Annotated in this window: 57 protein-coding genes, 2 tRNA genes and 1 other RNA gene (1 of these 60 running past the window's edge); 42 read left to right on the top strand and 18 right to left on the bottom strand. The window is 69.7% G+C overall.

Features of this window, described 5'->3' with window-relative positions; genetic code table 11:
• Positions 1-1,015, top strand: partial view of a SurA N-terminal domain-containing protein gene (locus H570_RS0114595; RefSeq protein WP_027081388.1) — the 3' portion only. Its footprint begins 965 nt before the window's first position; only the last 1,015 of its 1,980 coding nucleotides appear in the window; the start codon falls outside the window, past its left edge; its stop codon occupies positions 1,013-1,015.
• Between the two features lie 97 nt (positions 1,016-1,112).
• On the opposite strand, the gene H570_RS0114590 is transcribed toward H570_RS0114595, so the two are convergent.
• The 3 genes from H570_RS0114590 to gloB are packed head-to-tail and all read right to left on the bottom strand — an operon-like array spanning position 1,113 to position 3,970.
• Positions 1,113-1,901 (bottom strand): enoyl-ACP reductase FabI, encoded by a 789-nt coding sequence (locus H570_RS0114590; protein ID WP_027081387.1) that lies wholly within the window; start codon positions 1,899-1,901, stop codon positions 1,113-1,115.
• A gap of 27 nt (positions 1,902-1,928) precedes the next feature.
• Positions 1,929-3,209 carry a lytic transglycosylase domain-containing protein gene (locus tag H570_RS17770; protein ID WP_051176455.1) on the bottom strand — a complete coding sequence of 427 codons (1,281 nt, stop codon included), beginning with the start codon at positions 3,207-3,209 and terminating at the stop codon, positions 1,929-1,931.
• The gene (gene gloB / locus H570_RS0114580; protein ID WP_027081386.1) at positions 3,206-3,970 is read right to left on the bottom strand and encodes a hydroxyacylglutathione hydrolase; all 765 of its coding nucleotides are present in this window, start codon (positions 3,968-3,970) and stop codon (positions 3,206-3,208) included. The genes H570_RS17770 and gloB overlap by 4 nt, the downstream gene beginning before the upstream one ends.
• Positions 3,971-4,005: 35 nt before the next feature.
• Here gloB and H570_RS17765 point away from each other — a divergent pair, with 35 nt between their 5' ends.
• Genes H570_RS17765 through dnaQ form a run of 3 tightly spaced genes read left to right on the top strand, consistent with a single transcriptional unit; the run spans position 4,006 to position 5,842 of the window.
• On the top strand, positions 4,006-4,659 hold the full coding sequence (locus H570_RS17765; RefSeq protein ID WP_169447788.1) for a methyltransferase domain-containing protein: 654 nt from the start codon (positions 4,006-4,008) through the stop codon (positions 4,657-4,659).
• On the top strand, positions 4,656-5,111 hold the full coding sequence (rnhA, locus tag H570_RS0114570) for a ribonuclease HI (RefSeq protein WP_027081385.1): 456 nt from the start codon (positions 4,656-4,658) through the stop codon (positions 5,109-5,111). The genes H570_RS17765 and rnhA overlap by 4 nt, the downstream gene beginning before the upstream one ends.
• Before the next feature lie 32 nt (positions 5,112-5,143).
• Positions 5,144-5,842 carry a DNA polymerase III subunit epsilon gene (gene dnaQ / locus H570_RS0114565; RefSeq protein WP_027081384.1) on the top strand — a complete coding sequence of 233 codons (699 nt, stop codon included), beginning with the start codon at positions 5,144-5,146 and terminating at the stop codon, positions 5,840-5,842.
• A gap of 70 nt (positions 5,843-5,912) precedes the next feature.
• On the opposite strand, the gene H570_RS0114560 is transcribed toward dnaQ, so the two are convergent.
• The gene (locus H570_RS0114560) at positions 5,913-6,617 is read right to left on the bottom strand and encodes a PP2C family protein-serine/threonine phosphatase (RefSeq protein WP_027081383.1); all 705 of its coding nucleotides are present in this window, start codon (positions 6,615-6,617) and stop codon (positions 5,913-5,915) included.
• A 486-nt stretch (positions 6,618-7,103) separates the two neighbouring features.
• Positions 7,104-7,194 (bottom strand) — tRNA-Ser (locus H570_RS0114555).
• A 114-nt stretch (positions 7,195-7,308) separates the two neighbouring features.
• On the opposite strand from H570_RS0114555, the gene H570_RS0114550 reads away from it, so the two are divergent.
• A complete protein-coding gene (locus H570_RS0114550) occupies positions 7,309-7,716 on the top strand; it encodes a DUF6165 family protein (protein ID WP_027081382.1) in 408 nt (135 codons plus the stop codon).
• 66 nt (positions 7,717-7,782) lie between these two features.
• Here H570_RS0114550 and H570_RS0114545 read toward each other — a convergent pair whose 3' ends face one another.
• The 3 genes from H570_RS0114545 to H570_RS0114535 all read right to left on the bottom strand — a co-directional run bounded on the left by H570_RS0114545 (position 7,783) and on the right by H570_RS0114535 (position 10,163).
• The gene (locus H570_RS0114545; RefSeq protein ID WP_027081381.1) at positions 7,783-8,133 is read right to left on the bottom strand and encodes a hypothetical protein; all 351 of its coding nucleotides are present in this window, start codon (positions 8,131-8,133) and stop codon (positions 7,783-7,785) included.
• A gap of 50 nt (positions 8,134-8,183) precedes the next feature.
• Complete coding sequence (locus H570_RS0114540) at positions 8,184-8,927, bottom strand: hypothetical protein (RefSeq protein WP_156900002.1); 744 nt, start codon at positions 8,925-8,927, stop codon at positions 8,184-8,186.
• 162 nt (positions 8,928-9,089) lie between these two features.
• Positions 9,090-10,163, bottom strand: coding sequence for a glycosyltransferase family 9 protein (locus H570_RS0114535; RefSeq protein WP_051176453.1), 1,074 nt, complete (start codon positions 10,161-10,163; stop codon positions 9,090-9,092).
• A gap of 20 nt (positions 10,164-10,183) precedes the next feature.
• Here H570_RS0114535 and H570_RS0114530 point away from each other — a divergent pair, with 20 nt between their 5' ends.
• From H570_RS0114530 to H570_RS0114505, 6 genes are all read left to right on the top strand, one after another.
• Positions 10,184-10,942 (top strand): 3-deoxy-D-manno-octulosonic acid kinase, encoded by a 759-nt coding sequence (locus tag H570_RS0114530; RefSeq protein WP_027081378.1) that lies wholly within the window; start codon positions 10,184-10,186, stop codon positions 10,940-10,942.
• Positions 10,943-11,043: 101 nt separating this feature from the next.
• Positions 11,044-11,802 carry an MBL fold metallo-hydrolase gene (locus tag H570_RS0114525; RefSeq protein ID WP_027081377.1) on the top strand — a complete coding sequence of 253 codons (759 nt, stop codon included), beginning with the start codon at positions 11,044-11,046 and terminating at the stop codon, positions 11,800-11,802.
• Positions 11,799-12,821 carry a GTP 3',8-cyclase MoaA gene (moaA, locus tag H570_RS0114520; protein WP_027081376.1) on the top strand — a complete coding sequence of 341 codons (1,023 nt, stop codon included), beginning with the start codon at positions 11,799-11,801 and terminating at the stop codon, positions 12,819-12,821. Before H570_RS0114525 ends, moaA begins: the two co-directional genes overlap by 4 nt.
• 57 nt (positions 12,822-12,878) lie before the next feature.
• Positions 12,879-13,373, top strand: a complete 495-nt coding sequence (moaC, locus tag H570_RS0114515; RefSeq protein WP_027081375.1) for a cyclic pyranopterin monophosphate synthase MoaC — start codon at positions 12,879-12,881, stop codon at positions 13,371-13,373.
• Positions 13,370-13,615, top strand: a complete 246-nt coding sequence (locus H570_RS0114510) for a MoaD/ThiS family protein (RefSeq protein WP_027081374.1) — start codon at positions 13,370-13,372, stop codon at positions 13,613-13,615. Before moaC ends, H570_RS0114510 begins: the two co-directional genes overlap by 4 nt.
• A gap of 8 nt (positions 13,616-13,623) precedes the next feature.
• Positions 13,624-14,037, top strand: coding sequence for a molybdenum cofactor biosynthesis protein MoaE (locus H570_RS0114505; RefSeq protein WP_036136447.1), 414 nt, complete (start codon positions 13,624-13,626; stop codon positions 14,035-14,037).
• A gap of 260 nt (positions 14,038-14,297) precedes the next feature.
• On the opposite strand, the gene ffs is transcribed toward H570_RS0114505, so the two are convergent.
• Both ffs and H570_RS0114500 read right to left on the bottom strand, forming a co-directional pair.
• An RNA gene (gene ffs, locus H570_RS18680) (signal recognition particle sRNA small type) lies at positions 14,298-14,394 on the bottom strand.
• 241 nt (positions 14,395-14,635) lie between these two features.
• Positions 14,636-14,728, bottom strand: a tRNA-Ser gene (locus tag H570_RS0114500).
• A gap of 169 nt (positions 14,729-14,897) precedes the next feature.
• Between H570_RS0114500 and dnaX the strand changes: the two genes are divergently transcribed.
• From dnaX to H570_RS0114475, 5 genes are all read left to right on the top strand, one after another.
• The gene (dnaX, locus tag H570_RS0114495) at positions 14,898-16,721 is read left to right on the top strand and encodes a DNA polymerase III subunit gamma/tau (protein ID WP_027081372.1); all 1,824 of its coding nucleotides are present in this window, start codon (positions 14,898-14,900) and stop codon (positions 16,719-16,721) included.
• 14 nt (positions 16,722-16,735) lie between these two features.
• Positions 16,736-17,056, top strand: a complete 321-nt coding sequence (locus H570_RS0114490) for a YbaB/EbfC family nucleoid-associated protein (RefSeq protein ID WP_027081371.1) — start codon at positions 16,736-16,738, stop codon at positions 17,054-17,056.
• Between the two features lie 51 nt (positions 17,057-17,107).
• Positions 17,108-17,416 (top strand): hypothetical protein, encoded by a 309-nt coding sequence (locus H570_RS0114485; protein ID WP_156900001.1) that lies wholly within the window; start codon positions 17,108-17,110, stop codon positions 17,414-17,416.
• A 44-nt stretch (positions 17,417-17,460) separates the two neighbouring features.
• Entirely contained in the window at positions 17,461-18,057 is a 597-nt protein-coding gene (recR, locus tag H570_RS0114480) for a recombination mediator RecR (protein WP_027081369.1), read from the top strand.
• 119 nt (positions 18,058-18,176) lie between these two features.
• Positions 18,177-18,524: a histidine triad nucleotide-binding protein gene (locus tag H570_RS0114475; RefSeq protein WP_027081368.1), complete on the top strand. Its 348-nt coding sequence runs from the start codon at positions 18,177-18,179 to the stop codon at positions 18,522-18,524.
• 194 nt (positions 18,525-18,718) lie between these two features.
• On the opposite strand, the gene H570_RS0114470 is transcribed toward H570_RS0114475, so the two are convergent.
• From H570_RS0114470 to H570_RS0114455, 4 genes are all read right to left on the bottom strand, one after another.
• Entirely contained in the window at positions 18,719-19,207 is a 489-nt protein-coding gene (locus H570_RS0114470; RefSeq protein WP_027081367.1) for a Slp family lipoprotein, read from the bottom strand.
• A gap of 55 nt (positions 19,208-19,262) precedes the next feature.
• Entirely contained in the window at positions 19,263-21,251 is a 1,989-nt protein-coding gene (locus tag H570_RS0114465; protein WP_084500290.1) for a transglutaminase TgpA family protein, read from the bottom strand.
• Positions 21,235-22,203, bottom strand: a complete 969-nt coding sequence (locus tag H570_RS0114460; protein ID WP_027081365.1) for a DUF58 domain-containing protein — start codon at positions 22,201-22,203, stop codon at positions 21,235-21,237. The genes H570_RS0114465 and H570_RS0114460 overlap by 17 nt, the downstream gene beginning before the upstream one ends.
• 161 nt (positions 22,204-22,364) lie before the next feature.
• Entirely contained in the window at positions 22,365-23,318 is a 954-nt protein-coding gene (locus H570_RS0114455; protein WP_027081364.1) for an AAA family ATPase, read from the bottom strand.
• A gap of 49 nt (positions 23,319-23,367) precedes the next feature.
• Here H570_RS0114455 and H570_RS0114450 point away from each other — a divergent pair, with 49 nt between their 5' ends.
• The gene (locus tag H570_RS0114450; RefSeq protein WP_036136445.1) at positions 23,368-25,212 is read left to right on the top strand and encodes an ArnT family glycosyltransferase; all 1,845 of its coding nucleotides are present in this window, start codon (positions 23,368-23,370) and stop codon (positions 25,210-25,212) included.
• 129 nt (positions 25,213-25,341) lie between these two features.
• On the opposite strand, the gene H570_RS0114445 is transcribed toward H570_RS0114450, so the two are convergent.
• A complete protein-coding gene (locus H570_RS0114445; RefSeq protein ID WP_027081362.1) occupies positions 25,342-25,914 on the bottom strand; it encodes a Maf family protein in 573 nt (190 codons plus the stop codon).
• Entirely contained in the window at positions 25,914-26,288 is a 375-nt protein-coding gene (locus H570_RS0114440; protein WP_027081361.1) for a hypothetical protein, read from the bottom strand. Before H570_RS0114440 ends, H570_RS0114445 begins: the two co-directional genes overlap by 1 nt.
• Positions 26,289-26,414: 126 nt before the next feature.
• On the opposite strand from H570_RS0114440, the gene H570_RS0114435 reads away from it, so the two are divergent.
• From H570_RS0114435 to H570_RS17760, 13 genes are all read left to right on the top strand, one after another.
• Positions 26,415-26,933 carry a YceD family protein gene (locus H570_RS0114435; RefSeq protein WP_027081360.1) on the top strand — a complete coding sequence of 173 codons (519 nt, stop codon included), beginning with the start codon at positions 26,415-26,417 and terminating at the stop codon, positions 26,931-26,933.
• Positions 26,934-27,069: 136 nt separating this feature from the next.
• Positions 27,070-27,264, top strand: a complete 195-nt coding sequence (gene rpmF / locus H570_RS0114430) for a 50S ribosomal protein L32 (protein WP_027081359.1) — start codon at positions 27,070-27,072, stop codon at positions 27,262-27,264.
• A 126-nt stretch (positions 27,265-27,390) separates the two neighbouring features.
• Complete coding sequence (locus H570_RS0114425; RefSeq protein WP_036136442.1) at positions 27,391-28,386, top strand: beta-ketoacyl-ACP synthase III; 996 nt, start codon at positions 27,391-27,393, stop codon at positions 28,384-28,386.
• A 205-nt stretch (positions 28,387-28,591) separates the two neighbouring features.
• Entirely contained in the window at positions 28,592-29,533 is a 942-nt protein-coding gene (fabD, locus tag H570_RS0114420) for an ACP S-malonyltransferase (protein ID WP_027081357.1), read from the top strand.
• Positions 29,534-29,637: 104 nt separating this feature from the next.
• A complete protein-coding gene (fabG, locus tag H570_RS0114415; protein ID WP_027081356.1) occupies positions 29,638-30,381 on the top strand; it encodes a 3-oxoacyl-ACP reductase FabG in 744 nt (247 codons plus the stop codon).
• A gap of 145 nt (positions 30,382-30,526) precedes the next feature.
• Positions 30,527-30,766 (top strand): acyl carrier protein, encoded by a 240-nt coding sequence (gene acpP, locus H570_RS0114410; protein ID WP_027081355.1) that lies wholly within the window; start codon positions 30,527-30,529, stop codon positions 30,764-30,766.
• 175 nt (positions 30,767-30,941) lie between these two features.
• Positions 30,942-32,177, top strand: coding sequence for a beta-ketoacyl-ACP synthase II (fabF, locus tag H570_RS0114405; protein ID WP_027081354.1), 1,236 nt, complete (start codon positions 30,942-30,944; stop codon positions 32,175-32,177).
• Between the two features lie 299 nt (positions 32,178-32,476).
• Positions 32,477-33,826, top strand: coding sequence for an aminodeoxychorismate synthase component I (locus tag H570_RS0114400; protein WP_027081353.1), 1,350 nt, complete (start codon positions 32,477-32,479; stop codon positions 33,824-33,826).
• Between the two features lie 126 nt (positions 33,827-33,952).
• Entirely contained in the window at positions 33,953-35,008 is a 1,056-nt protein-coding gene (mltG, locus tag H570_RS0114395; RefSeq protein ID WP_051176452.1) for an endolytic transglycosylase MltG, read from the top strand.
• Positions 35,005-35,664: a dTMP kinase gene (gene tmk / locus H570_RS0114390; RefSeq protein WP_027081351.1), complete on the top strand. Its 660-nt coding sequence runs from the start codon at positions 35,005-35,007 to the stop codon at positions 35,662-35,664. The genes mltG and tmk overlap by 4 nt, the downstream gene beginning before the upstream one ends.
• A complete protein-coding gene (locus H570_RS0114385) occupies positions 35,661-36,605 on the top strand; it encodes a DNA polymerase III subunit delta' (RefSeq protein ID WP_027081350.1) in 945 nt (314 codons plus the stop codon). Before tmk ends, H570_RS0114385 begins: the two co-directional genes overlap by 4 nt.
• A 186-nt stretch (positions 36,606-36,791) precedes the next feature.
• Positions 36,792-37,151: a PilZ domain-containing protein gene (locus H570_RS0114380; RefSeq protein ID WP_027081349.1), complete on the top strand. Its 360-nt coding sequence runs from the start codon at positions 36,792-36,794 to the stop codon at positions 37,149-37,151.
• 68 nt (positions 37,152-37,219) lie between these two features.
• Complete coding sequence (locus H570_RS17760) at positions 37,220-37,903, top strand: 2OG-Fe(II) oxygenase (protein ID WP_051176451.1); 684 nt, start codon at positions 37,220-37,222, stop codon at positions 37,901-37,903.
• 177 nt (positions 37,904-38,080) lie between these two features.
• On the opposite strand, the gene H570_RS0114370 is transcribed toward H570_RS17760, so the two are convergent.
• Positions 38,081-40,135, bottom strand: coding sequence for a 3-hydroxyacyl-CoA dehydrogenase NAD-binding domain-containing protein (locus tag H570_RS0114370; RefSeq protein WP_027081348.1), 2,055 nt, complete (start codon positions 40,133-40,135; stop codon positions 38,081-38,083).
• Between the two features lie 241 nt (positions 40,136-40,376).
• Here H570_RS0114370 and rpoE point away from each other — a divergent pair, with 241 nt between their 5' ends.
• From rpoE to recO, 9 genes are all read left to right on the top strand, one after another.
• Positions 40,377-41,003, top strand: coding sequence for an RNA polymerase sigma factor RpoE (gene rpoE / locus H570_RS0114365; protein WP_027081347.1), 627 nt, complete (start codon positions 40,377-40,379; stop codon positions 41,001-41,003).
• Entirely contained in the window at positions 41,000-41,968 is a 969-nt protein-coding gene (locus H570_RS0114360) for a sigma-E factor negative regulatory protein (RefSeq protein WP_051176450.1), read from the top strand. Before rpoE ends, H570_RS0114360 begins: the two co-directional genes overlap by 4 nt.
• A 109-nt stretch (positions 41,969-42,077) precedes the next feature.
• The gene (locus H570_RS0114355) at positions 42,078-43,583 is read left to right on the top strand and encodes a DegQ family serine endoprotease (protein WP_051176449.1); all 1,506 of its coding nucleotides are present in this window, start codon (positions 42,078-42,080) and stop codon (positions 43,581-43,583) included.
• A gap of 203 nt (positions 43,584-43,786) precedes the next feature.
• A complete protein-coding gene (gene lepA, locus H570_RS0114350) occupies positions 43,787-45,577 on the top strand; it encodes a translation elongation factor 4 (RefSeq protein WP_027081344.1) in 1,791 nt (596 codons plus the stop codon).
• A gap of 159 nt (positions 45,578-45,736) precedes the next feature.
• Positions 45,737-46,546 (top strand): signal peptidase I, encoded by an 810-nt coding sequence (gene lepB / locus H570_RS0114345; RefSeq protein WP_027081343.1) that lies wholly within the window; start codon positions 45,737-45,739, stop codon positions 46,544-46,546.
• Positions 46,547-46,577: 31 nt separating this feature from the next.
• Positions 46,578-46,964, top strand: a complete 387-nt coding sequence (locus H570_RS17755) for a DUF4845 domain-containing protein (RefSeq protein ID WP_051176448.1) — start codon at positions 46,578-46,580, stop codon at positions 46,962-46,964.
• The gene (gene rnc, locus H570_RS0114335) at positions 46,954-47,628 is read left to right on the top strand and encodes a ribonuclease III (RefSeq protein WP_027081342.1); all 675 of its coding nucleotides are present in this window, start codon (positions 46,954-46,956) and stop codon (positions 47,626-47,628) included. Before H570_RS17755 ends, rnc begins: the two co-directional genes overlap by 11 nt.
• Before the next feature lie 135 nt (positions 47,629-47,763).
• Positions 47,764-48,669, top strand: coding sequence for a GTPase Era (gene era, locus H570_RS0114330; RefSeq protein WP_027081341.1), 906 nt, complete (start codon positions 47,764-47,766; stop codon positions 48,667-48,669).
• Between the two features lie 99 nt (positions 48,670-48,768).
• Complete coding sequence (gene recO / locus H570_RS17750; protein ID WP_084500285.1) at positions 48,769-49,551, top strand: DNA repair protein RecO; 783 nt, start codon at positions 48,769-48,771, stop codon at positions 49,549-49,551.
• Here the strand turns inward: recO and H570_RS17745 are convergent.
• Positions 49,509-50,237, bottom strand: coding sequence for a response regulator (locus H570_RS17745; RefSeq protein WP_084500316.1), 729 nt, complete (start codon positions 50,235-50,237; stop codon positions 49,509-49,511). The two genes, recO and H570_RS17745, sit on opposite strands and share 43 nt — an antisense overlap.
• A gap of 90 nt (positions 50,238-50,327) precedes the next feature.
• On the opposite strand from H570_RS17745, the gene H570_RS17740 reads away from it, so the two are divergent.
• The 3 genes from H570_RS17740 (at position 50,328) to rlmD (ending at position 54,539) form a co-directional block, all read left to right on the top strand.
• Positions 50,328-52,361, top strand: coding sequence for a translocation/assembly module TamB domain-containing protein (locus H570_RS17740; protein ID WP_156899999.1), 2,034 nt, complete (start codon positions 50,328-50,330; stop codon positions 52,359-52,361).
• A 68-nt stretch (positions 52,362-52,429) separates the two neighbouring features.
• Positions 52,430-53,047, top strand: a complete 618-nt coding sequence (locus H570_RS0114310) for a YdbL family probable chaperone protein (RefSeq protein WP_027081340.1) — start codon at positions 52,430-52,432, stop codon at positions 53,045-53,047.
• Between the two features lie 163 nt (positions 53,048-53,210).
• The gene (rlmD, locus tag H570_RS0114305; RefSeq protein ID WP_027081339.1) at positions 53,211-54,539 is read left to right on the top strand and encodes a 23S rRNA (uracil(1939)-C(5))-methyltransferase RlmD; all 1,329 of its coding nucleotides are present in this window, start codon (positions 53,211-53,213) and stop codon (positions 54,537-54,539) included.
• Positions 54,540-54,656: the final 117 nt, after the last annotated feature.

The following is a 54,656-nucleotide window of genomic DNA, read 5'->3' as shown; positions in this document are numbered from 1 at the left end:
CAAGCCGGGTGCGGATTTCGCCGCGCTCGCCCGCGCCGACTCCGATGACACCGGCTCGAAGGACAGCGGCGGCGACCTGGGCTGGGTCGCGCACGACGGCGGCATGGTCAAGCCGTTCGAGGACGCGCTGTTCGCGATGCAGGCCGGCGACGTGAGCGAACCGGTCAAGACCGACTTCGGCTGGCACGTGATCAAGCTGCGCGAGGTCAGGAGCGGCAAGCAGACCTCGTTCGAGGACGCGCGCGCCCAGCTTGCGAGTGAACAGGGTGATGTCGACCGCGAGCGCGCCTTCAACGAAGTGACCGGCAAGCTGGTCGACCAGGTCCTGAAGAACCCCAGCGCGCTCGCACCCGCTGCGCGTGCGGTGGACCTGCCGGTGCAGAAGCTCGGGCCGTTCGCGCGCGGGCAGGGCACCGGGATCGCGGCCAACCCTGCGGTCGTCCGCGCGGCGTTCTCCGAATCGCTGGTGCAGGACGGCACGGTGAGCGATCCGATCGAGATCGCGCCGGGCCACAGCGTGGTGATCCGCGTCACCCAGCACACGCCGGAGCGCGCATTGGCCCTGGCCGAGGTGAAGGACAGGGTTGTTGCCGAGATCCGCGGCGACCGCATGCGCAAGGCGACGCAGACGGCGGCCGATGCGATGGTGGCCCGGCTCAAGGGTGGCGAGACGCTGTCGGCGATGGCAGCGACCCTGGGCCTGTCCGCGCAGGACGTGCCCAACGTGCCGCGCGGCGTTCCGGTACCGGATCCGGCGGCAACCGAGGCCTATTTCGAAGTGCCGGTGCCGGCGGCAGGCAAGGTGTCTCCCGGCGCGGTGATGCTGGACAACGGTGGCGCGGTGGTGTTCGCGGTGACCAAGGTCACGCCGGGCGATCCGAAGGAAGCGTCGGAGCAGGAGCGCACGGCGCTGCAGCAGCAGCTGGCCCAGCTCGCGGGCAACGAGGATGCCGCAGGCATGCTCAAGTCGCTGCGCAAGAAGATGAAGATCACGGTCGCCGAATCGCGGCTCTGACCAGCTTCGCGCGGCAATGAAAAAGCCCGGCATCGCCGGGCTTTTTCGTGTCTGGCCGTGCGGCCGGCCAGGCGGGTCGTGCCGACCGTCGGCGGGTTCAATCGATCCCGGCCATGCCCACGACGCTGAAACCGGCGTCGACGTAGGTCACCTCGCCGGTGATGCCGGCCGCCAGGTCCGAGCACAGGAAGGCGGCGGCGTTGCCGACGTCCTCGATGGTGACGTTGCGGCGCAGCGGCGCGGTGGCTTCGAACGTGCTGAGCATCTTGCGGAAATTGCCCACGCCCGAGGCGGCCAAGGTCTTGATGGGTCCGGCGGAAATCGCGTTGACGCGGGTGCCTTCCGGGCCGAGGTTGAGCGCCAGGTAGCGCACCGTGGACTCGAGGCTGGCCTTGGCCACGCCCATGACGTTGTAGTTCTGCAGCGCGCGCACCGAGCCGAGGTAGCTCAGGGTCAGGATCGCGCCGTTGCGGCCCTGCATCATCGGCCGTGCGGCCTTGGCCAGCGCCGCCAGCGAGTAGGCCGAAATGTCCTGCGCGATGGCGAAGTTCTCACGGGTCAGGCCATCGAGGAAGCCGCCGCCGATCGCTTCGCGCGGCGCATAGGCAATGCAGTGGACGAGGATGTCGAAACCGTCGCTCCAGTGCTTGCCCAGTTCGGCGAAGCAGGCCTCGATCTGCTCGTCGGAGGCCACGTCCAGCGGCAGCACGATGTTGGAGCCATATTCCTTCGCCGCGTCTTCCACGCGCGAACGCAGCTTGTCGGTCTGGTAGGTCAGGGCCAGTTCGGCACCCTGGCGGTGCATCGCCTCGGCGATGCCGGTGGCGATCGAGCGCTGGCTGGCGATGCCCGTGACCAGGGCGCGTTTGCCTTGCAGGAAACCCATGGTGTTCTCGCTGTTTGAGCTATGGCTCTATTCTGGCATGGCCGACAGCGCATCGGGAGCGGGCGCGGCGGCGGCCGGCGCGTCGATCTCCAGCACCATGCCCGGCCGCAGCGTGTCGTCGGCGGACAGGCCGTTGCGTTCGAGCAAGTCGGCGCGGCTCACGCCGTAGCGCTTGGCCAGGCGCCAGACCGAGTCGCCAGGCTGCACGGTGTGCGTGCGGGATGCCGGCGTGGAGGGTGTTTCGACTTTCGCGTCGCGGCTCGCCGTGGCTGTCGGCGGATCGATGACGACAGCGTCGGAGGCATCGGCGAGCGTGGTGACGGGGGGGCCGGGCGTTGCCGGGAGCGTCGTCGAAGGCCGGGCAGTCGACGGGCGAGTCGACGCGATCGGCGCGAGCACCTGCATCGGATGCTTGCCCGCGGCGATCCGGCCACCCGCGAAGGCCGGGTTGATGCGCTCGATCCTGGATGGGTCGAGGTCGTGGCGTCGTGCCCAGGCGTCGAGGCTGGTCGCCCCGGAAGGCAGCGATCTTGGCGCCAGGATTGCCACGGGCCGGTCGAGGGCACGCAGCCATTCTTCCCGGTCGTCGGCCTGGTCCAGCACGCAGGACAGCGCATGCAGCTTGCGCACGTAGGCCCTGGTGATGCCGGACAGCCCCACCAGTTTTTCGGGGTCGGCGTCCATCGCACGCTGGCCGCTGTGCTTGAGTGCGCCGAACACGCGGTATTCGCCGGCGTTGTAGGCCATCACCGCCAGGCGCCAGTCGCCGGCGAACATGCCGTGCAGGGTCTTGAGGTAGCGCACCGCGGCCTGGGTTGATTCGACCGGCGACAGGCGGCCGTCATAGCCGGCGCGCATCGGGATCTTGTGGTTGCGTGCGGTCAGGGCGATGAACTGCCAGAGCCCCGCCGGCCCCGAGCCGCTGCGGGCGCCGGGCTTGTAGCCGCTCTCGACGAACGGGATCAACGCGTACTCGGTCGGCAGGTTGGCCTGGCGCAGGGCGTCGACCACGTAGCCGAACAACGGCAGCGCGTCGTCGTCGCGCGCTGCCAGGCGCTTCGGGGCCGCGGCGAAATGCCGTTGCCAGCGTTCGCTGGTCTCCGGCCCGCAGGACGGGTCGGCAAGGCCCTCGCGGAAGCGGGCGTAGATCTCGCGGCCATTGCGGGTCGCGGCGGGCGCAGCGGGCGCGGCGGATGGCGTCGCGGACGCTGCCGGTTCCTTGACCTCCTGCCCAGCAGCGGGGGCGACTCCCAGCGCGAGCACGCCCGACAGCGCGGCCGCGAGCGGCCAGGCTGCGAGCCGGGTCATGCGCGGAATCCGTCCTTCCAGCGCCGCAGCGCGGCGAAGGCATCGACCCGGCTGCGGATCGGGTGGCCGGTCTGGCCGACGATCGCCGCGCGCACGGCGGGCACGTCGATGCGCAGGAACGGATTGGCCTCGCGTTCGGCGGCGACGGAACTGGGCAGGGTGGGACGACCGGATTGGCGCATCGCCTGGGCTTCCTCGATACGGCGCATGAGCGCCGGGTTGTCGGGTTCGACCACGCGCGCGAAGGCGGCGTTGGACAGCGTGTATTCGTGACCGCAGCAGACGCGGGTGTCGCCGGGCAGTGCGGCCAGCCGTTCGAGCGAGTCCAGCATCTGCGCCGGGGTACCCTCGAACATCCGCCCGCAACCGAGACTGAACAGCGTGTCGCCACAAAACAAGAGGCCGTGGCCGTGGAATGCGATATGGCTCACGGTATGGCCGGGTACGGCGAGGGTGTCGAAGCCCCAGCCGGCGACCTCGACCCGGTCGCCGTCACCGGTCCGCCGGGTGGCAATGGCGATCCGTTCGTCGTCGGGGGCGATCACCGGCAGGTCCGGCCAGCGTTCGAGCAGTTCACCCACGCCACCGATGTGGTCGTGGTGGTGGTGGGTCAGCAGGATCCCCACCGGCAGCAGGCCGTCGGCGGCGGCGCACAGCACCGGCCCGGCCTCGCCGGGATCGACGACCAGGGCACGCCCGGCGTCGTCGCGCAGCGTCCAGATGTAGTTGTCTTCGAACGCGGGCAGCGGCAGCAGGTGCATCGGGCGCGGTTCCCGGGGCCGTTAGAATGGCGACCATGCCCCCCCTTTCTGCCAACGGTCAACCCGACAACCCGCGCGCCTGGTTCGGCACCGATGCAGGCTTGGCGCTGCTCGAGAGCGAGCGCCCCGCCGTCCTGCGGGCCCTGGCCGAGCGGCCGGCGCTGCCGTGGCTGTGGCTGGGCCCGATCGAACAGGTGACCCGGGTCGACGGTGACGGCCTGCACCTGGTCGCATCCGGCGACGGCTGGTCCGGCGATGCGCATTGCGGCCTGCCGCTGCCACTGGCCAGCGAGTCGATCGGCGTGGTCGTGCTCCAGCACGTGGCCGCGCGCGGGCGCGCCGGGCGCGGCCTGTTCGCCGAATGCGCCCGCGTGCTCGCGCCGGGCGGGCGGCTGTGGGTATTCGCACTCAACCCCCTGGCGCCTTACCGCTGGCACTGGCGCGGCGCCGGCCTGGGCGCCTCCGAGCCGCTGACCTGGCGCCGCCGGATGCGCGAGGCCGGGCTTGCGCCGGAGCCGGTATCGCGGGGCCTCGGCCCGCGCTGGCAGGTCCGCGTCGCGCACGAGCCGCAGGACGGGCCGGGCATGCGCGCGGCCTACGCGATCCGCGCCGAGAAGCGCGCCTGGCCGCTGACCCCGGTGCGCCAGCGCCAACGGCTGCCGATGCCCGAAGGAATCCCCGCTGCATGAAGCATGTCGAGATCCACACCGACGGGGCCTGCCTGGGCAATCCCGGTCCCGGCGGCTGGGCCGCGCTGCTGCGCTACGGCGCGCGCGAACGCGAGTTGGTCGGCGGCGAAGCGCCGACCACCAACAACCGCATGGAACTGATGGCCGCGATCATGGCGCTGGAAACGCTCACCGAGCCTTGCGTCGTGGTCCTGCACACCGATTCGCAGTACGTGCGCCAGGGCATCACCGAGTGGATGCCCAACTGGCTGCGCCGCAACTGGAAGACCGCCGGCGGCGACCCGGTCAAGAACCGCGACCTGTGGGAACGCCTGCATGCGGCCACCGCGCGGCATCGCATCGACTGGCGCTGGGTGAAGGGTCATTCCGGCGATCCCGACAACGAGCGCGTCGACGTGCTCGCCCGCGACGAGGCCATCAAGCTCAAGGCCGTCGCGAATACCGCGCTGTAGCCCCTTCGACTCCAGGATCCCGTTTCCCGCCCATGCGCCAGATTGTCCTCGATACCGAAACCACCGGCCTGGAATGGAAGAAGGGCAACCGCGTCGTCGAGATCGGCTGCGTGGAGCTGGTCGAACGCCGCCCGACCGGGCGCACCTACCACCAGTACATCCACCCGGAGCGCGAGTTCGAGCCCGGCGCGCAGGAAGTTACCGGACTCACGCTGGAATTCCTCGCCGACAAGCCGAAGTTCGCCGCAGTGGCCGACGAGTTCCTGGCCTTCATCGAAGGCGCCGAGCTGGTGATCCACAACGCCGCGTTCGACGTCGGCTTCCTCGACCATGAGTTGTCGCGCCTGGGCGACCATTACGGTCGCATCCGCGACCGCGCGCAGGTGCTCGATTCGCTCGAACTGGCGCGCCAGCGCTACCCGGGCCAGCGCAACTCGCTCGATGCGCTGTGCCGGCGGCTGGGCGTGGACAATTCGCATCGCCAGCTGCACGGCGCACTGCTCGACGCGCAGCTGCTGGCCGAGGCCTACCTGGCGCTGACCGCGGGCCAGAGCGAGATCGGCTTCGACAGCGTGGAAACCCGCGAGACGCGCAGGAGCACCGTGCTGCTGGATGCGGCCGCACTCGGGCCGCGACCGAAGGTCGTGGTCGACGAAGCCGACATGGCCGCGCACGTGGCGCGCCTGGAGACGATCCGCAAGAAGGCCGGCAGCGCGATCTGGGACCTGTAGGAGCGCCCCACGGGCGCGATCGGCTTTCCCAGGCCATGCATGGCGCCCATGGGGCGCTCCGGCGGGTGAATCAGTGCCGGCGGACCAGCACCACGGTCACGTTGTCCGAACCACCGCCGTCGAGCGCCGCCGCCACCAGCCCGTCGACGCACTCCTGCGCGCTGCATTCGGTATGCGCCAGCACCTGCGAGATGCCGTTGTCGTCGACTTCCTCGGTGAGCCCGTCACTGCACAACAGCAGTTGCATGCCCGGCAGCAGGTCGCCCGAGAGGGTCTCGACGTTGAGGTTCTGCGGATCGGTCACCCCCAGCGCCTGGGTCACGACGTTGCGGTGTGGATGGGTGCGCGCCTGGTCGACGGTGATCGTGCCCTGCGAGATCAGTTCCTGCACGTAGCTGTGGTCCTGCGACAGCTGCGCCAGCTTGCGCTCGTGCCACAGGTAGACGCGGCTGTCGCCGACCCAGGCCACTTCGAAATGGTTGCCCTCGATGCGCACGGCGACCACGGTAGTGCCCATCGGCAGCGAGTCGCTGCGCTTGCGCGAGGCGCGGATGATCTCCTCGTCGGCGATCCGGATCGCCTGCGGCAGCGGCGTGCCCTGGCGGATCTCGCGCACGATCGCCTCGCGCGCCAGTGCGCTGGCGACTTCGCCGTACTCGTGACCCCCCATGCCGTCCGCCACCAGCCACAGGCCCAGTTCGCTGTCGCCGTAGTACGTGTCCTCGTTCAGCTCGCGCCGCAAGCCGACGTGGGTCAGGTGTCCGAACTCGATCATGGGCAGCTCTGCGGGCGGCGGTGGGCGGGGATCTTCTCGTCCCGGACAACGCGGAGATGAGGCTGAACAGGACGACGACGGGCGCACCAGGGACAAAGTAGGGAAAAATGCATGATGCTGGCGTAGAGGCGGAGCCCTGTCCGATGGGATGGAAGGGTACAGTGCCGAACTTCCCGTTTCGATTTGCGAGGCATGCGAAAAATCCTCGGTCGGGGGAGCATTCGGCGTCGCGGCAGGTGTCGACGGGCGTGCCGAAATCCTGGCGTCGGCATCGAGATCTTCCGCGTGAAGGCCTTTGCATGATCCGGCGGACAGGGGAGTGTCCGCCCCATCCCCGGGCCTCACCCATCCGGCGTAGCGCGCCTGCGGGACCACCCTGCGGCTGTCCGGATTCGTCCCAGGCGAATCTGCCGAACCCGACGGGCTCCCATCCAGCTCTTCTCTGCCAGATACGCAAAACGCCCCTTTCGGGGCGCTGTGCGTATCTGGCGGAGAGGGGGGGATTCGAACCCCCGAGGCGCTATAAACGCCTGCCTGATTTCGAGTCAGGTACATTCAACCGCTCTGCCACCTCTCCGGAACTTTCCCGGCGACGGGGCAGCCACCGGGGGCGCAATGATACGGGCCGCCGCGGTGGCGGACAAGGCGAGGACGGTACACTGGGCGTCGTTCCCCCAGTCGTGAAGGGCCCATGTCCGAGATTTCCGTCCCCGTGTCGTTTGGCGAGCTGCTCGACAAGATCGCCATCCTGCAGATCAAGTCCGAGCGCATGAGCGATCCGGCCAAGCTGGCCAACGTCCGCAACGAGCTCGACGCCTTGGAGAAGACCTGGATGGCGCACCCGGCGGCCAGCCACGATATCGCCCGCATGCGCGCCGACCTGAAGGCGGTCAACGAGCGCCTTTGGGTGATCGAGGACGACATCCGCATCAAGGAAAAGGCGCAGGCCTTCGACGCGGAGTTCATCCGCCTGGCCCGCAGCGTCTATGTCGAGAACGACACCCGCGCGCGGATCAAGAAGGAGATCAACCTTGCGCTGGGCTCGAGCTACGTCGAAGAGAAATCGTACGAGGACTACGGGGCCGGCGGCGCGGCCTGAAACAGGCGGCGGCTGGGCTGAACCCGCCCCCTGAGTCCCGCCGGGCGCGGTTGTGACAGGCCGGCCTCAGCCCGCCAGTGCATAGGCCGACAGCGCGAACGCCAGCACCGCGGCGGTCGCCGCGACCAGCGAGAGCCGGTTCGCGCGCCGCAGCTCGCGTTCAAGCGCGCCGTTGCGCTGCTGCAGCGCCGCCAGGGTGGTTTCCAGCTGGGTCGCGCCCTGTTGCAGCGACGCCAGGGTGCGCTGCATTTCGCCGGCCAGCTGCTTGACCGCAGCGGCGTTCAGCGTCACCGCATCCTGCAGTTCCTTGATCTGCTGCGGGATCTTGTCCGCGCCCTTGTCGCGCGTGAACATCGGCTTGGCCATCTGGATGATGTCGGGCAGGAACGGCGCGACGACGGTGAACCAGGCTGCCATGGCGGGATCCTGTTTCAGGAGGTGTGCACAGTATCGCCTGTGGTCGGCCGCTAAGCCGGGTTGCGAGCCGTTACCGGACGACAGTAATCCTTCACGAGGGCCGAAAAGTTGTCCTTGAACAGGGCGGCCTTGCTTTCCGTCAGCCATGCACCGTGAATGCCGACTTCTGCTCTGATCGCTGCTTGCCAGGTTGCCTGCAACTTGAGTCCGCAGGTGTCGTCGGCGCTCTTTTCGCCGGTGGCGCCCGCATCCTGGGCTTGCGTAGTTTTCGGCGCCGGACTCGTTGCAAGCGATTGGACCATGCCCGCGCTGCGCTGTTCGGATGGCGACGGAGCAGTGGACGAACCGGATGCCGGGTTGCCCCGGCAGGCGATGGCTTTCTCCATCTCCACGCGATCGATCACGGTTTCGATGAAGTTCCACACCATGTAGGCGTACGTGTCGTATTGCTGCCGGCGCAGTGCGTCGTTGCCGATGCTGGCCGGATTGCGCAGGTGCGGATGTTCCAGCGCAACCTTGAGCAGGTCGAAGTAGAGCCGGTCCAGTTCCGCGTAGTGGATCAGGTGGTTGGATTCGCGGAATTCTTCCAGCGTGGCTTCGAGCTGGGTCTGGTTCAGGTACAGCGCCAGGATGGCGCCGGTGAGGGCAAAGCCGCCGATCAGGGCGCTGATGAAGTTCAGGCCGTCGTCCTTGAGCAGGGCATGGGGCTTGTCACTGACCCCCAGCTCGCCGGTCGAACAGCCATAGATCACCATCACGGTGATCGTCAGCGCGACGAGCAAGAGGATGCGCAATGTCCTCCTGTTCCCGGACACCTTCCTGGACGCTTTCCCGGGTGTTTTCCCGGAGGGTGTTTCGAGTGTCCCCTGTTTCATGATGCCCCCTGGCTGGCGTGGATACACGACACGCGTGGGCGCACAGCAACCCGGGGTAGCCCGGAGCTCCGCGAATCCCCTTCAACGCGATGCCATGAATCGTTCAAACGCGGAAACGGCATCGGGAACGGTCACCAGGTCCATCACCCCGTCGTGTTCGATCTTCGTTCCCCATTTCAGCGCGCTTGCCGGCTTGCCGAGGTATTTGCGCGCGGCGTCGTCGTAACGATCCACGCAGTAGCGCCGGTCCGAGTACGGGCCGCTGCGGACCGGGTTGCTGGCCGCGTGCAGGCCCAGCACTTTCGTCCCCATCGCGTTGGCGATGTGCATGGGGCCGGAGTCGGGGGTCATCACCAGGTCGGCGCGTTCCAGCAGGGCGGGCAGCTGCTTGAGGGTGTCCTTGCCGACCAGGTCCAGCGGTGGCGCCTGCATTGACGTGATGATTGCGTCGGCGGTGTCGCGCTCGAGCTGGCTGCGGCCGCCGCACAGCACGATGCGCCAGCCGCGCGCGGCGGCGTGATCGGCCACGGCGGCGTAACGGTCGGCGCGCCAGTTGCGCAGCGCGTGGCTGGAACACGGCGAGATGAGCAGCGTCGGGGCGGCGTCCTGTGGCCACTGCGCCCGCGCCCATTCGCGGGCTTCGTCCGGCACCGGCAGGTCCCAGCTGATCGTGTCCTGCTTCAGCCCCAGCGGTTCGCAGAAGCTGCCGATGGCGTCGAGCACATGGATGCCAGGGCGATCCGGGATGCGTTCGTTGACGAACAGCCCATGCAGGTCCTTCGAGCGCGCGCGGTCGTAGCCGATGCGGCGCGTCGCCGGCACGAACGCCGACAGCAGGTTGGCGCGCGCGGCCACCTGCATCTGCAGCAGCGCGTCGAAACGCCGGCCGTCGAACTGCCGGCGCAGCGCGCGCATGCCGGCCAGGCCGGTCTTCTTGTCGTAGACGACGAACTCCACCCCGTCGAGTCCTTCCAGCAGCTTGTGTTCGGCCTTTCCGATCACCCATGTCAGCGCCACGCCCGGCCACGCGCGGTGCAGCGTGCGCACCAGCGGCACGACGTGGGTGGCATCGCCGAGCGCCGACAGCCGCAGCAGGCAGATCGTGCGATGAACGGCCGCGTCGGACAGGGCCGGAATAACGGGATCGGAAGGCATGCGCTTGATAGACTCGCCGGATGGCCGCGTTCGATGCTACCGAAAGCCTGACGCCGTTCCGCGCCGGCCGCGGGGATCGCGGGGTGGGGTCGATTCTGTTCGACGGGACACAACTGCGGCAAGCCGATCCGCGCTGGTTCGATCCCAGGGGCTGGGGCGAACGCGCGCAGCCGGTGGGCGACGGCGGCCGTGGCGGCGCCTGGTACATCGACGCCTCGCACGGCCCCTGCGTGCTGCGCCACTACCTGCGCGGCGGCCTGCCGGCGAAGATCAGCCGCGACAGGTACCTGTGGCGCGGTGCCGACCAGACCCGCAGCTTCGCCGAGTTCCGGCTGCTGCGCGAACTGCTCCGGCAGGACTTGCCGGCGCCGCGGCCGATCGCCGCCAGCTACCTGCGCGAGGGCCTGACCTACCGCGCCGCGATCCTGATGGAACGCCTGCCCGACGTACGTTCGCTGGCCGATCTGGCCGTGCTCGACGGCCACAGTGCGCCCTGGGACGAAACCGGGCGCCTGGTGGCGCGTTTCCACCGCGCCGGACTCGACCACGCCGACCTCAATGCCCACAACCTGCTGTTCGACGCGGACGGAAAAGGCTGGATGATCGACTTCGACCGCAGCACGCTGCGCATTCCCGCCACCGGCTGGCGCGAGGGCAACCTGGCGCGACTGAAACGCTCGCTGCTCAAGCTGCGGGGGCATCGCAGCGTCGCCGACGTGGAAGAGGACTTCGCCCGTCTGCGCAAGGGCTACGACGCACACTGGGATCGCGGGATCTGATGGGCATGCCCTGATGGATGCGAACCGATGGACCTGCCCTTGATGGACGTGCTCTGGATGAACCTGCACCGGATGAACCTGCACCGGATGGACGCGTACTGATGGCCTGGTCGCTGCGTTTCCACGGCGTCGGCAATGCCTCGGCGGTGGAGCTGGGATCGCCGATGGCCACCATCGAGCGCGACGGCGCGCCGTGGCTGGCCATCGACTGCGGCGCCGAAGGGCTGACCGCGTACCTGGCGCACTACGGCGAAGCGCCGCGCGCGCTGTTCGTCACCCACGTGCACATGGACCACGTCGCCGGCTTCGAACGGCTGTTCGTGTCCGATTACTTCGACGCGGCGCGCCGGGGCAAGACGAAACTCTACGTGCCGGCGACCGTGGTGCCGCTGCTCCATCGCCGTGTCGGCGACTACCCGAACGTGCTGGCCGAGGGTGGCGCGAACTTCTGGGACGCCTTCCAGCTGGTGCCGCTGGGCGATGCCTTCTGGCACGACGGGGTGCGGCTGGAGGTCTTCCCGGTGCGCCACCACTGGCCGGAGACCACCTACGGCCTGCGCCTGCGCGGCAGCCTGGTCTGGAGCGGCGACACCCGGCCGATCCCGGAGATGCTGGCCAAACATGCCGACGCCGGCGAACTGGTCGCGCACGACTGCGCGCTGCACGGCAATCCTTCGCACAGCGGCATCGACGACCTCGAGCGCGAATACCCGCGCGCACTGCTCGAACGCTGCATCCTCTACCACTACGCCGGCGTCGCCGACGGCCAGGCGCTGGCCGCGCGCGGGCACCGCGTTGCCACGCCGGGCGAAGTGGTCGCGCTGGCCGAGCCGACCGCGCAACAGGGGCTGCCGGCATGAACGCCGTGCTCGACGCCCCGGCGATGCCGCTCGACCGCCTCGGCCGGCCGCTGCGCGACCTGCGCCTGTCGGTGATCGAGGCCTGCAATTTCCGCTGCGGTTATTGCATGCCCGCCGACCGGGTGCCCGACGATTACGGCATGGAGGCGGCGTCGCGGCTGTCGTTCGACGAGATCAAGACGCTGGTGCGCGGCTTCGCGCGGCTGGGCGTGCACAAGCTGCGCCTGACCGGCGGCGAGCCGCTGCTGCGCAAGCGCCTGCCCGAACTGGTGGCCCGACTGGCCGCGATCGACGGCATCGACGACCTGGCACTGACCACCAACGGCGCGCTGCTCGCCAGGCAGGCGCGCGCGCTGCGCGATGCCGGGCTGCGGCGGATCACCGTCAGCCTCGACGCGCTCGATCCGGCGCTGTTCCGCCGCCTCTCTGGCGACCGCGGCGAGCTGTCCGACGTGCTGGCGGGCATCGCCGCGGCGGAGGAGGCCGGGTTCGAGCGCATCAAGTTCAACTGCGTCGTGCAGCGCGGCGTCAACGACGACCAGGTGCTGCCGCTGGTCGAACGCTTCCGCGGCAGCGGCCACATCGTGCGCTTCATCGAGTACATGGACGTGGGCACCTGCAACGGCTGGGACCCCGCGCGCGTCGTGCCGTCGGCGCAGCTGCGCGACCGCATCCACGCGCGCTGGCCGCTGCGCCCGCTCGACCCCAACTATCGCGGCGAGGTAGCGTCGCGCTACGGCTTCGACGACGGTGCCGGCGAGGTCGGCTTCGTCAGTTCGATCAGCGCGCCGTTCTGCGGCGACTGCCACCGCGCGCGCGTGTCCGCCGATGGCCGCCTGTACACCTGCCTGTTTGCGGCCGAAGGCACCGACCTGCGGCCCTGGCTGCGCGATGGAGATGCGGCGCTGGCCGGCCACGTCGCCGGGCTGTGGACGGAGCGCGGCGACCGCTACAGCGAACTGCGTGGCCGTGCGGGCGCGTCGCGGCGGCATGTGGAGATGTTCCTGGTCGGCGGGTAATCGTGTCCGCGTCTCGCGACGACTTACAATCACCACGATTGCCGAAATTCCGGAACCATGAAGCCGAAGCCCGTACGCAAACTCAGCCACCTCGACGCCAGCGGGCGCCCGGCGATGGTCGACGTGTCGGGCAAGGCCGTGTCCGTGCGCGAAGCGGTGGCCGAATGCCGGGTGAAGTTCCCGCCCGTCGTCGCCACGCAGCTGCGCGCGAGCGGGCTGCGCAGCGCCAAGGGCGGCATCGTCGAAACTGCGATCATCGCCGGCACCATGGCGGTCAAGCGGACGCACGAGCTGATTCCGTTCTGCCACCCGCTGCCGATCGACGGCGTGCGCATCGGCATCGACTGGCACGGCGAGCGCGAGCTGCGCATCGAGTGCGCGGTGAAGACCACGCATCGCACCGGCGTGGAGATGGAAGCGCTCACCGGCGCGACGGTGGCCGCATTGACCGTCTACGACATGTGCAAGGCGATGTCGCACGCGCTCGTGCTGGGGCCGGCGAAGCTGCTGGGCAAGCGCGGCGGCCGCCACGATTTCGGGAAGGCCGGCTGATGGCGCGCGTGACGGTGCTGTACTTCGCCAGCCTGCGCGATGCCGCGGGCGTGGCCAGCGAAAGCGTGCAATCGGACGCGGGAACCCTGCGCGGGTTCTACGCCCAACTGCGCGAGCGCCACGGCTTCGCGCTGCCGGTCGAGCGCTTGCGCGTCGCGGTGGGAGGTGCGTTCGCCTCGTGGGACGACGCGCTGCGTGAAGGCAGCGAGATCGCCTTCATCCCGCCGGTCAGCGGCGGCTGAGCGCGTCGATGTCGCGCTTCTCGCTGTCGCCGAAACCGTTCGGGATTGCGCCGCTGCGCCATGCCCTGGACGATGGCCGCGCCGGCGCGTTCGCCGCATTCGAGGGCCGCGTGCGCAACCACAACGAAGGCCGCGCAGTGGACGGCCTGCACTACGAGGCCTACGCGGCCCTGGCCGAGGCCGAGGGCGAGCGCGTGCTGGCCGAGGCGTTCGAACGGTTCGACATCCTCGACGCGCGCTGCGTCCATCGCACCGGCGACCTGGCGATCGGCGAACTTGCGGTCTGGGTGGGCGTGACCGCGGCGCATCGCGACGCCGCCTTCGCCGCGTGCCGTTACGTCATCGACGAGGTCAAGGCGCGCGTGCCGATCTGGAAGCGCGAGCGCTACGCCGAAGGCGGCGAAGACTGGCAGCACCCGTAGGCCGGGGGTGTTGCCTCCCCGTTACCCGGCGGTGCCCGAATCCGAGGCCGCGCGATCGTCGATGAAAAGGCGATGGCCCCGCCGGCTGGCCTCGGCGCCCGCGTCGATCGATACCGTTGCTGCCTTCCGGCCGCGCCGAGTGGATGTGACCGTTGCAATGAAGGCAGGCCCGTCGCCACGGGTCCGTGCAGTGCACAGCCCGGATACGCCACACGGGTGCATGCCGTCCGCGTGAATTCCGGGAAGAGATGAAGGCGATGGCCCCGCCGGCTGACCTCGGCGCCCGCGTCGATCGATACCGTTGCTGCCTTCCGGCCCTGGCGGGGTTTTCGACCTAGCGTCGCGAGGGGCCGACGGGGCCACCATAGAGACTGCGCGCCGGGCAACGGCGCGAAGCGAGCGCGGGATTCTACCAGCATCGCGAGCGTTGATGTCCGGCCGGGGGATGCACTCGGCACGTTCATGTGCCTCGCCCTTCGGCCGGCTTCGCCGTGCAAATCGGCAGTCCTGCCGGTTTGTCGAACCCGCAGGGATTCGTACCAGATCGCCTCTCTGCGCCACATAAGCAAAACGCCCCTTGCGGGGCGCTTGGCGTATGTGGCGGAGAGAGGGGGATTCGAACCCCCGAAGCGCGGTTTAGACGCTTACACACTTTCCAGGCGTGCTCCTTCAACCACTCGGACACCTCTCCGCTGGAACCTGAAGGAAGCTTCCGGCAACGCTCAGGGGCGCAGATTCTAGCCTCCACCGGCGGGTATCACAACAAAAGTCCGTGGCGACCCGGCCCCGCGTCCGGGCGCGCCGCGGTGCGTTCGGCATCAGGGTAGGCAAGGTTCGCCGGGGCGCGGCAGAATGGCGCCATGTCCTACCTCGTCCTCGCCCGCAAGTGGCGCCCCAAGCGTTTCGCCGAACTGGTCGGGCAGGAACACGTCGTCCGCGCGCTGTCCAATGCGCTCGATTCGGGCCGCGTCCACCACGCCTACCTGTTCACCGGCACCCGCGGGGTCGGCAAGACCACGATCGCGCGGATCTTCGCCAAGAGCCTGAACTGCGAGCGCGGCACCGGCGCCGATCCCTGCGGCGAATGCGAGACCTGCCAGGCGATCGACGCCGGCCGCTACATCGACCTGCTGGAGATCGACGCGGCGTCCAACACCGGCGTCGACAACGTCCGCGAGCTGATCGAGAACGCGCAGTACATGCCCTCGCGCGGCCGCTACAAGGTCTACCTGATCGACGAAGTGCACATGCTGTCGAAGGCAGCGTTCAACGCGCTGCTCAAGACGCTCGAGGAGCCGCCGGAGCACGTCAAGTTCCTGTTCGCCACCACCGATCCGGAAAAGCTGCTGGTCACCGTGCTGTCGCGCTGCCTGCAGTTCAACCTCAAGCGCCTGGACGAGGCGCAGATCGGCGGCCAGATCACCAGGATCCTGGAGGCCGAAGGCATTGCTGCCGAGCCCGGCGCGGTGCACCAGCTGGCCAAGGCCGCGGACGGCAGCCTGCGCGACGGGCTGTCGCTGCTCGACCAGGCCATCGCCTATACCGGCGCCAACGCCGACCACGCGCTCACCGACGCCGCGCTGGCGACCATGCTCGGCACCGTCGACCGGACCCGCGTCGGCGCGCTGCTCGGCGCGCTGGCCGCCGGCGACGGCAAGGCATTGCTGGACGAGGTCGCCGCGCTGGCGGAGTTCTCGCCGGACTGGGCGGGCGTGCTCGATGCGCTGGCCGAGGCGCTGCACCGGGTGCAGGTGAAGCAGCTGGTGCCTGAGAACGACGTCGAAGCCGGCGGCGTGGACGTCGAAGCGCTGGCGTCGGGCCTGCGTCCGGAAGTCGTGCAGCTCTGGTACCAGATGGCGCTGGGCGGCCGCCGCGACCTGCATCTCGCGCCCAGCGCGCGCGCGGGCTTCGAGATGAGCCTGCTGCGGATGCTGGCGTTCCGGCCGGTCGAGGGCGGCGCGGTTTCGGCCGGCGCAGCCGCGCCGGCGCAGCGCGGTGCGGGTCCCGCCGGGGCGCGTGCGGCCCTGGAAGGCCAGGCAACGCCGCAGCCGCAGCGTGCGGCGGAACGCATGGCAACACCGCCGCGGCCGCAACACGCATCGGAGCAGCGCTCGTCCGGGCATCGACAATCGGATCACGGTGCCTCCGGGCACGCCAGCGCACCGCGGCCGGTGGAAGCACCTGCGCCGGCCACGCCGACGCCGCAGCCGGCGAGCCGGCAGGCCCGGCCGGAGCCGGACGCGCCTTCGCAGCCGCCAGCGTCCCCTGCACCCACCCGGCAAGTCGCACCGATCGATCTCGATGCGGCGTCCTGGCCCGATTTCGTCGCCAATCTCGACCTGCGTGGCCCGGTCAAGGAGCTCGCCGCCAGCGCGGGTTTCATCGCCTGGTCCGACGGCGTGCTGCGACTGTCGCTGCCGCCGGCCGACGACCACCTGAAGGCGCCGTTCCTGGTGTCGCAGCTGGCCGCCGCGCTGGAGGCGCCGCTGGGGATGCAGCCGCAGCTGCGCTTCGACGCCGCACAGGTCGTTGCCGAAACCCTGCATGCGCGCAACGAGCGCCAGCGCGACGAGCGCCAGGCCGCGGCCGAGAATGCCTTCCTGGCCGATCCGCAGGTACGGCGGCTGATGGCACAGCAAGGTGCGAAGCTGGTCCCGGATTCGATCCGCCCTTACGACGAATAGACAGAGGCAACGACATGCGTGGAAACATCGCCCAGCTGATGCAGCAGGCGCAGAAGATGCAGGAAGACATGCAGCGCGTGCAGCAGGAGCTCGCCAACCTCGAAGTCACCGGCAGCGCCGGTGGCGGAATGGTGGCGGTGACGCTCACCGGCCGCATGGAGTGCCGCAAGGTGCGCATCGATCCGGGCGTGCTGTCGGACCCGGAAATGGCCGAGGACCTGATCGCCGCCGCGTTCAACGACGCGGTCAACAAGGCCAACGCCGCCTCGCAGGAGAAGATGGGAGCGGCCACCGCCGGCCTGCCGCTGCCGCAGGGCATGAAATTGCCGTTCTGAACATGATGCGGATTGCCCTGCGCACGGCCTGCGAACGCCTGGCCCGCTGACGTGTTCCGGCCACGCTACGGCCATGCGGGCGCGGGACTGGCGAAGCTGCTCGGATTCGTGTGCCCGATGCTGCTGGTGCTGTTGCTGCTGCTGCGCGCGTTCCTGCCGCTGCCCGAGCCGATCCGCTGGCTGTGGGCCGCGACCGCGATCCTTGCCGCGCTGTCGGGCGCGGTGGCGCTGATCCTGCTGATGATCGGGCCATGGCAGAATCGCCTCGCCGGGCTGGTGCTGGGCATCGTGGTCGGCGCGCTGCTGCTGGTGCGCGAACCGGCCTACGCCTGGGCCGCGCAGTTCTCGCGCATGCTCTGACTGCGCGGCCGCACCGCGCGGCGGCCCCCTGAAGACCATTGCCGATGACCACCCCGTTGCTCGAACAGCTGATCGAAGCCTTCCGCGTCCTGCCCGGCGTCGGCCAGAAGACCGCGCAGCGCATGGCCTACCACGTGCTCGAACGCGAGCGTGACGGCGGCCGGCGGTTGGCGGAGGTGCTGGCATCGTCGATCGAACGCATCGGCCACTGCGTGCGCTGCCGCGATTTCAGCGAAACCGAAACCTGCGCCACCTGCGCCAGCGCCGCGCGCGATGCGCAGCAGCTGTGCGCGGTGGAATCGCCGGCCGACCGCCTGGTGATCGAACAGGCGACCGGCTATCGCGGCCTGTACTTCGTGCTGCAGGGGCGGCTGAGCCCGCTTGACGGCATCGGCCCGCGCGAACTCGGCCTCGAGCAGCTGGCGTCGCGGCTGGCAACCGGCGAGGTGCAGGAGCTGATCATCGCCACCAACCCCACGGTGGAAGGCGAGGCCACCGCGCACTACCTCGCCCAGCTTGCGCGCAACCACGGCGTGCGCCCCAGCAGACTGGCCCACGGCGTGCCGCTGGGCGGGGAACTGGAGTACGTGGATCGCGGCACGCTGTCGCATGCGTTCGGGTCGCGCAGCGAGATGCCGTAGAGCGGGGGTTGGGGATTCGGAATTCGGGATTGGCGATGACCAGCCATTCGGCTGTTGAAAGCCGGGATCCGCGGCAGCAGCGGTACCATCGGATTCCGAATCCTCAACCCCGGCCTTCAATGGACACCATTTTCCACAAGATCATCCGCCGCGAGCTCCCGGCCGACATCGTCTACGAGGACGACGACATCATCGCGTTCCGCGACATCGCGCCGCAGGCGCCGGTGCACGTGCTGTTCGTGCCGAAAACCGACCTGGCCACGCTCAACGACCTGCAGGCCAGCCAGGCCGAGGTCGTCGGGCGCCTCGCGTTCGCGGCCGCTCGCTATGCGAAGGAGCAGGGATTCGCCGAAGACGGCTACCGCATCGTGATGAACTGCAACGACGACGGCGGGCAGACCGTGTTCCAGATCCACCTGCATCTGCTGGCCGGTGCGCCGCTCGGACGTTTCGGCACGCCTGCCTGACCCGCACTGCCCGGCTCCGTTCCTCGCTGTCCGGAATCCGCGCCGGGGATGTCGAGAGCCGGCGTGGCCGAACGCGCGTTCTTGCGGGATCGCAGCCCCGATCCAGCGCGACGGATGACATCCATGCATCACTCGCGCGTCATGAAAAACGCCCGGAACTCCGGGCGTTTTCATTCAAGCCGGCAAGTTGCGGTTCACCACCAGCCCCACCACGGCCATGGGGCGGGGCGCGTCACCACGTTCACGCGTTCGCGGACCGGCCACAGGTAGACCACGTCCGCGGCGACGTGCGGGAAACGGTAGTCGTAGCCGCCGATGCGGCGGTTCTCGTAACCGTCGATGCGGCCGGTGAAGCTGACCTCGCGGTTCTTCTCGAAGATCGCCGGATCGTAGAAGCCGGCGCGGCAGGCAATGAAGCGCCCGCCGGTGTCGTCCTCGGCCCAGTACGGGCGGCCGTTGGCGGTGAGGCGGGTGGAGATCATCTCGAAGCAGGTGCGGTTCTCCTTCGGTTCGACCTGCACGATGCGCCCGCCCCAGCGCACCATGGCGCCGGTGCTGTCCTGTTCGGCGGCGTCGCGCGGGGTGATCGGGTTGAACTCGCCCTGCAGCGGCTTGGGCTGGGTGGCGCAGGCGGCGAGCAGGGCACTGGCGAGGCAGGCCACGGCGAGCAGTCGGACGTTCATGCGGGTCTCTCCGGGAGCGTTTGATTCGAATGCGGCGGTGATCGAATGCGGCGAATCAGGGACGATGCCTTCGCAGTGCGCGGACCAGTCCGTCCAGTTCGCGCCGCCCCTGTGTACGCCCGTCGCCGCCAGCGTAACGCCATTCGGCGAAACGCGCGCTGAGCGACGCCAGCTCCGCCGAGCCCGGGCGGGCAGCGACGACGCGCGCGGCCCAGTCCCCGGCGGCTTCGTGTGGCGCGCGGCCCAGGCCAAGGCGCGCGTAGCGCCTGCCGAGGCGGTGCCAGGCGCGCAGCAGGCGGTCGCGTTCGCGCTCGGCGCGGGCGGTGAGCCACAGCATCCAGGCGATCGCAACCACCGCCGCTGCTGCAAACAGGGCGATCAGCGCGCGCTGGTCGAGGCGCTCGATGCCCAGCGGCTGCAGCAGCCGCTGCTGGCGCGCGGCGTCGAAGCCGAGCACGAAATCGTTCCAGCCGCGGCGCAGCCAGTCGCCCATGTCGCGCATCGGCGCAAGGCCGGCGCCGAAGTTGCCGGTGGCGCGATCATCGATGGTGTCGTAGATGCGCTCGGGCGCGACCGCGGCGGTCGGATCCACGCGCACCCAGCCGCGACCTTCCAGCCAGACTTCCGCCCAGGCATGGGCATCTGATTTGCGCACCAGCCAGTAGTCGCCGTAGCGGTTGTGGTAGCCGCCGGCGTAGCCGGTGATCACGCGCGCCGGGATCCCGGCCGCGCGCATCAGCACCACGAACGCCGAGCTGAAGTGTTCGCAGAAGCCGGCCTGCTGGTCGAACAGGAACTCATCGACCGAGTGGCGGCCGAGCAGCGGCGTGGCCAGGGTGTAGGCGAAGTCGCTGCGGATCCATGACAGCGCGCGTTCGACGATCGCGGCATCGTTTGCGCCGGCTTCGCCACGCCACTTCCGTGCCAGCGCCAGGGTGCGCGGGTTGTAGCCGTCGGGCAGGCGCAGGGCCATCGCGCGCAGCGGCGCGCGCAGCTGCGCTTCGAACTCCACCGATGCTGCCGACCGCATGCGCCAGCGGCTCAGCGAGTTGAGTGGAAGGGACGTGTACAGGCCGTAGTCGACGGCGAGCCGGGTGCCTTCCGGCGCCTGCACGGGCAGTTCGAGCGCGACCATCTGCCGGCGCTCGGTGGGCTCCAGTGCCATCTCGTAGTCCCAGGTGCGCGCGGCATGGGTCACCGGGGCGGGCGGCAGGGCCTGCAGTTGCTGCGCGGCGGTCCAGGTGCGGCCGTCGAAGTTCCACAGCACCGGGCCGCGCCAGTACATCTGCGAAGGCGCGGGCGCTGGGCCGAAAAAAGTCGCCCGCAACGCCGGGCTGTCGTCGTTCATGAAATCGATCCAGTCGCCCGGCGACATGCGGTCGGACAGGCCCGGGCGCGCAAGCACGCGCTCCGGCACGCCCCACAGCGGCGTTGCGATGCGCGGGAACAGCCAGAACGCCGCCAACGCCAGCGGCAGCCCGATCGCGGCCAGCCGCCACACGCCCAGCAGCCGGTGCCACGGTGGCAGCGTGCGCGCGGCTTCGCTCGATTCCAGGTCCGCCAGGCGCAGCAGCGCGGCCAGCGCCAGCGTTGCGCCGAGCAGTGCGAGCACCAGCGACAGCGGGCCCTGGTCGAGCAGGAACGTGGAGAACGGCGCGAACAGCGCAAAGCCGAGCAGGCTGCGTGCATCGCGCACGCTGGCCAGTTCCACCGGCTTGATCGCCAGCATCGCCGCGAGCAGCGCGCAGCCGGTGTCGCGGCCCAGCGAGAAGTGCGAGCTGGCCATCACGTAGCCCAGCAGCGCCAGCGCCAGCAGCACGCGCAGCCAGCCCGGCAGGCGGTGGCGGCGGGTGGTCGCGGCGACCGCACAGCCCAGCACGGCGATCACGATCGCCATCGCGGCAGGCAGCTGCAGCAGCAGTGGAAGCAGGCAGGTGGCCGCGGCCGCGAGCGTCCACCGTCGGCTTTGCGGATCGAGTGCGATCGATTGCGCAGCGGCGGGCTTCGATGCGCTGGCGGGCAGGGGCTCAGCGCGCGTCGACATCGCCGCCTCCCGCTTCGTGCAGCGGCCCGGGCATCAGCGCCAACGCGCGCAGGCACGCATGGCGATGGTCAGAGCCGCGCGCCGGGCCCAGCGCCGGCTGGCCCGGCAGCTGCAGCTGCCAGCGACGGTTCGCGCGCTCGGCCTCGTCGACCCAGCGCGCGAGGCGGCGGATACGGTCCTCCCAGGCCAGCGCGTGCAGCGCATGCCAGTCGAGCACGAGGTCGGCGCCGAGCGGCTGCTCGTATTCGCGCACCAGCAGCGTGCCGTGGCGGGCTGACGGTTTCCAAGCGATCGCCCGGCGTGCGTCGCCGCGCCGATAGGCACGCAGGTGGTGGACGTCGTCGCCGGCCGGGTGCAGCCGCGCCTGCGCGCTGTCGCCGCTTCCTTCGGGCAGCGGCGGGCCGTGGGCTTCGGGCGCGGGGTAGACCAGCAGCGGCGCTTCCGGCCACACCCAGGCCCAGGCGCGGGCAAGGCCGAGCGGACGCGTGGTGGAGATGCGCAGGCGCCCGGGGTCGAGCCAGCCGCGGCGCACGGTCGGGATCTCCAGCGTCGCGGTGCCGGCGCCGTTGTCGAGCGAGAGCACGCCGGCCGAGCCCAGGCATTCGACGCGCAAGCCGCGACGCGAGCGCTCGGGCGTTGCGCGCGCGTGCACGCCAAGCTGCAGCGGCGTGCCTGCGGCCACCGGCTCGGCGACGATCGCGACGATCTGCAGGCCGCTGAGCTGCAGGTGCGCGGCGAACAGCCCAGTGTTGGCCGCGCCCGCGAGCAACAGCGCCAACAGCAGCGCCGGGTTGTTGTTGTAGTTGAGCGCGCCGACCAGCATCGCGAGCAGCAGCAGCCCGAAGAATCCGCCGAACGCGGTCGGCAGGATGTAGACGCGGCGGCGGTCGAGCAGCACCGGCAACGGCTCCGGATGACGCGGCCGCGCCCACGCCAACGCGCGTCGCCGCAGGGAGGCGAAGCGGGATTGCCGGTGGGGCGCCGGACTGGCGACTGCCGATGACTGGCGGGAGGAATGCACTTCTTGCGCCCTTGGGGCCCGGCCACCGTCGATGCCGCCGCGCTGCTTCATGCCTTGTCGAATCCCCAATCCCCAATCCCCAGTCCCGGCCTTCAATCCACCCGGACGCCGTGCACGATCGCCCTGGCCAGCGCATGTCCGCCGCCGGCGTCGGCATCGGCGACGAGGCGGTGCGCGGCGACCGCAGGGAACAGCGCCTGCACGTCCTCGGGCAGCACGTGCGCGCGACCGAGCAGCAGCGCATACGCGCGCGCCGCGCGCAGCAGGGCGATGCCCGCGCGCGGCGACAGCCCCACCCGCACCCCGGGATGGTGGCGGCTGCGCGCCAGCAGTGACTGCACGTAGCCGACCAGGGCTTCGCTGGCGTGGACGTCGGCGACCGCCGCTCGCAGCGCCTGCACGTCGTCGGCGCCGAGCACCGGGAGGGTCCGCGCGATCAGGTCGCGGCGGTCGCTGCCGGCGAGCAGCGCGCGTTCGGCGCCTTCGTCCGGATAGCCCAGGGTGAGCCGCAGGAGGAAGCGGTCGAGCTGCGAGTCGGGCAGCGGATAGGTGCCTGCAAGATCCACCGGGTTCTGGGTCGCGATCACGAAGAACGGGTCGGGCAGCGCGTGCGTGGTGCCGTCGACAGTGACCTGGTGTTCGGCCATCGCTTCGAGCAGCGCGCTCTGCGTGCGCGGCGGCGCGCGGTTGATCTCGTCGGCCAGCAGCACGTGCGCGAACACTGGACCTGGGTGGAATTCGAAGCGCTGCGCCTGCGCGTCGAACACCGACACGCCGACGATGTCCGACGGCAGCAGGTCGGAGGTGAACTGCACCCGTTGGAAACCGAGCCCGAGCGTGGCCGCCATGGCGTGGGCCAGGGTGGTCTTGCCCAGGCCGGGCAGGTCTTCGATCAGCAGGTGTCCGCCGGACAGCAGCGCCACGAACGCAAGCCGTACCTCGTGCGGCTTGCCGAGCACCAGCGTGTTGACCTGTTCCTGCGCGCGCTTCACCGCATCGCGCAGGCCGTCGGTTAGCATGGGCCGCTGTGCGGGGATTGCGGTCATGCGTCGTCGCTCCATGGGAAGAAGCCGAGTGTAGCGAGGTCGCATCGGGATGCGGGAACGGACCGGGAAAACGATCGACGTGCGCGTGCTGTTCATCGCGCTGTGGGCCGGGATATCACTGCTCAAGGTGGCGATGGCCGCGCGCCTGCCGCTGTTCGTCGACGAGGCGTTCTACTGGCAGGAAAGCCGGCACCTGTCGTGGGCGTATTCGGACCTGCCCGGGCTGACGGCGTGGCTGATCCGGCTTGGCGATTTCATGTTCGGCGAAGGCAGGCTCGCGCTGCGCGCGCCGTTCCTGGCGATCGCCGCCGTGCTGCCGTGGCTGGTGGTGCGGATCACCGCGCGCGAGTTCGACCTGCGCCACGCCTGGCTCGCGGGCATCGCCGCGCTGCTGCTGCCGCTGGCCGGATCGCTGGGCCTGCTGGCGCTGCCCGACGTGCCGATGGCGCTGGCGACGCTGCTGTGCGTCGACGCCGGCGCGCGCCTGCTGCGCAACGTCAGCGACGGCGCCGCGCTGCTGCTCGGCGCGGGGTTGGCGATCGGTGCGCTCAGCCACTACCGCTTCATCGCGGTGATCGGCGTCGGTTTCGTGGTGCTGCTGTCGATGCCCGCCGGCCGCCGCGCGCTCGCCGACCCGCGGGTGTGGATCGCGATCGCCTTCGGTGCGGCCGCATGGACGCCGCTGATGGCGTGGAACATGGAGAACGCCGAGGCCGGCCTGCGGTTCCAGCTGGTCGATCGCCATCCATGGGCCTTCCATGCCGACGGCCTGCTGTTCCTGGCCATCCAGGGCTTGCTGGTGACGCCGCCGCTGTTCGTCGCCCTGATGGCGGCCGCGAGCCGCCGCGGATGGGCGACCGACAGCCGCCGCTATCTCGCCTGGCTTGGCGGACTGGTGGTGCTGGGCTTCTTCGTGCTCGGCTTCTTCGCCGACACCAAGCGGGTGAGTTTCCACTGGCCGCTGCCGGGATACCTCGCGCTGCTGCCGCTGCTGCCGGCCGTGCTCGCGGGCTGGTCACCGTGGCTGCGGCGCCTGACCTGGGCGGTCGCCGGCTGCGGCCTGGTCGCGGTGCTGGGCTACTTCGCCGCCGTGTCGACGCCTTCGCTGCGCGAACAGTCGGCGGCAATGAAATGGTATCCGTCGAATTTCGCCGGGTGGAGCGTACTGGCCGGCGTGGTGCGCGAACAGCGCGCGCGGATGCCGGAGGGCACGCAGATCGTGGCCGGCAACTTCAAGATCGGCGCCGAACTGGGTTTCGCGCTGGGCGAGCCGGACATCCCCGTGCTCGACCATCCGCTCAACCGCGAGCACGGTCGCGCCCCGCAGCTGCGACTGTGGGGGCTGCAGCGGGAACACCGGTTCGACCGGCCGACCCTGCTCGTCGTCGGCGCCACCGACGTGGAATACAAGAACCTGCTGCAGCGCTACCACGCGCTGTGCGCGCAGCTCGGGCCGCTGCCGAAGACGCGCGCACTCAACATCGACCACGGCGCGCAGCGCTACATGCTGTTCGAATTCGACGGCAAGCCGGCGAAAGCAGGCGCGGCGTGCATAACGCCGGCGATGGCGTGGATCGACGCGCCGGTGGCGGGGGCGCAGGTCGGGCGTGCCTTCGAGGTCACGGGCTGGGCATTCAAGGACGGCGTCGGGCTGTCCGGCGTGGAAGTGCTGCTCGACGGCAAGCCGGTGGCGAAGGCCGAATACGGCCTGGAGAACCCGGGCGCGGCCACGTACTGGAAAATCTCCACCGACCCGCAGCATCCGAAAGTCGGTTTTCGCGCCCGCATCGACGTCGGCGCGTTCCCGCCCGGGCGGCACTGGCTGGGCCTGCGCCTGCACGGCCGCGACGGCAGCGTCGAGGACTGGCGCGAGGAGCCGATCACGATCCCGTGAGGCGGGCCGGGGCTGCGGTGTGGCCCGGCAGGAGTGGCCCATGGCCTCGAGCTCGTCGACGACCGCCCGGCGAGATCAGGGACCCGCGGCCATGGGTCGCTCCTGCGCCGTTGCCGTTCCGGCGGCGGCCTAGGGCAGCGCGAAGCCCGTTTCGCGCAGCAGTCCCGCGGTGGCGATCAGCGGCAGGCCGACCAGCGCGGTCGGATCGCACGATTCGATCGCCGTGAACAGGGCGATGCCAAGCCCCTCGGACTTGAAGCTGCCGGCGCAGTCGAACGGCTGCTCGGCGTCGACGTAGCGGGCGATCTCCTCCCGCGCCAGCGACCGGAAGCGCACCGTGGTCGTGTCCAGCGCGGCCAGGCGCCGGCCGTCGGGGCCCACCACCGCGACCGCGGTGCGGAACGCGATCGCACGGCCTGACATCGCCAGGAGCTGGGCGATGGCCCGCTCGCGGTCCCCGGGCTTGCCCAGCGGGGCACCGTCGAATTCGGCGGCCTGGTCGGAGCCGATGACCCAATCGTCGGGGCGTTGGCGGGCGACTGCTTCGGCCTTCGCCAGCGCCAGTCGGGTCACCAGCGCCGTCGTGGTTTCGCCTGGGAGCGGGGTTTCGTCGACTTCCGGGCGACGGGTGTCGAACGGCAGCCGCAGGCGCGCGAGCAGTTCGCGGCGGTAGGGCGAGGTCGAGGCGAGGACCAGCGGCATCATGGCAGGGGCGCGCGGGCCCGCTCGATCTGCACCAGTTGCTGGTCGATGCGCCGGCGCGCGGCCTCGATCGAATCGCGGACCGAGCGCAGCTGGCCCAGCGAGGCGCCGCCGCCGTACTGCTGCAACCACAGGCGCTGGCGCAGCATCTCCTGCATGGCCTCGCGGACCGGATTGCCGTCGCTGCCGGCGATCGCCTCGATTTCGGCCCGGGCGTCGCGCAACCGCGCCTCCAGGCCGTCGGCGGCGTCCAGCAGCTGGCCGAGCGCGCGCTGGCGCTCGCCGCCCCGGCGGCGGTGCAACAGCACGACCAGGGCGAGGACCACGACGAGGGCGGCCAGCAGCACGAGGATCGGGGTCAAGAAGGCGGGCATCCGGCAGGCGAGGCCGCAGTCTGCCCCGGGGCGGCCGGGACGGGCAAATCCGTTTTTGGGGCGGCGGTCTGCCGCGACTGGCGGCGTTTGACACCCGGCAGGGCGCTCTTTAACATTCTCCGGCTTATGTCCACAGATATCCCCGAGATCCTGGACGCTTGGCGCATGGTCGCGGCCCGGCGCGGTTTCACGGGGCGCCTGCCGTTGTCGGCGATGCCGCGCCTGCGCGATGCGTTGCTCGACTGCGAAGGCGAGGTGGCGTTCGCGTTGCAGTTCGACCGCGATGCGCTGCAGGTGCCGTACGTGGAACTGCGGATCGATGCCGCGCTGCCGCTGCAATGCCAGCGTACGCTGCAACGGTTCGAGTTGCCGGTGGCCATCGTGCAGCGGCTGGGCCTGATCGCCGCCGGTGGCGACGAAGAGGTCGAGGAAGCCGCGCTGCCGGAGGGCTACGAGGCATTGCAGGTTCCCGAGGACGGGATGCTGCGGCCGGCGGAGCTTGTCGAGGACGAGTTGATCCTCGCCATTCCGGTGGTGCCGGTGCAGCCGGGCTCGGAGGCGGTCGAGCGCGACTGGCCGGTGCAGGCAGACGAGGAACTCCGCGCCAACCCGTTCGCCGCGCTGCAGGACCTGAAGAAACACTAGGCGTCACCCAACCAGATTCAACCGCAACACACGCAATATCGTTGGACCGGCCGCGGATGCCCCGCGCAACCCGTGGTCGGGCCGATCCGTCGTTGAACAAGTTCGTAGTCAGACAAATCCGTTCTGGAGCAATCCCATGGCTGTGCAGAAGTCCCGCGTTTCCCCCGCCCGTCGTGGCCAGCGTCGTTCGCACGACTCGCTGACCGCCAAGCAGCTGTCGACCGACCCGACCTCGGGCGAGACTCACCTGCGCCACCATGTCACCGCCGATGGCTACTACCGCGGCAAGCAGGTGATCGTGCCGAAGGCGCAGGTCGTCGAGGAAGATTGATCCGCGCCTGCCCCGCCGCCAGCGGCGGGGCGCGGTCGAGGTTTGCAGCATTGCCCAGCAGCGGTCCCGGCGTGCTGTTCGTCCGCCGGCACGCGCCGGCACGATCCACGTGAGGGCAACACCGAAATGAGCGAGCAGGCCTCGAACCAGCGTATCTATTCGCGGATTGCCGGCACCGGCAGCTACCTGCCGGAAAAGGTGCTGACCAACGACGACCTGGCGAAGTTCGTCGATACCAGCGACGAGTGGATCGCCTCGCGCACCGGTATCCGCGAACGCCACATCGCAGCCGAGGGCGAGACCACCGGCGACCTGGCCTACCATGCTTCCGTGCGCGCGCTCGAAGCGGCCGGCGTCGACGCGTCGGAACTCGACCTGATCGTCCTGGGCACCACCACGCCCGACCTCGTCTTCCCGTCCACCGCCTGCCTGCTGCAGCACCGTCTCGGTGCCAACGGCTGCGCGGCGTTCGACGTCAACGCCGCGTGCTCGGGCTTTGTCTACGCGCTCTCGGTGGCCGACAAGTTCATCCGCACCGGCAGCGCCAAGACGGTGCTGGTGGTCGGTTCGGAAACGCTCACCCGCATGGTCGACTGGAGCGAGCGCACCACCTGCGTGCTGTTCGGCGACGGTGCCGGTGCGGTCGTGCTCAAGGCCGACGACGAAACCGGCATCCTCAGCACCCACCTGCACGCCGACGGCGGCAAGAAGGAACTGCTCTGGAACCCGGTCGGCGTCTCGGTCGGCTTCAAGGAAAACGAGAAGAACGCCGGCGTGCGCATCCGCATGGCCGGCAGCGAAGTCTTCAAGTACGCGGTCAAGGCGCTCGACGCCATCGTCGACGAAACGCTCGAAGCCAACGGACTGGATCGCCATGACATCGACTGGCTGATCCCGCACCAGGCCAACCTGCGCATCATCGAGGCGACGGCCAAGCGCCTGGACATGCCGATGGATCGCGTCATCGTCACCGTCGACAAGCACGGAAACACGTCGTCGGGTTCGGTTCCGCTCGCGCTCGACGCCGCGATCCGCTCGGGCAAGGTGGAGCGCGGGCAAATGCTGCTGCTGGAAGCCTTCGGCGGCGGTTTCACCTGGGGCTCGGCGCTGCTGCGCTACTGACGACCGGGATCCGGAATTCGGAATCGGGGATTCGCAAAAGCGGGTTCCCGGATGCACAGGGTCGCAAGCGATTGCGGCCCTGGTGTTTTTTCCAATCCCGAATCCCCAATCCCCAATCCCGGCTCCCCGTCAATACGCCCGGGTACAGACATTGGCGACGGTTCGCCCGTATCATCGCGGCTCGCTTTTTCCGCAGGATCGGCGCTTGACCGCTTCCACGCTCGCATTCGTGTTTCCCGGCCAGGGCTCGCAGTCGCTGGCGATGCTCGCCGAGCTCGCCGAGCTGCACCCGCTGGTGCGCGAGGCCTTCATCGAAGCGTCCGACGGCGCTGGCGTCAACCTGTGGGCGCTGTCGCAGCAGGGGCCGGAGGAACAGCTCAACCGCACCGAGTACACGCAGCCGGCCTTGCTCGCGGCCGGCGTCGCGGTGTGGCGCCTGTGGCAGCAGCGCGGCGGCGCGATGCCGGCTGTGCTGGCAGGCCACAGCCTCGGCGAGTACACCGCGCTGGTCGCGTCCGGAATGCTGGAGCTGGGCGATGCCGCGCACCTGGTGCGCATCCGCGGCCAGCTGATGCAGGAAGCCGCGCCTGCCGGCAGCGGCGCGATGGCGGCGGTGATCGGCGCCGACGATGAGCTCGTGCGCAGTACCTGCAGCGAAGCTTCGGGCAGCGAGGTCGTGGTGCCCGCCAACTACAACTCGCCGGGGCAGATCGTCATCGGCGGCCACGCGGCCGCGGTCGACCGCGCGCTGGCGCTGCTGGCGGTAAAGGGCGTGCGCAAGACGGTGAAGCTGGCCGTCAGCGTGCCGTCGCATACCCCGCTGATGCGCGAGGCGGCCAATCGCCTGTCCGAGACGATGGCCGGGTTGTCGTGGCGCGAGCCACGGCTGCCGATCGTGCAGAACGTCGATGCCGAGGTGCACGAGGGCGTGCAGTCGATCCGCGATGCGCTGGTGCGGCAGCTGTACCTGCCGGTGCAGTGGACCAGCGTGATCGAGGCGCTGGCCTCGCGCGGCGTGACGCGATTGGGTGAGTGCGGTCCCGGCAAGGTGCTCACCGGCCTGGCCAGGCGCATCGACAAGACGCTCGATGCGCGCGCGCTGGGCACGCCGGGTGACTTCGAGGCCGCGCTGGCGGACTGGAAATGAATTCCTGCCGCGGATGATACGGGCCGCACGGATGGAGCTTGTCTGCTCCGAATCATCCGTACGCTGCCGCGTCATCCGTGGCTGAAGCTTTTTGAGGAGCAGTGATGGACAAGGTCTTGCAAGGCGAAATCGCACTGGTCACCGGCGCCAGCCGCGGCATCGGCGCCGCTATTGCCGACGAACTGGCCGCGCGCGGCGCGACCGTCATCGGCACCGCGACCAGCGATGCCGGCGCGCAGGCCATCGGTGGACGCCTTGCGGCTTCGGGCGGCCACGGCCGCAAGCTCGACGTCAACGAAGCCGGCGCGATCGAGTCGCTGATCGACGCCATCGGCAAGGACTTCGGCAGCGTGTCGATCCTCGTCAACAACGCCGGCATCACCCGCGACAACCTGCTGATGCGGATGAAGGACGAAGACTGGCAGGCGATCCTCGACACCAACCTCACCAGCGTCTACCGCAGCTGCAAGGCGGTGATGCGCGGCATGATGAAGGCGCGCCGCGGGCGCATCGTCAACATCGCATCGGTGATCGGCGTGACCGGCAACGCGGGCCAGGCCAACTATGCCGCGGCCAAGGCCGGGATCATCGCGTTCAGCAAGTCGCTGGCGAAGGAGATCGGCAGCCGCGGGGTGACCGTCAACGTGGTCGCGCCGGGCTTCATCGCCACCGACATGACCCGCGACCTGCCCGAGGCCTCGAAGCAGGCGCTGGTCGAACAGATCGCGCTGGGCCGCCTCGGCGAGCCGGCCGACATCGCGCAGGCGGTCGCCTTCCTCGTGGGCCCGGCTGCGTCCTACATCACCGGTGAAACCCTGCACGTCAACGGCGGGATGTACATGCCGTGACGCTCGCCGGGCCGCCAAAGCCCGGACTTTCCGCAAAAAACGGGGCGCAAGCCCTTGAACGAAAAGGAAGCCGCGAGTCAGTGTTCGTGGCCCGGCTTTCCCTTACACTATCCACCGAAACAGCCTCCACCGGAGCCAACAGCCAATGAGCAGCATCGAAGAACGCGTCAAGAAAATCGTCGTCGAACAACTGGGTGTCAAGGAAGAAGAAGTCAGCAACAGCGCTTCCTTCGTCGACGATCTCGGTGCCGACTCGCTGGACACCGTCGAACTGGTGATGGCGCTCGAGGAAGAATTCGAGTGCGAGATCCCGGACGAGGAAGCCGAGAAGATCACGTCGGTGCAGCAGGCGATCGACTACATCAAGGCCCACGTCAAGGCCTGACGTCCTTGGGACCATGCCCGGCACCTGCGCCGGGCCTGCACGGCGGCAAGGAACCCGTTTCCTGCCGCCGTGTCGTGACTGACCGGGGCCGCGCTTGCGGCCTCGGGCGTTTCTGGCGCGCATCCGCCGCGGCGCGGCGCGCGCATCGCAATCGAACCCGCAACCGGAGCCTGCAATGTCCAAGCGTCGCGTCGTCATCACGGGTCTCGGCATCCTGTCGCCGGTCGGCAACGACCTGGCCTCGAGCTGGGACGGCATCACCAACGGCCGTTCCGGGATCGGCCCGATCACCCACTTCGACGCCTCCGCCTTCGCCACGCGCATTTCCGGCGAGGTGAAAGGCTTCGATCCCGCCGCGTGGATCGCGCCGAAGGACATCAAGAAGATGGACCCCTTCGTGCATTACGGGGTGGCTGCCTCGATGATGGCGATCCAGGACGCCGGGCTCGACATCGCCGCCGATCCCGAGAACATCGGCGTGGCGATCGGCGCCGGCATCGGTGGCCTCAAGGGCATCGAGGAAACCACGATCAAGTACCACGAGGGCGGCCCGCGCAAGGTCTCGCCGTTCTACGTGCCCAGCACCATCATCAACATGATCGCCGGGCAGGTCTCGATCATGACCGGCGCCAAGGGCCCGAACATCGCCGCGGTCACCGCGTGCACCACCGCGACCCACAACATCGGCCTGGCGATGCGCATGATCCAGTACGGCGAGGCCGAGGCGATGATCGCCGGCGGCGCCGAGTACGCGACCACGCCGACCTCGGTGGGCGGCTTCTGCGCGATGAAGGCACTATCGACCCGCAACGACGATCCGCAGGCCGCATCGCGTCCCTGGGACGAAGGCCGCGACGGCTTCGTCATGGGCGATGGCGCCGGCATCCTGGTGATCGAGGAGTACGAGCGCGCGAAGAAGCGCGGCGCGCGCATTTACGCCGAGCTCGCCGGCTTCGGCATGAGCGGCGATGCTTACCACATGACGGCGCCCAGCGAGAACGGCGAGGGCGGCGCGCGCTGCATGCGCAACGCGATCCGCGACGCCGGCATCGACCCCTCGCAGGTCGGCTACATCAACGCGCATGGCACCTCGACGCCCGCGGGCGACCTGGCCGAGACCATGGGCATCAAGAGCGTGCTCGGCGAACACGCCTACAGGACGATGGTCAGCTCCACCAAGTCGATGACCGGCCACCTGCTCGGCGCGGCCGGCGGCGTGGAAGCGGTGTTCTCGGCGATGGCGCTACACACCGGCGTGATCCCGCCGACGATCAACCTCGACAATCCGTCCGAGGGCTGTGACCTGGACTACGTGCCCAATACCGCGCGCGAGAAGCAGGTGGACTTCGCGATGTCGAACTCGTTCGGCTTCGGCGGCACGAACGGTTCGCTGGTGTTCCGGCGGGTCTGAGGAAATTCGCCACGATCCTGCCGGGGAACAGGGCGGCGAGGGAGCGCCGTCGCCGCCTTCATTCCCGCGCTCGTCGCTGCGATCCCGCATCATTTTGATCGTCATCCCGCGAAGGCGGGCATCCAGCGACGTGCCTCTCCCGCGGAACGCCACGTCGAGGCGGCCCAGGCGCGTTCGCGAACGTCCATGGATCACTACCCCTCGGTGGCTGCAGGCAGCTCAAGCCCGCGGGATGGGGACCCGGGGCGTCGTTCGGCGTACGGGTTCCACCACCACGCAGGCAAGGCAGGTCGCCACCGATGCTAGTCACCCGAACGCTCGCTCCCGGCACAGACTTTCTGGCCCTGCACCGGCTCGCGCCGGCGCGCTATCCGCTGCTGCTGGAATCGGCGGCCCTTGGCACCGCGCAGGGACGCTGGGACATGCTGCTCGCGCGCGACGGCGATGCGCTGTCGCTGCACGCGGACGGTCTGGTGCGCGATGCCGCCGGCGCGGGAATCGAGGGCGGGTTCCTGTCCGCACTGGACGGACGATGGCAGCACCTGCGCCTGCCGCGCGAGGAGCCGCGCTGGCCGTTCCGCGGCGGCTGGGCGCTGTTTCTCGGCTACGAACTGGCCGGGCAGGTCGAGCCGGTGCTTCGCCTGCCCGGTGCGCGCGGCAACTTGCCGGTTGCGCTCGCGCTGCGATGCCCCGCCGCGGTGCTGCGCGACCACGCCACCGGGGAGTGCGTGATGGTGGCGGAAACGGGCCATGGTGCGATGCTCGACCGCATTGCCGGCGACATCGAAGCGGCAAGCATGATGCCCGCAATGCCACCGTGGGCGCCGCCGCGCAGCTGCATCGAAGACCCATCTGGCGCGTTCATCGATGGCGTCGCGCGCATCCTCGATTACCTCGCCGCCGGCGACGTCTTCCAGGCCAACCTGTCGCGCGGCTGGACGGCGGGGTTCGATGCGCCACTCGATCCTGCGCGCCTGCACGCGCGCCTGTGCGAGGCCAACCCGGCGCCGTTCGCGGGGCTGTTCGCAGGCGATGGCTGGGCCGTGGTGAGCGCTTCGCCGGAGCGACTGGTGTCGGTGCGCGGCGACGTGGTGGAGACGCGGCCGATCGCGGGCACGCGCCCGCGCTTCGAAGGCGACGACGACAGCGCGCGCATCCGCGAACTGGTCGGCCACCCCAAGGAGCGCGCCGAGCACGTGATGCTGGTCGACCTGGAGCGCAACGACCTGGGCCGCGTCTGCGTGCCCGGCAGCGTCGAGGTCGACGAGCTGATGGCGGTGGAAAGCTACGCCCACGTGCACCACATCGTCAGCAACGTGCGCGGCCGCCTGCGCGACGATGCGACGCCTGGCGACGTGATCCGCGCGGTGTTCCCGGGCGGCACCATCACCGGCTGCCCGAAGGTGCGCTGCATGCAGGTGATCGCCGAACTCGAAGGCGTCGGCCGTGGCGCCTACACCGGTGCGATGGGCTGGCTGAACCGCGACGGCGACCTCGACCTGAACATCCTCATCCGCAGCGCGGAGCTGGAGGGCAGGGAACTGCGCTTCCGCACCGGCGCGGGCATCGTCGCCGACTCCGACCCGCAGGGTGAACTCGACGAAACCCGCGCCAAGGCGCGCGGGATGCTGCGTGCGCTGGGCCCGTAGAGCGCCCCATGGGCGCGACCGAACGTCGCGGCGGCGGGGTCGCGCCCATGGGGCGCTCCTACGAAGTGGCGCGGAACGGTATCCTGAGCCCATGCATCCGATCATCGTTTCCATGGGTCCCGCGCCGTGAGCGCTCCACGTAAGCGCGGGCGCGGCCTGCGGGCCTTCTTCGTGCTGTCCGCGCTGCTGGTCGGCGCGCTGGCCTACTGGGCCTACGACCGCTACACCGCTTTCGTCGACACGCCGCTGTCCGGGCTGCAGGCGGGCGACAGTGTCGTGGTCGAGCGCGGCGATTCATTCGCCAAGGTGCTGCAGCGGCTGCGCGACAGCGGCGTGACCGAAGGCCATGACCTTGAATGGCAGGCGCTGGCGAAGCAGCTCCAGGCCGCGGGCAAGATCCAGGTCGGCGAGTATCCGCTGGACCCGGGCACCACGCCGCGCGCGCTGCTGCTGCGGATGCGCGACGGCAAGGTGCTCTCCTATCGATTCACGATCGTCGAAGGCTGGAACGTGCGCCAGCTGCGCGCCGCGCTGGCCAAGGCCCGGCCGCTTCGGCAGGAAACCGCCGAACTCGACGACGCGGCGCTGATGAAGACGCTCGGCCATCCCGGGCAGCACCCGGAAGGGCGCTTCCTGCCGGAGACCTACGCCTACACCCGCAACGACAGCGACCTCGACCTGCTCAAGCGAGCGCATGCCGCGCTCGACAAGGCGCTCGACGCCGCGTGGCAGTCGCGCGCCGCGGACCTGCCGCTGGCGTCGAAGGACGAGGCGCTGGTACTCGCCTCGATCGTCGAGAAGGAAACCGGCATCGCCAGCGAGCGCGCGCAGATCGCCGGCGTGTTCCTGCGCCGGATCAAGCTGGGCATGCGCCTGCAGACCGATCCCACGGTGATCTACGGCATGGGCAGCGCGTACGCGGGCAACCTGCGCAAGGCCGACCTGCTCGCCGACACGCCGTACAACACCTACACCCGCGACGGCCTGCCGCCAACGCCGATCGCGATGGTCGGCGCCGACGCGCTGCAGGCGGTCACCCACCCGGCCGACGGCGACGCGCTGTACTTCGTCGCGGTCGGCGACGGCAGCGGCAAGCATGTGTTCTCGAAGACGCTCGCCGAACACCAGGCCGCCGTGCGCGAATACATCCGCCGCTACCGCGCGCAGTACGGCCCGAAATGACCGCGCTGCGATCCCATCCGCGCTTCGTCTCGCTGGAAGGCGGCGAGGGCGCCGGCAAGACCACCGTGCTGCACGCGCTGCGCGATGCGCTGCGGGCCGAGGGCGTGGCAGTGGTCAACACCCGCGAACCGGGAGGCACGCCGCTGGCGGAGATGATCCGCAATCTGCTGCTCGATCCGGCACACGAACCGCCGGCCGCCGAAACCGAACTGCTGCTGATGTTCGCCGCGCGCGCGCAGCACGTGCGCGAAACGATCGCGCCCGCGCTCGAACGCGGCGCATGGGTGATCAGCGACCGCTTCACCGATTCAAGCTACGCCTACCAGGGCGGCGGACGCGGGCTGGACGTCGGCTTGATCGCGGAGCTCGAACGCCGCGTGGTCGGCCTGCAGCCGGGCCTGACCCTGCTGCTGGACGTGGACGTGGCGCAGGGGCGCGAGCGCACCCGCGGCCGCGACCTGGCGCCCGGAGGCAACGGTCCGGACCGGATCGAGCGCGAACGCGACGAATTCTTCGAACGCGTGCGCGCCACCTATCGCGCGCGCGCCGCGGCCGAGCCGCAGCGCTTCCGCGTGATCGACGCCTCGCAGCCGGCGCAGGCGGTCGCCACCGCGGCGGTCGCACAGCTGCGCGCGTGGCGGGATGGCGCCGCATGAGCGACGCGAATCCCGTGCTGGCTCCGTGGCAACAGCGCGTCCACGACCATGCGGCTGTCGCGCTCGACGCCGGCAAACTCGGGCACGCGCAGCTGTTCTGCGGCCCCGTGCACATGGGCAAGCATGCTGTTGCGCTGCAACTGGCGCGCCGCCTGATGTGCACGCAGCCGGTTGCCGGCGGCGCGCCCTGCAGCAAGTGCCGGGGCTGCGAACTGATGGTGGCCGGCACCCATCCCGATTTCATGGACATCTCGTTCATCCCGACCAGGGACGGCTCGAAGCTGCGCACCGAGATCGTCATCGAACAGATCCGCGCGCTGTCGGAACAGCTGACGCTGACGCCGCAGTTCGGCGGCGCGCAGGTCGCGATCATCGATCCGGCCGACATGATCAACCACGCCGCAAGCAACGCCCTTCTCAAGACGCTGGAGGAGCCCGTGCCGGGCCGCCACCTGTGGCTGGTCAGCGCGCGCCCGGAGAAGCTGTCGGCGACCATCCGCAGCCGCTGCCAGCGGCTCGAGTTCCGGCTGCCGCCGCGTGACGAGGCGCGGGCCTGGCTGCAGGCGCAGGGACACCCTCAGAAGGCCGCGGACGAAGCACTCGACGCCGCACGAGGCCATCCCGGGCTGGCAGATGCGTGGCTTCACGATGGCGGCATCGCACTGCGGCGTGAAGTTGCAGCCGACCTCGCCAAGCTCGCGCGCGGCGACCTGGGGGCCGTCGAGGCGGCGCAGCGCTGGACCGCCGGCGACGATACGGCGATGCGCCTGCGCCACGCCGCCGACCTCGCCGTGGCCGAAGCGGCGAGCTTGACCGCGCCAGCGCGAATGCGGAAGCTGGCCGCCTGGTTCGACGCCGCCAACCGGACCCGCGAACTGCTGCAGACCACGGTGCGCGCTGACCTCGCGGTTGCCGAATTGCTGCTGGCGTGGCGCGGGTGAGGGGCATCTGGCCGATCCCCGGCAGCAGGCTGCGGTGCGCGGCGCCAGGCAACGGGGCAGTCCAGGGGGTTGCGAAGCATCTTCCGCGTCCCGGGCGAACGCACCTCGCGCGATGTGGGGCAGGGCGATCCGCAAGCCGATCGATCCGCGCCACGGATGGCAACACGACAATGAGAGAGCGATGACATGACGGCAACACCAGGCGGCGCGCGGCAAGGCATCCTGTCGCTGGCGGTGAAGGACAAGGCGCAGCTCTACGCCGCCTACATGCCGTACCTGAAGCATGGCGGCATCTTCGTGCCCACGCCCAAGCGCTACTTCCTTGGCGACGAGGTGTTCCTGCTGCTGACCCTGCCCGAGTCCAGCGAACGCCTGCCTGTGGCCGGCAAGGTGGTCTGGGCCACGCCGACCGGCGCCCAGGGCAACCGTACCGCCGGTGTCGGCGTGCAGTTTGCCGACACGCCCGAGGGCGAGACGGTCAAGGGCCGCATCGAAACCCTGCTCGCCGGCGCGCTCGGCGCGGACAAGCAGACCCACACCATGTAACCCGGAGCGCCGCGTGCATCCGGCCTGTTGCCGGACCTGGCGCGGCCACCGGCCTGGCGATCGCGACGATGATCAGCAACGAACTTGACACAGGACCCTGGCGCACCCGGTTGCTGCAGCGCGGTCGCGTGCAGATCCGCGACTTCCTGCAGGCGTCGGCCGCCGAGCGCATCCGCGAATGCCTCGAGCGCGAGGTGCCTTGGGAGGTGTCGCAGCGCGCCGACCTGGTGCCGGAAGGGCCTCCGCCCGCGCCGCGCGAGGACGGCGAGCTGCTGCGCGCGGCGTATGCACGGGCGCGCGACGGCTTCGAGTTCGTGTTCGACCGCTATCGCATGGTCGAGGCGCTGCGCGACGGCCGCGACCCCGGCCTGCTCCTGCACGTGGTGCTGGAGTTCCTCAACAGCCCGCAGTTCATCGCGTTCACGCACGAGCTCACCGGTGACAGCCGCATCCGCATGGTCAGCGCGATGGCCGCACGCTACCGGCAGGGCCACTTCCTCAACATGCACAACGACAGCGCGACCGACGAGGACCGCGCGTTCGCCTACGTCATCAACCTCGGCCGCAACTGGCGGGCCGACTGGGGCGGGCAGCTGCAGTTCTTCGGCGACAGCGGCGACATCGCCGAGACGTTCGTGCCGCACTGGAACTCGCTGAGCCTGTTCCGGGTGCCGCAGATGCACCAGGTCACCCTGGTCGCGCCCTGGGCGGGCGACGACCGCTACAGCATCGCAGGCTGGTTCCGGCGCTGAAAGCCGCCGGCGCCTGCCGTAGGAGCGGCCCATGGCCGCGAGCTTTTCCGAGGCAGGTGGCAAGCGGAGACGGGTGGCAAGCCTAGGCAGGTGGCAAGCCGGGATGGGTTGCAAACTGGAAAGCTCGCGGCCATGGGCCGCTCCTACGGGGATTCGGGTTCCCGGAATGCCTGTGCCTCAGTCGCGCAGCGCCGGCGAATCCCATCCCGGTCGCGGCGCGAAGCGGTCGCCGTGCGTCGCCTGCAGCGCCTGCAGGCGGGCCAGCACGGCATCGGCGCCGGTCTCGCGGATGTACCGGATCGGGCCGCCGCGGAACGGGGCGAAGCCGGTGCCGAAGATCACGCCGGCGTCGAGCAGGTCGGCGTCGGCCACCACGCCGTCGTGCAGCGCGGCGACCGCTTCGTTGAGCAGCGGCAGGATCAGCCGGTCCTCGAGATCGCCGGGCGTCTTGTAATCCTTCGGCACTTCCGGCTTCTTCGGCTTGCCGTCCGCCCACGCGTACAGACCCTGTCCGTCCTTCTTGCCGCGCTTGCCCGGCTCGGGCGGCGACGCCAGCGCGGGCGGGATCTGCAGTCCGAGGAACGGCGCCAGCTCCTGGCCGACGCCGGAAGCAACGTCCAGGCCGACGGTGTCGATCAGTTCGATCGGCCCCATCGGCATGCCGAACTTCACCGCCGCCTTGTCGATCACCGCGCCCGGGATGCCTTCCGAATACGCGGTCGCCGCTTCGAGCATGTACGGGAACAGCAGCCGGTTGACCAGGAAGCCGGGCGTACCTGCCACCGGCACCGGCAGCTTGTCGATCGCCTTGCAGAACGCGGCCAGGCGCTTTTCGGTTTCCGGGGCCATCGCGTCGTGGTGGATGATTTCCACCAGCGGCATCAGCGCCACCGGGTTGAAGTAGTGCAGGCCGGCGAATTGCGCCGGGCGCTGGATGTGCCCGCGCAGTTCGGTCAGCGGGATCGACGAAGTGTTGGTCGTCAGCAACGCGTCGGCCTTCAACCGCGGCTCCACCGTCGCATAGAGCTCGCGCTTGGCCTCGGCCTGCTCGATGATTGCCTCGATGACGAGGTCGGCATCGGGAATGCCGTCGCCGGCGAGGTCTGACTTCAGCCGCGCGGCGACTTCAGGCCGCTTCGCCTCGTCCTTAACCTTCTTCGCGAACAGTTCCTGCGCGCGCACCTGCGCGCCGTCGATGAAGCGCTGCTCGCGGTCCTGCAGCGTCACTTCGAAACCCTTGTAGGCCGACCACGCGGCGATGTCGCCGCCCATCACGCCGGCGCCGACCACGTGCACGCGCCTGATGCTCGAGTCCTTGCCGCCGAGTCCCTTGAGCCGCTCCTGCAGGAAGAACACGCGGGTCAGGTTGCGGGCCGTCGACGTGCCGGCCAGCTTGACCACCGACTTGCGCTCGGCGGCCAGCAGCGCCTGGGTGCCGCCGCTGCTGCGGCGCCAGGTTTCGATCAGCGCATACGGGGCAGGGTAGTGCTCGCGGCGCGCCTTGCGCGCGACCTGCTTGGCCATCTGCGGCGCCAGGATCTGCCGCGCCGGCCAGGTGTTGGTGATCCAGGCGAGGAAGCGCTGCTTGAACGGGCGCGTGGCGCCCTTGAGCACCAGTGCCACGGCGGTATCCACCAGCAGCGCAGGTTCGACCACCTTGTCGACCAGTCCAATCGCCTTCGCCGCCGATGCCGACAGCGTGCGGCCGGTCAGCATCATGTCGAACGCGGCCGGCGCGCCGACCAGCCGCGGCAGGCGCACGCTGCCGCCCCAGCCGGGATAGATGCCCAGCTTCACTTCCGGCAGGCCGATGCGGGTGGACGGGTCGTTCGAGGCCACCCGGTAGTCGCAGGCCAGCGAGATCTCGGTGCCGCCGCCCATGCAGAAGCCGTGGATCGCGGCCACGGTGGGGCAGCGCAGTTCGGCCAGGCGCTGGAATACCTGCTGGCCCCGGCGGATGGAGTCGCCGATCGTGCCCTTGGCGTCGAACTCGGCGAACTCGCGGATATCGGCGCCGGCGATGAAGCCCCGGGCCTTGCCCGAACGCAGGACCAGGCCCTTGGGCGGGTCCAGCGAGAGGCGCTCGATCAGCGCCTCCAGCTCGATCAGCACGTCCTGGGCGAAGGTGTTGACCGACTCGCCGGCGCGGTCGAACGAGAGCACGACGATGCCGTCCTCGCGCTGCTCGGCTTGCCAGTGGCTGAAGCGCAGTCCGTCGAGCCCTGCAATCATGGGGTTTGTTCCGTTACGGTGCCTGGGAGCCCCTTATCATCCAGATGATGTTCGATCGGCGTCAAATCGGCGCTTGAAACGCGCCATTCGTGCGCCGTTCGGGCCTGCATGGCTTGTGGCAGGCGCGACCCGGCCCCAAGTGGGTGAGGATGCCGCAGAGAGGATGTCGCGGAACTTTCCTTCGCACGCCCATGTCATAACGCCCAGCCGGAAGGCCGGGCCCCCAGGGAGCACCGGCCCGATGGCCGAAGTCGTGGACACACAGCAAGGACAGGACCTGGACCAGGAACTGGTCCGGCGCGTGCAGCGCGGCGACAGCGCGGCGTTCGACCTGCTCGTGCGCAAGTACCAGCACCGCATCGCCGCATTGATCGGGCGCTACATCGCCGACTGGAGCGAATGCCAGGACGTTGCCCAGGACACCTTCATCCGCGCCTACCGCGCGATCGGGAATTTCCGCGGTGACGCCCAGTTCTATACCTGGTTGCACCGCATCGCCGTGAACACCGCCAAGAACCACCTCGTCGCGCACAAGCGCCGACCGCCCACCGAGGACATCGACGTCAGCGACGCCGAGCAGTTCGATTCGGGCATCCGCCTGCGCGATACCGACACCCCCGATCGCGAGCTGGCCCGCCAGCAGATGGAGCAGGTGGTGATGCGCGCGGTTGACGCATTGCCCGAGGAATTGCGCACCGCGATCACCCTGCGCGAGGTCGAGGGAATGAGCTACGACGAGATCGCCCAGCGCATGGATTGCCCGATCGGAACGGTGCGTTCGCGCATCTTCCGTGCCCGTGAAGCGATCGATGCGGAACTCAGGCCGCTGATGGATGTCGAAACCAGGCCAGAGCGTGCAGCCAGATGACCCAGCGTGACGAAATGATCCAGCCCGGCAACGACCCGCAAACCGACAAGCTCCACGACCACCACCGCCAGCAGCTGTCGGCGATGCTCGACGGCGAACTGCTGCCCGACCAGGCGAAGTTCATGCTGCGCCGACTCGAACACGACGGCGAACTGGCCGCGTGCTGGGAGCGCTGGCAGGTCTGCGGCGACATCCTGCGCGGTCGCCACGACGCGCTGCTGCCGGCTGATTTCTCGCGCCGAGTGGCCAGCGCCATCGCCGGCCAGGACCAGGCCGCATCGGTGGCCACCGCGCCGTCGGCAACCAGGCAACCGCGCTGGACGCGCTGGGGCGGCGGTGCCGCGCTGGCCGCGTCGGTGGCGATGGTGGCGCTGTTCGTCGGCCGCCAGCTGCCCGGATCGGATCCCGAACCGGCGGCGCAGACCCAGGTCATGGCCCATGCGGCAGCATCGCCCGACATTGCGGTGGATCCCACTGCACCGGCGGTGCCGGCTCCCGCCCCGACCGCACCTGATACCGCCACCACGCTGGCCACGGCCGTTGCAGTGGCCGAGGTTCCGCGCCGCGCCGCCGAGCGCCGCGCGGGGCGCGCCCAGCAGCAGCGCGCGGTTTCGCGCGTTCGCCGCGCCACCGTTGCCGCCGAAGCCCAGGTGCGGGTCGCCGCTTCCGGCGCGACGCCTGCACCGGTGAACGCCGCACCGTCGGCGCTGGCCGGCCTTGATTCCACGACGTCCTCCGCGCCGGTGAGCGAACTGTTCGCCACCGAGCCGCCGCAGGCGCGTCCGTGGCCGCGGGCGGTCCTGCCGGGATACCCGGCGGATGGCGCGTTCTCGGCGAGCTATGGCCGGATGGTGCAGGAGCGCCTGTTGGAGCAGGAGCACCCGTTCCATCCGTTCGAGCCGCGCGTCGAGCTGTCGCCGGCGCCTGTCGAACGCCCGCAGCCCACCGCCAGCGGGCCGCGCTGAGCCGCTTGGCCCGCTCGCCTGCAGCCTGCGCCCGCCCGTTGGTTCGCGCCGCCTGCGCGTGGCATCCACGCCCGTATTCCCATTGCCTGACGTTGAAGGTGCTTCGCCGATGAAAGCCCCCTTGCAAGCCGCTGTCCTGGTCGTCCTGACCGCTGCCGCCACCACCGCGGTGGTGCTTCCCGTCGCCACCGCGCAGCAATCGACGCTGTCGACCGCGCCGACGCCGGTGGCCGGCCTGCCGGATTTTTCCCAGCTGGTCGAACAGGTCGGCCCGGGCGTGGTCAACGTGGTGGCGGAGATCGGCAGCAAGGCGTCTCCCCGCCGGCGGGCGGTGCCGCAGCAGGACATCCCCGAAATCTTCCGCCGCTTCTTCGGCCCCGACGACTTCCCGTTCCCCGGGGCGCCGGGCCAGGGCCCGCAGCCGCGCGGCGAATCGATGGGCAGCGGCTTCATCATTTCCCCCGACGGCTACGTGCTGACCAACCACCATGTCGTCGACGGTGCCGATGAGGTGAAGGTCAAGCTGTCCGATGGCCGCGAATTTGCCGCCAGGGTCGTGGGCAGCGACGAGCAATCCGACGTCGCGCTGCTCAAGATCCCGGCAACCGGGTTGCCGACGCTGCGCATCGGCGATTCGGCCGCGCTCAAGCCCGGGCAGTGGGCGATCGCGATCGGCTCGCCGTTCGGCCTCGACCACTCGGTCACCGCCGGCATCATCAGCGCGGTGGGCCGCAGCAACCGCTACGCGCAGCAGCAGTACGTGCCGTTCATCCAGACCGACGTGGCGATCAACCAGGGCAATTCCGGTGGCCCGTTGCTCAACGTCCACGGCGAGGTGATCGGCATCAACTCGCAGATCTTCAGCGCCTCCGGCGGCTACATGGGCGTGAGCTTCGCGATCCCGATCGACCTGGCGATGGGCGCGGTCAAGCAGCTCAAGGCCACCGGCAAGGTCAGCCGCGGCATGATCGGCGTGCAGTTGCAGGCGCTGGATGCCGAGTCGGCCAGGGGCTTGGGCCTGCCCGACGCGCGTGGCGCGCTGATCAACGACGTCACCCCCGGCAGCGCCGGCGAGAAGGCCGGGCTGCGCATCGGCGACGTGATCCGCTCGATCGACGGCACCGACATCCGCCAGTCCAGCGACCTGCCGCCGATCGTCGGTGCGATGGCGCCGGGCACGAAGGTGACGCTGGGCATCCTGCGCGACGGCAAGGCGAAGGACGTCCGCGTGACCCTTGAGGAACTCGATCCGACCCTGCTGCCCGGCGCCTCGCAGCAGCAGATGCCGCGCGGGCCCAAGGGCCGGGCCGAGGCTTCTGCCAACCCGCTGGGCCTGGTGGGCCAGGACCTGGATGCCGACGACCGGCGCCAGGCCGGGCTGAAGCCGGGCGAGGGCGTGGGCATCGCCCGCATCGACGGCCTGGCTGCGCGCGAGGCCGGCCTGCAGCCGGGCGACATCGTGCTGCGGGTGGGCAGCGAGACGGTGGCCAGCGTGTCCGGGCTCGACCGCGCCCTGGCCGGGGTCAAACCGGGCCAGACGGTGATGCTGCTGGTGCGCCGCGGCAACCAGACCCGCTTCTTCGCGGTCACTCCGCGGGCGGACGAAGCGCAGTGAGCGGCGGCCTCTCCGGCAGTCCGGAGAGGCAGGCAGCGGATGGGCGATCGCGCGCAGCCACGCCGTGGCGCGCGCGGGGCGCCGGGAGGGACTTCCGGCGGGGGCGGGGACGCGCGCCGTGCGATAATGCCGCGTTTACCCCGCAAGGCCGCGACGTCGGCCATCACCGACGCCTCCCCATGTCAGATCCGATGCCAAATTCGATGGAGCGCATCCGCAACTTCTCCATCATCGCCCACGTCGACCACGGCAAGTCGACCCTGGCCGACCGCATCATCCAGATCTGCGGCGGCCTGACCGCGCGCGAGATGGAATCGCAGGTGCTCGACAACAACCCGATCGAGCGCGAGCGCGGCATCACCATCAAGGCGCAGTCGGTATCGCTGCCGTACACCGCGCGAGATGGTGAAATTTACCACCTCAACTTCATCGACACCCCCGGCCACGTCGATTTCAGCTACGAGGTCAGCCGCTCGCTGGCCGCCTGCGAAGGCGCGCTGCTGGTGGTCGATGCGGCGCAGGGCGTCGAGGCGCAGTCGGTCGCCAACTGCTACACCGCGGTGGAGCAGGGGCTGGAAGTGGTGCCGGTGCTCAACAAGATCGACCTGCCCACCGCCGACATCGATCGCGCCAAGGCCGAGATCGAGGCGGTGATCGGCATCGACGCGTCCGACGCGGTGGCGGTCAGTGCCAAGACCGGGCTCAACGTCGAGGACGTGCTGGAGGCGATCGTCACCCGCATCCCGCCGCCGAAGCCGCGCGACACCGACAAGCTGCAGGCGCTGATCATCGATTCGTGGTTCGACAACTACCTGGGCGTCGTGTCGCTGGTGCGGGTGATGCAGGGCGAGATCAAGCCCGGCGACAAGATCCTGGTGATGTCCACCGGGCGCACCCACCAGGTCGACAAGGTCGGCGTGTTCACGCCCAAGCGCAAGGACATGCCGGCGCTGCGGGCCGGCGAGGTGGGCTGGATCAACGCCTCGATCAAGGACGTGCACGGCGCGCCGGTCGGCGACACCCTGACGCTTGCCGGCGACCCGGCGCCGAAACCGCTGCCCGGTTTCCAGGAAATGCAGCCGCGCGTGTTCGCCGGTCTGTTCCCGGTCGACGCGGACGACTACCCGGACCTGCGCGAGGCGCTGGACAAGCTGCGCCTCAACGATGCCGCGCTGCGCTTCGAGCCGGAAAGCTCCGAGGCGATGGGCTTCGGCTTCCGCTGCGGCTTCCTCGGCATGCTGCACATGGAGATCGTGCAGGAGCGGCTGGAGCGCGAGTACGACCTCAACCTGATCAGCACCGCGCCGACGGTGATCTATGAGGTACTCAAGACCGACGGCACGATCCTGCCGCTGGACAACCCGGCCAAGCTGCCGCCGGTGAACCAGATCGAGGAAGTCCGCGAGCCGATCATCCGCGCCAACATCCTGACCCCGCCGGACTACGTCGGCAACGTGATCACGCTGTGCGAGGAGAAGCGCGGCAGCCAGGTCGGCATCACCTACATGGGCAGCCAGGTGCAGGTGGCGTACGAACTGCCGATGGCCGAGGTGGTGCTGGACTTCTTCGACCGGCTCAAGTCCGTCTCGCGCGGCTACGCGTCGCTCGACTATCACTTCCTGCGCTTCGACGCCGGCCCGTTCGTGCGCGTGGACACGCTGATCAACGGCGACAAGGTCGATGCGCTGTCGCTGATCGTGCACCGCAGCCATGCCGACCGCCGCGGCCGCGAACTGACTGAAAAGATGAAGGAACTGATCCCGCGGCAGATGTTCGACGTCGCGATCCAGGCCGCGGTCGGCTCGCAGATCATCGCCCGGACCACGGTCAAGGCGATGCGCAAGAACGTGCTGGCCAAGTGCTATGGTGGCGACGTTTCGCGGAAGAAGAAGCTGCTGGAGAAACAGAAGGAAGGCAAGAAGCGGATGAAGCAGGTTGGCCGCGTGGAGATCCCGCAGGAAGCCTTCCTCGCCGTGTTGCAGCAGGACAAGTAGCCGGGAATGGGGATTCGGGATTGGGGAATCGTTGGAACTGGCAAGTCGCCATCCCCGCCTGGACCGATTCCAGGGCGTGGGTGACAGCCGAGGACTCAGCAGCCCGCTTTTCCGATTCCCGATTCCCGATTCCCCATTCCCGGCTCCGAAGGAGCAAAGATGCGCTGGTTTGAAATCGCCCTTGTCGTCCTGACCCTCATCAGCGGCCTGGTCTGGCTGCTGGACAAACTGGTCCTGGCCAAGCGGCGCGAGGCCCATGCCGGCCTGCTCGACGACGGCAGGGAGCCGTGGTACGTGGACTACGCCAAGGCGTTCTTCCCGGTGCTGGCGATCGTGCTGGTGCTGCGCAGCTTCGTCGCCGAGCCGTTCCGGATCCCGTCCAATTCGATGATGCCGACCCTGCTGACCGGCGACTTCATCCTGGTCAACAAGTTTGCCTACGGCCTGCGGCTGCCGATCAGCAACGCCAAGGTCGTGCCGGTCGGCGAGCCGCAGCGCGGCGACGTGGTGGTGTTCAAGCCGCCGCAGCATCCGGAACAGGACTGGATCAAGCGCGTGATCGGCCTGCCCGGCGATACCATCGAGTACAAGGGCAACCAGGTCTTCGTGAACGGCAAGCCGTTCGGCTACGAGCGCGTCGGCGACTACGTCGGGGTGGGCAGCGGCGCCGAGATGACCGGCGCCAGCCTGCTGGTCGAGCAGATCCCCGGGCATCCGCACCAGGTCCTCGAAGTCGACCGGCTGCCGTTCGTCGACCAGGGCGAGCGCGGCCCGCAGGTCGTTCCGCCCGGGCACTATTTCGTCATGGGCGACAATCGTGATAGAAGCGACGACAGCCGGTTCTGGGGGTTCCTGCCGGAGCAGAACATCCGGGGCAAGGCATTCCTGGTCTGGCTGAATTGCGACAGCATCACGAACCTGTGCAAGCACAATTTCGACACGTCGCGCATCGGCAACCGGATTCCTTGACTGCAGTACGCCATCCGATAGGGGAAAACTGATGAAACGCACGCAACGCGGCATGACATTGTTGGGCTTTATCATCGTGCTTGGCCTGGTCGGCTTCTTCGCCTACATCGGCATGAAGCTGTTTCCGATGTACTCGGAGTACTACTCGGTCAAGCAGGCGATCAGGGGTCTGCAGGCCGAGCCCGGCATTGCCAACACCGACCCGGGCAGGATCAAGAACCTGTTCTTCCGGCGCTTGAACATCAGCTATTCCGACAACGTGAAGCCCGAGAACGTGAAGCTGGAGCGCAGCCAGAACGGCGTCGGTTGGGACATGACGGTCGATTACGAAGTCCGCAAGGGTCTGGTCGGCAACCTCGACGTCGTGGGCAAGTTCCACGCCGATGGAAAGCTGGCAAACGTGGGCGATGGCGGCTGAGATCGAACGCGTCCGCTTCGCCGGGCACGCCTTCGCCGACCAGGACCTGCTCGCGCAGGCGATGACCCATCGCAGCGCTGGCGTGCCGCACAACGAACGACTGGAATTCCTGGGCGATGCGGTGGTCGGGCTGATCGTCGCCGAAGCGCTGTACAAGCGCTGGCCGAAGGCCGACGAGGGCGCGTTGACCCGCGCCCGCGCCGAACTGGTGCGCGAGTCCTCGCTGGCGACCGTGGCACGCACGCTGGACCTGGGCTCGAAGCTGATCCTCGGGCCGGGCGAGATGAAGTCCGGCGGCCACCGCCGCGATTCGATCCTGTCCGATGCGCTGGAGGCGCTGGTCGGGGCGATCTACCTGGACGCCGGGTTCGAGGCCTGTCGCGCGGTGGTGCTGCCGTGGTTCGAGGCGGCCATCAACGAGACGCCCGCGGGCAAGGTCGGCAAGGACGCCAAGACCCGGCTGCAGGAATGGCTGCAGGCGCGCCAGCGCGCGCTGCCGGCGTACGAGCTGGTTTCCGAATCCGGCGACGACCACGCCAAGGTCTTCCGCGTCGCCTGTACGCTGGCCGAGCCGGCGATGACGGGTGAAGGCGAGGGCGGTTCGCGCCGCGCCGCCGAACAGGCGGCGGCGGAAGCGGTGCTGGCCGGGCTGGAAGCCGCGTAGCCGGGTTCCCCCGTAGGAGCGGCCCATGGCCGCGAGCCTTTGCCTTTTGTCGCGGCTTCAAAGGCTCGCGGCCATGGGCCGCTCCTACGGGGCCGGCTTTCCAAAGGCTGCTCCCGCAGCGCCTACAATGCGCGCATGAAACCAGCCCCCCATCGCGCCGGCCACGTCGCTGTCATCGGTCGTCCCAACGTCGGCAAGTCCACCCTGGTCAATGCCCTGGTCGGAGCCAAGGTCAGCATCGTGTCAAACCGCCCGCAGACCACGCGCCACCGGCTGCTGGGCATCGCGACCTTCCCCGAGGGCCAGCTGCTGCTGGTCGACACTCCCGGCATCCACCGCGGCGAAGGCAAGCAGACCTCCACCGCGATGCACCGGATGATGAACCGCGCCGCCCGCGGCGCGCTCGAGGGCGTCGACGCCGCGGTGCTGGTGGTCGAGGCCGGACGCTGGGACGAGGAGGACACGCTGGCGTTCGAGGCGCTGCGCGAGGCCGGTGTTCCGGTGGTGCTGGCGGTCAACCAGGTCGACCGGATCCGCGACAAGACCGCGCTGCTGCCCTACCTTCAGGCGGCCGCCGAGGGGCGCGATTTCGCCGCCGTGCATCCGGTCTCGGCGCTCAAGCGCAAGGGCCTGGATTCGCTGGTCGCCGCGCTGCTGGCGCTGATGCCGGAGCAGCCGGCGCAGTACGGCGAGGACGAGATCACCGACAAGAGCCAGCGCTTCCTGGCCGGCGAGCTGGTGCGCGAACAGCTGATGCGCCAGCTCGGCGCCGAACTCCCCTACGCGACCACGGTGGAAATCGAATCGTTCACCGTCGACGGCACCATGCTGCGCATCGGCGCGGTGATCTGGGTCGAGCGCGAGGGCCAGAAGGCGATCGTGATCGGCAAGGGCGGCGCGCGGCTGCGCGAGATCGGCACCAAGGCGCGACAGGCGATGGAGCGGCTGTTCGACAGCAAGGTGTTCCTCGAAACCTGGGTGCGCGTGCGCGCGGGCTGGTCGGATGACGAGGCCGCGTTGAAGACGCTGGGATATGAGTAGCAGGGGCTGGGATCCGGGGGCTGGGGGCTAGAAGCAGTGGTCTTTCGCGTTTGTATTTGATCTTCCCCAATTCCCGGTTCCCAGATCCCCGCCCCCGACATGCGCTACGACGCCGAGCCCGCCTACGTCCTGCACGCGCGCCAGTGGCGCGAGACCAGCCTGCTGGTGGAACTGCTGACCGAGCACCACGGCCGCATCGGCCTGGTCGCGCGTGGCGTCCAGGGGCCGAAGCGGCACGTGCTGCGCGCGGCTCTGCAGCCGCTGCAGCACATCCGCTTCGACGGCGTGCAGCGCGGCGAGCTGGCGCAGCTGCGCGGTGCCGAAGCGATCGATGCCGCACCGCGCCTGTCCAGTGACGCCGCGCTGGCCGGTTTCTACGTCAGCGAGCTGATGCTGCGGCTGGCACCGCGCCAGGATCCGTACTCCGGCCTGTACGAACTCTATGGCGAGGTACGCGAACGCCTGCGCGACGATGCGCCGCTGGCATGGACGCTGCGCCGCTTCGAGCGCGACCTGCTCGAAGCGCTCGGCTTCGGTTTCGACCTGTCGCACGACGGCGACGGCGCGCCGGTGGACCCGGCCGCGCGCTACCGCCTCGATCCCGAACACGGCCCGCGCCGCGTGCTGAGCGAGCGCGTCGACGCCGGCGGGCGCAGCCGCACGGCCACCGGGCGCGCATTGCTCGCACTGGCCGGCGACCTCGTTCCGGAGGTCGATGACCTGCAGGGGCTGCGCCGCGCCCTGCGCGAGGTGCTGGCGCACCACCTCGGCGGCCGCGGACTGAAATCCTGGGAGCTGATGGGCGAGCTGGGCCGCATCGCCGCGACGCCGGGACCGGCTCAGGCTTCGTCGGGCACCGGCGCCGACGACAGCGTCTCCTGAGCGGCCTGCAGGAACCGCGCCAGCGCCTGCGTCGACTGCGGTGCTTGCTGCAGCGCGGCCACGGCGGCTGCCATGCGCACCGCGCCGACGAAGCCGCAGCTCGCGCGCAGCCGGTGCAGGGCCGCGCGCAGGGCGTCGGCATCGCCGGCGTGCGCCGCGGCGTGCACGCTGTTGCAGGCGCCGGGCAGCTCGTCGAGGAACAGTTTGCGCAGTGCGTCGACGTGCGCGCGTTCGCCGTTGAGCGCGGCCAGTGCGGCGGCATCGTCCCAGGCCGCTTCGAGCGCATCTGCGTGGAATGCCAGCGGTGCTGCTTCCGATACGCGCAGGCCGATTACGTTGCGCACTGCGGCCTGCAGCGTCGATGCCGGCATCGGCTTGACCAGCACCTCGCGGAAGCCGGCTTCGCGCAGCGCGGCGAGCGTTGCGGGCTCCGTTGCGGCCGTATGCGCCAGCGCGATCGCACGCAGCCCCCGTGCGCGCAGCGCCGCGAGCAGGCCGGCGCCGTCGCCGTCGGGCAGGTTGGCGTCGATCAGCCACAGGTCGTGCCGGTCGCGGTCGCCGGCAAGGGCGAGCGCCGCCGCACAGCTTTCGGCGACGTCGACTTCGGCGGGAACGCCCTGCGCCGCGGCGGCGAGGAATGCGCTGGTGGTGGGGTCATCCTCGACCAGCAGGATTCTTGTCGTCATCCGGTCCTCCATTGACTCGATCGGCGCCTGTCGGGGGATGGCCCCGCCATTCGTCAGCGACGGCTCACGCGCGCTGGGTATGCTGCCTGCATGCCTCGGGCGATCCTACACCTGCTGCCGCTTCTGATGCTCGCCTGCGCGCTGCCCGCGCAGGCGCGGACGATGTCCGCGAAGATCGCACGCGTGACCACCCCGGTGGCGACGCTCGAAGGCGTGGAGGTGCGGCTCGACTGGCCGGCAGATGCCGCGACCGGCGAGCTGCGGCTGCGCGCGGCGCGGGTCGACGCGCCGGACCTCGGCTACCGCTTTCGCGCGCTGGAATGGCGCTGCCCGCTCGCGCGCGACGGGCAGGGCGGCTGGCGCTGCGACGGCGAGCTGCACGCGGATGGCGGCAAGCCGTTCCGGCTTTCCATCGCGCTTGCGACGGGCAGCACCGACGCCGCGCTGTCGCAAGGCAAGGCCAGCCTTGCGCTGCACCGCAGTGCCGCGACGCCGGACGACACGATCCTCGACCTGACCCGGGTACCCGTCGCCTGGGCGCAGGCGCTGTCCGCGCAGGCATGGAGCGACGGCCGGCTGACGGCCGGCACCCTGGACGGCCGGCTCGCCGTGCGCACGCCGGAACAACGCCCGCTGCGCGTCGATGGCACGCTGGTGCTGGCCGATGGCGGCCTCGAAACGCCTGACGGCAGCATTGCCGCGGCGCAGCTCGGTGGCCGTTTCCACATCGACTACCGCAAGCCCGCCGGCAGCACCCTGCTGTCGCTCGACGGGGAGCTGCGCGGCGGCCAGTTCCTCTACGGCACCACCTACGTGGTGCTGCCCGGGCATCCGCTTCCGTTCGCGCTCGACGCAATCGGGCGCGATGGCCAGGGCTGGATGCTGCCGTCGATCCAGTGGCGCGACGGCGTTGCGCTGCAGGCGCAGGGTTCGGTGGCGTTCGCGCCGGATGCAAGCCTGCAGGACGTCGACATCGAACTGCAGAGCCACGACCTGTCGGCGCTCGGCGCACGCTATCTGTCGGGCTGGCTGGGGATCGCCGGACTGCCCGACCTCGAAGCCAGCGGCGCGCTGGACGCGCGCGTGCGGCTGGCCGGTGGCGGACTGTCATCGGTGGATGCGCGGCTGCACGACGTTGCCATCGACGCTCCGGGGAAGGGCCTGGCGTTCACCGGCCTGGATGGCGACCTGCGCCTGTCCGGTGGCGCGCCGGTCGACAGCGAGTTGCGCTGGCGATCGGGCGCGCTGCAGGGCATCACGTTCGGCGCCGCGACGCTGCCCTGGCGCAGCGCCGACGGCACGTTGCGCGCGCGTGCGCCGGTCAGCGTGTCGATGCTCGGCGGACAGGTGCGGTTCGACGACCTGGTCGTGCAGCCGCCCGCAGGTGGCAATGGCCTGCGGATCGGGTTCGGGCTCGCGCTGCAGGGCCTGCAGCTGGGCGAACTGTCGCAGACGCTCGGCGGGCCGGCGTTCCGCGGCACCCTGGACGGCAGCATTCCGGCTGCGCGCTACGCCGACGATCGCCTCGACTTCGACGGCGGGCTGTCGATGCAGGTCTTCGACGGCAGCGTCGACGTCACCGCGCTGTCGATGGAGCGCCCGTTCGGCGTCGCGCCGACGCTGTCGGCCGATTTCGCCCTGCATGGCCTGGACCTGATGGCGATCACCGAGGTGTTCGACTTCGGCAGCATCAGCGGCCGCCTCGACGGCCGCATCGACGGCCTGCGGCTGGTCGACTGGTCACCGGAGACCTTCGATGCCGAGCTGCACACCGTGCCCCGCCGCGGCGTTCGCCAGCGCATCAGCCAGCGCGCGGTGCAGAACATCTCCAGCGTTGGCGACGCCTCGTTCGTCGGCAGCCTGCAGGCGCGCCTGATCGGCCTGTTCGACGACTTCGGCTACGCCCGCATCGGCATTTCCTGCCGGCTTTCGAACCAGGTCTGCGTGATGGGTGGCCTGCGGAATCCGGATGGCAATCGGGCCGGCGGCGGATTTACCATCGTCGAGGGCGCGGGCATCCCGCGGCTCGACGTCGTCGGCTTCAACCGCAACGTCGACTGGCCAACCCTGGTTGAACGCCTGGCCGCGGTGGGCAGCGGCGACGTCAAGCCCGTGTTTGAATGATCCATGCTCCAATGACCCTGCCCGAACCACCTGTTCGCACAATCGCACCACGCACCGAGGAGAGACACATGCGCCGCTGGATGGGAATGCCGATCGCCGCCGCACTGGCCCTGACGGCCTGCGTCACCATCAACGTCTACTTCCCCGCGGCCGAAGCGCGGGAGGCGGCGAAGGAGTTCGTCGACAAGGTCATCGGTGAGGATGCGCAACCCTCGACGCCGGCGCCGGCGCCGGCGCCGGCGCCCGCGGACCAGGACGGCGGTGGTGGCGGCATGGCATTGCGCTTCGATCCACTGGTGCTGCTGGGCATCGGTACCGCGCACGCACAGGGCACGCCGGACATCACCATCAAGACGCCGGCGGTCCAGGCGATCCAGTCGCGCATGGCCAGCCGCTTCGACGCCACGCTGCGCCAGCACTTCGACTCCGGCGCGCTCGGGTTCACCGGCGACGGCGAGATCGCGGTGCGTGACGCGTCGAAGATCGCGCTGCCAGACCGGGTGAAGGTCAACCAGGCGGTCGCCGACCAGAACCGCGATGCCAGGGCGGTGTACCGCGAGATCGCGGTGGCCAACAAGCATCCGGAGTGGGAGTCGCAGATCCGCGATGTGTTCGCGAAGCAGTGGGTCGCCAGCGCGAAGGCCGGCTGGTGGTACCAGTCCGGCGGCAGCTGGAAACAGAAATAACGCAGGTCGGGGCTGCGCCCCCGACGGCTTCCCCCATCCCGCAGGAACGCCCTACGGGCGCGATTGCTTTCGCGACGAAGGCAATCGCGCCCATGGGGCGCTCCTGCGGGCGAAACCCGGCTTCTGCGACAATACGCGGCCCTGTGCACGCAGCCTTCGCCACGTGGCCCGACTCGACCAGACCCCGTTTCCCGCCGACATCCTCGACCTGAGCCACGACGGCCGCGGTGTCGCCCGCCGCGACAGCGGCAAGGCCGTGTTCATCGCCGGCGCGTTGCCCGGCGAGCGGGTGATGGCGAAGCAGACCGCGCGTTCGCGCAGCTTCGATGAAGCGGTCACGCTGGAAGTGCTGGACGCCTCGCCGGACCGTGTCGAACCGCGCTGCCTCCACTTCGGTACCTGCGGCGGCTGCGCGCTGCAGCATCTGGAGGAGTCGAAGCAGATCGTCGCCAAGCAGCGCGTGCTGCAGGAGAACCTCGAGCGCATCGGCCACGTCACGCCCGACGTCGTGCTGCCGCCGCTGACCGACGCGGCCTGGGGCTATCGCCGAAAAGGCCGCTTCTCGGTCCGGCGGGTGGAGAAGAAGGACAAGACGCTGGTCGGCTTTCGCGAACGCGATCCGCGCTTCGTCGCAGACCTGTCCGAATGCCACACGGTGCTACCCGCGATCGGCGCAGCCATCCCGGCGCTGTCGGCGCTGGTCGACGGGCTCGATGCGCGTCGCGACATCCCGCAGATCGAATTCATCGCCGGCGACGCCACCGCCGACCACGGCGGCATCGCGCTGGTGTTCCGCCACCTGCAGCCGCTGTCGGAAGGCGATCGCGCCAGGCTGCTTGCGTTCGCGCAGGCGCATCGCTTCGCGCTGTTCCTGCAGCCCGGTGGTGTGGACTCCGTGCATCCGCTGTGGCCGGTCGACCCGCAGCTGTCGTTCCGGCTGCCGGCCTGGGATCTCGAACTGAAGTTCCGCCCGCTCGACTTCATCCAGGTCAATGCCGGTCTCAACGACAGGATGATCGCGCGCACGCTCGAACTGCTCGACGTGCAGCCGGGCGAACGCGTGCTCGACCTGTTCTGCGGGCTGGGCAATTTCACCCTGCCGCTGGCACGCGTTGCCGATGCGGTGGTGGGCGTGGAAGGCGACCCGGGCCTCGTGGCGCGGGCGCGCGAGAACGCCGTGCACAACAATCTTCCGGTTGTGCAGTTCCACGCCGCCGACCTCGCCCAGGACCTCTCGGGACACGCCTGGATGCGCGCCGGCTTCGACCGGCTGCTGCTGGACCCGCCGCGCTCCGGCGCCGACGTCGTGCTCAAACAGCTGCCGCTCAAGGGCCTGAAGCGGATCGTGTACGTCAGCTGCCATCCCGCGTCGCTGGCCCGCGACGCCGGCTACCTCGTCAACGAACGCGGCTGGAAGCTGCGCGCGGCCGGGGTGATGGACATGTTCCCGCATACCGCGCACGTCGAGTCGATCGCGATGTTCGAACCATGAGGGCAGGGATTGGGGATTCGGGATTGGGGATTCGGAAGAGCGGGGGCGGGTCGCGATAATCTGCCCGAATTCCGAATTCCGAATTCCGAATTCCGAATTCCGAATTCCGAATTCCGA

The sequence above is a fragment of the Luteimonas mephitis DSM 12574 genome (assembly GCF_000422305.1).
Classification (GTDB): domain Bacteria; phylum Pseudomonadota; class Gammaproteobacteria; order Xanthomonadales; family Xanthomonadaceae; genus Luteimonas; species Luteimonas mephitis.
This window is presented reverse-complemented; position numbering and strand designations above follow the sequence as displayed.

What these genes read in the sequence shown, in the direction of transcription:
- rnc (WP_027081342.1), top strand. Translation starts at nt 46,954, where the DNA reads ATGGCGGCTGAGATCGAACGCGTCCGCTTCGCCGGGCACGCCTTCGCC.
- recR (WP_027081369.1), top strand. Translation starts at nt 17,461, where the DNA reads ATGACCACCCCGTTGCTCGAACAGCTGATCGAAGCCTTCCGCGTCCTG.
- H570_RS0114525 (WP_027081377.1), top strand. Translation starts at nt 11,044, where the DNA reads ATGGCCTGGTCGCTGCGTTTCCACGGCGTCGGCAATGCCTCGGCGGTG.
- H570_RS0114475 (WP_027081368.1), top strand. Translation starts at nt 18,177, where the DNA reads ATGGACACCATTTTCCACAAGATCATCCGCCGCGAGCTCCCGGCCGAC.
- H570_RS0114400 (WP_027081353.1), top strand. Translation starts at nt 32,477, where the DNA reads ATGCTAGTCACCCGAACGCTCGCTCCCGGCACAGACTTTCTGGCCCTG.
- H570_RS17765 (WP_169447788.1), top strand. Translation starts at nt 4,006, where the DNA reads ATGCCCCCCCTTTCTGCCAACGGTCAACCCGACAACCCGCGCGCCTGG.
- tmk (WP_027081351.1), top strand. Translation starts at nt 35,005, where the DNA reads ATGACCGCGCTGCGATCCCATCCGCGCTTCGTCTCGCTGGAAGGCGGC.
- H570_RS0114455 (WP_027081364.1), bottom strand. Translation starts at nt 23,318, where the DNA reads ATGACCGCAATCCCCGCACAGCGGCCCATGCTAACCGACGGCCTGCGC.
- H570_RS0114465 (WP_084500290.1), bottom strand. Translation starts at nt 21,251, where the DNA reads ATGTCGACGCGCGCTGAGCCCCTGCCCGCCAGCGCATCGAAGCCCGCC.
- H570_RS17755 (WP_051176448.1), top strand. Translation starts at nt 46,578, where the DNA reads ATGAAACGCACGCAACGCGGCATGACATTGTTGGGCTTTATCATCGTG.
- gloB (WP_027081386.1), bottom strand. Translation starts at nt 3,970, where the DNA reads ATGCACCTGCTGCCGCTGCCCGCGTTCGAAGACAACTACATCTGGACG.
- lepA (WP_027081344.1), top strand. Translation starts at nt 43,787, where the DNA reads ATGGAGCGCATCCGCAACTTCTCCATCATCGCCCACGTCGACCACGGC.
- H570_RS0114530 (WP_027081378.1), top strand. Translation starts at nt 10,184, where the DNA reads ATGGCCGCGTTCGATGCTACCGAAAGCCTGACGCCGTTCCGCGCCGGC.
- era (WP_027081341.1), top strand. Translation starts at nt 47,764, where the DNA reads ATGAAACCAGCCCCCCATCGCGCCGGCCACGTCGCTGTCATCGGTCGT.
- H570_RS17770 (WP_051176455.1), bottom strand. Translation starts at nt 3,209, where the DNA reads ATGACCCGGCTCGCAGCCTGGCCGCTCGCGGCCGCGCTGTCGGGCGTG.
- H570_RS0114360 (WP_051176450.1), top strand. Translation starts at nt 41,000, where the DNA reads ATGACCCAGCGTGACGAAATGATCCAGCCCGGCAACGACCCGCAAACC.
- H570_RS0114440 (WP_027081361.1), bottom strand. Translation starts at nt 26,288, where the DNA reads ATGCCCGCCTTCTTGACCCCGATCCTCGTGCTGCTGGCCGCCCTCGTC.
- moaA (WP_027081376.1), top strand. Translation starts at nt 11,799, where the DNA reads ATGAACGCCGTGCTCGACGCCCCGGCGATGCCGCTCGACCGCCTCGGC.
- H570_RS0114550 (WP_027081382.1), top strand. Translation starts at nt 7,309, where the DNA reads ATGTCCGAGATTTCCGTCCCCGTGTCGTTTGGCGAGCTGCTCGACAAG.
- lepB (WP_027081343.1), top strand. Translation starts at nt 45,737, where the DNA reads ATGCGCTGGTTTGAAATCGCCCTTGTCGTCCTGACCCTCATCAGCGGC.
- H570_RS0114380 (WP_027081349.1), top strand. Translation starts at nt 36,792, where the DNA reads ATGACGGCAACACCAGGCGGCGCGCGGCAAGGCATCCTGTCGCTGGCG.
- rpoE (WP_027081347.1), top strand. Translation starts at nt 40,377, where the DNA reads ATGGCCGAAGTCGTGGACACACAGCAAGGACAGGACCTGGACCAGGAA.
- fabF (WP_027081354.1), top strand. Translation starts at nt 30,942, where the DNA reads ATGTCCAAGCGTCGCGTCGTCATCACGGGTCTCGGCATCCTGTCGCCG.
- H570_RS0114490 (WP_027081371.1), top strand. Translation starts at nt 16,736, where the DNA reads ATGCGTGGAAACATCGCCCAGCTGATGCAGCAGGCGCAGAAGATGCAG.
- H570_RS0114310 (WP_027081340.1), top strand. Translation starts at nt 52,430, where the DNA reads ATGCGCCGCTGGATGGGAATGCCGATCGCCGCCGCACTGGCCCTGACG.
- H570_RS0114385 (WP_027081350.1), top strand. Translation starts at nt 35,661, where the DNA reads ATGAGCGACGCGAATCCCGTGCTGGCTCCGTGGCAACAGCGCGTCCAC.
- moaC (WP_027081375.1), top strand. Translation starts at nt 12,879, where the DNA reads ATGAAGCCGAAGCCCGTACGCAAACTCAGCCACCTCGACGCCAGCGGG.
- H570_RS0114355 (WP_051176449.1), top strand. Translation starts at nt 42,078, where the DNA reads ATGAAAGCCCCCTTGCAAGCCGCTGTCCTGGTCGTCCTGACCGCTGCC.
- H570_RS0114535 (WP_051176453.1), bottom strand. Translation starts at nt 10,163, where the DNA reads ATGCCTTCCGATCCCGTTATTCCGGCCCTGTCCGACGCGGCCGTTCAT.
- acpP (WP_027081355.1), top strand. Translation starts at nt 30,527, where the DNA reads ATGAGCAGCATCGAAGAACGCGTCAAGAAAATCGTCGTCGAACAACTG.
- rpmF (WP_027081359.1), top strand. Translation starts at nt 27,070, where the DNA reads ATGGCTGTGCAGAAGTCCCGCGTTTCCCCCGCCCGTCGTGGCCAGCGT.
- H570_RS0114435 (WP_027081360.1), top strand. Translation starts at nt 26,415, where the DNA reads ATGTCCACAGATATCCCCGAGATCCTGGACGCTTGGCGCATGGTCGCG.
- rnhA (WP_027081385.1), top strand. Translation starts at nt 4,656, where the DNA reads ATGAAGCATGTCGAGATCCACACCGACGGGGCCTGCCTGGGCAATCCC.
- H570_RS17760 (WP_051176451.1), top strand. Translation starts at nt 37,220, where the DNA reads ATGATCAGCAACGAACTTGACACAGGACCCTGGCGCACCCGGTTGCTG.
- H570_RS17745 (WP_084500316.1), bottom strand. Translation starts at nt 50,237, where the DNA reads ATGACGACAAGAATCCTGCTGGTCGAGGATGACCCCACCACCAGCGCA.
- H570_RS0114470 (WP_027081367.1), bottom strand. Translation starts at nt 19,207, where the DNA reads ATGAACGTCCGACTGCTCGCCGTGGCCTGCCTCGCCAGTGCCCTGCTC.
- H570_RS0114545 (WP_027081381.1), bottom strand. Translation starts at nt 8,133, where the DNA reads ATGGCAGCCTGGTTCACCGTCGTCGCGCCGTTCCTGCCCGACATCATC.
- H570_RS0114450 (WP_036136445.1), top strand. Translation starts at nt 23,368, where the DNA reads ATGCGGGAACGGACCGGGAAAACGATCGACGTGCGCGTGCTGTTCATC.
- H570_RS0114370 (WP_027081348.1), bottom strand. Translation starts at nt 40,135, where the DNA reads ATGATTGCAGGGCTCGACGGACTGCGCTTCAGCCACTGGCAAGCCGAG.
- fabG (WP_027081356.1), top strand. Translation starts at nt 29,638, where the DNA reads ATGGACAAGGTCTTGCAAGGCGAAATCGCACTGGTCACCGGCGCCAGC.
- H570_RS0114560 (WP_027081383.1), bottom strand. Translation starts at nt 6,617, where the DNA reads ATGATCGAGTTCGGACACCTGACCCACGTCGGCTTGCGGCGCGAGCTG.
- dnaQ (WP_027081384.1), top strand. Translation starts at nt 5,144, where the DNA reads ATGCGCCAGATTGTCCTCGATACCGAAACCACCGGCCTGGAATGGAAG.
- H570_RS0114445 (WP_027081362.1), bottom strand. Translation starts at nt 25,914, where the DNA reads ATGCCGCTGGTCCTCGCCTCGACCTCGCCCTACCGCCGCGAACTGCTC.
- recO (WP_084500285.1), top strand. Translation starts at nt 48,769, where the DNA reads ATGCGCTACGACGCCGAGCCCGCCTACGTCCTGCACGCGCGCCAGTGG.
- H570_RS0114505 (WP_036136447.1), top strand. Translation starts at nt 13,624, where the DNA reads ATGTCGCGCTTCTCGCTGTCGCCGAAACCGTTCGGGATTGCGCCGCTG.
- H570_RS0114590 (WP_027081387.1), bottom strand. Translation starts at nt 1,901, where the DNA reads ATGGGTTTCCTGCAAGGCAAACGCGCCCTGGTCACGGGCATCGCCAGC.
- H570_RS17740 (WP_156899999.1), top strand. Translation starts at nt 50,328, where the DNA reads ATGCCTCGGGCGATCCTACACCTGCTGCCGCTTCTGATGCTCGCCTGC.
- H570_RS0114425 (WP_036136442.1), top strand. Translation starts at nt 27,391, where the DNA reads ATGAGCGAGCAGGCCTCGAACCAGCGTATCTATTCGCGGATTGCCGGC.
- dnaX (WP_027081372.1), top strand. Translation starts at nt 14,898, where the DNA reads ATGTCCTACCTCGTCCTCGCCCGCAAGTGGCGCCCCAAGCGTTTCGCC.